Genomic DNA, 56121 nt, shown 5'->3' with positions numbered 1-56121 from the left:
GCCGCCAAAGCAGAGATATTTCACGTCCATGTATTCATCGATACCTTGTTTTGCACCTTCACGTCCGATACCGGACTGCTTAACACCACCGAAAGGAGCCACTTCAGTAGAGATCATACCTTCGTTAATGCCGACCATGCCGTATTCGAGCGCTTCTGCGATTTTCCAAACACGGTGAATGTTTTGGCTGTAGAAGTACGACGCGAGACCGTAGATGGTGTCGTTCGCCATTTCGACTAGCTGTTCGTCGCTGTCAAAACGAATCACTGGCGCGACAGGGCCAAAGATTTCCTCGGAAACAATCTTCATGTCGTGAGTAACGTCTTTGAGAACCACTGGCTGCATAAATAGACCATCGAGCTTTTTAAGCTCTGAAACCGGCTTCGCGCCTTGCTCGATAGCACCATCAATAAGCGTCTGAATGCCTTGCTTCGCTGACTCGCTGATCACTGGACCAATGTTGACCCCCTCTTCCAATCCGTTACCAACTTTGAGCTGCTGAACCGCAGCGTCAAACTTAGCAACGAATTCGTCATACACTTTGCTGTGTACATAGAAACGGTTCGCACAAACACACGTTTGACCTGCGTTACGGAATTTCGACGCCATCGCGCCTGCCACAGCTGCATCAATATCCGCATCATCGAATACGATAAATGGCGCGTTGCCACCGAGCTCCATTGAGGTACGTTTGATGTCAGCCGCGCTTTGCTGCATCAGCACGCTACCGACTTGAGTAGAGCCAGTGAAAGACAACTTACGAATCAACGGGTGTGAAGTGAAGATAGCACCGACCTGACGGGAGTTTTCCCCCAATACCACTTGCAGCACATCGCGTGGGATACCCGCTTGATAGGCAAGCTCTGCAACCGCAAACGCAGACAGCGGCGTAGATTCAGATGGTTTTACCACAAAGCTACAGCCTGCTGCTAAAGCTGGCCCTGCTTTGCGCGTGATCATCGCAATTGGGAAGTTCCAAGGTGTAATCGCACAGGCGACACCAATTGGCTGTTTGATGGTCACCAAACGCTTGTCCGCACTTGGCGCAGGAATCGTCTCACCGTAGGTACGCTTCGCTTCTTCAGCAAACCATTCGATAAAGCTCGCGCCGTAAAGCACTTCACCTTGAGCTTCCGCTAGCGGCTTACCTTGCTCTAACGTCATCAAACGGCCAAGGTCGGCTTTGTTTTCTAACAGGAGTTGGAACCAACGATTGAGCATGCCAGCACGCATTTTTGCTGGCAGTGCCGCCCACTCTTTCTGCGCCACACTGGCACGTTCAATGCCATTTAAAATGTCGTTTTCGGTTGAAACTGGTGCGTACCCGAGGAGTTCTCCGGTCGCCGGATTAGTCACTGCAATGCCCTGTTGTGGATTCGCTACCATAAACGAAACAAGGCTTTGGTTTTGTATCTGTTGCATGGTCATTCCTTTTGACAACTCATCATCGCCGCTAAGCCAGCGGCGAGTTCATGTTTAAGCAGGGATCTGCTGCGTAATACAGTGAATGTTCCCTCCGCCGAGTAGAACCTCTCTCGACGGTATCGCGATGATTTGGTATTCCGGCATCGCGTTTTGCAAAATATCGATCGCCATAGCGTCGGTCTCTTCGTCCAGCATCGGCAAGAACACATGCTCGTTGACGATAAGAAAGTTCGCATAAGAGGCACTTAGGCGTTCGCCAGCTTGTCGACTCATTCCCGAACTGGCGTCAATGCCATTGGCTTCGCGCTCGCTGTAATGCAACGGACCCGGTAATGGCAAACGGACAATTTCAATATTGCGCCCTTTCGCATCGTGCTGAGATTTCAGTACTTGTTCCGCTTGACGAGATAACGCGTATTGCGGATCACTTGGGTCATCGGTCCAACTCAGTACCACCTTACCCGGAGCGATAACGTGCATCAGGTTGTCAACATGGCCGTCTGTTTCGTCATTGAATAAACCATTTGGCAACCAAATGACTTTTTCGATACCGAGATACGCCTTTAACTGCTCTTCAATTTGCGCTTTGCTCAACTGTGGATTTCGCCCCGGACTAAGTAAGCACTCTTCTGTGGTGTAAAGGGTGCCTTCACCATCGGTGTGAATCGCCCCACCTTCAAGTACAAACGGTGCGCGGTAATGATCAATACCGATGATGTCGCACACCGAACCAGCGACAAGATCGTCCTGCTGCCAGTTGTCGTAAAGGCCGTTGTATTCGCCGCCCCACGCGTTGAATTGCCAACTAATCCCACGGCGCTCGCCCGCTTGGTTAACAAGCACGGTCGGCCCGATGTCTCGCATCCACGCATCGTTAAATGGGATTTCCACCAAACGTACATCTGAGTGAAGCATTTGACGCGCTCGGTCAAAGTTGTGCGAGCACACCGCCACACACACTTTGGTCACTTCCGCGATTAAGTTCGCGATTCTGGCGAAGGTTTCTTGCGCGGGTAATGCGTCATCACGCCAATTGTCTTTCCTTTCTGGCCACGCTAGCCAAACTTCACTAACCGGCTGAAACTCAGCCGGAAAATAGAAGCCATCCTGCGCTGGTGTTGTCGATAACTTCATTTTAACGCCTCTTTAAACGGCTAGTTTGCCAACGCTGGTGTAAAGGTCTGGACGACGGTCGCGGAACAAGCCCCATGCGTGACGCGCTTTCGCTGTCGTAGCTAGGTCGATTTCTGCGTAAATGATGGTTTCACCTTGACGCGGTGCTTCGGCAATTTTTGCACCAGTGTGGTCAGTGATAAAAGAAGAGCCGTAGAACGTCGTCTCGATACCATCATCGACTTCAGTGCCCACTCGGTTTGACGCAATCACTGGAACGAGGTTTGCTGCCGAGTGACCTTGCATTGTACGTTGCCAGTGGTCACGTGAATCCAGTGTCGGATCTTGAGGCTCAGAACCGATTGCAGTTGGGTAAAAAATCGCTTCCGCGCCGTGCAGAGCCAAGCTGCGTGCAAGCTCTGGAAACCATTGGTCCCAGCAAATGCCAGCACCGAACTTACCGAACTTGGTTTGCCACACTTTGAAACCGGTATCGCCAGGGCTAAAGTAGTACTTCTCGCTGTAGCCCGGGCCGTCAGGAATGTGTGACTTGCGGTAGTTATCTAGTACCGTGCCATCGGCATCTATCATTACTAGCGAGTTAAAAAACGTATTGCCCGCTTTTTCAAAGTAGCTGACAGGAATCACCACGCCGAGCTCTTTAGCCAACGCACTCATCTCTTTAATAAGACGACAATTCTCCGTTTCTTCTGCAAGCTCGAAATACTTTGCTTCTTGTTTTTTGCAGAAGTAAGGCGCAGCGAACAGCTCTTGCGGAAGAATCACGTTCGCACCGTTTTGTGCTGCTTCACGAATCGCCTTTTTTGCTTTGGCTAAGTTATCTTCCAGATCCCAGCTTTTCGTCAGTTGAAGGGCTGCAAATTTCACTACTTTGCTCATTGGATATTCCTTATCTCTTAAATCGCCAGTTTGTCACGTAGGTTATAGTAAGCCGCGCCCATTGCCGTAAACGGAATTTGGAAGTGGCGGCCCCCCGGGAAGGAGTAATGTTTCAGTGCAGCAAACGCGTCAAAGCGTTCTGCGTGTCCGGTCAGAGCTTCGGCCAGCAACTTACCTGCTAGGTGAGTACACGTTACACCGTGACCGCTGTAGCCTTGTAGGTAGTAAATGTTGTCTGCAAACGAGCCAAATTGCGGCATGCGTGAGTAAGTCAGCAAGAAGTTACCTGTCCAGGTGTAATCAATCTTGATGCCTCTCAATTGTGGGAAGACTTTCTCCATCTTCGGACGGATCAGTGCTTCGATGTTTTCTGGGTCACGTGCTCCGTAAACCACACCACCTCCGAACAACAAACGCTTGTCGGCGGTTAAGCGGAAGTAGTCAAGCAAGTAGTTACAGTCTTCAACGCAGTAGTCGCTAGTCAGCACTTGTTTTAGCTGCTCATCACTCAAAGGCTGAGTCGCCACCACTTGTGTGCCGCACGGGATCGCTTTATTGCTGATGTTTGGTGCCAAACCACCAAGGTAGGCGTTACCTGCCAAAACCACGTACTTGCTCTTCACGCTGCCTTGCGCTGTTTTCACTACTGGGTTAATCCCTTTGTCAATCGATACGACCGCCGACTGTTCGAAGATTTGGCCACCCAGAGAAATAAACGCAGCGGCTTCACCTAACGCGAGTTTAAGCGGGTGAATGTGACCACCGCGCATATCCAACAAGCCACCAGTGTACACTTTGGTCCCTACCGCTTGTTCTACTTCTCCTGCGTCAAGCAGAGTCAGTTGGTCGTTGCCGTAACGCTCCCAGTTCTTCTTATGTTCTTCTAGCCCTTTGAGTTGTTTACTGTTCAGTGCCGTGAACAAGCCGCCTTGCTTGTAATCACAGTTGATGTCGTATTTGTCGATCAGACCACGGATGATATCGCCGCCTTCAAAAATCATATCGCACAGAGCTTTGGCTTGGTTTTGGTCGTAACGGCTTTCAATCACGTCAACATCTCGGCTGTAGCTGTTAACGATTTGGCCACCGTTACGACCAGTTGCTCCAAAGCCCACTTTTGCGCTTTCTAGCACAACAACTTTAAAACCTTTTTCTGCAAGGTGTAGTGCAGAAGAAAGACCAGAAAATCCCGCACCGACTACACACACATCGCACTCGATGTCGTTTTGCAACTGTGGGTATTCCGGCATGTTTGGCACAGAGTGCGCGTAGAACGAATCCGTATGCTTGTTCATAGAACTATTCCTTTATTTATCGTAATCGTCAGCAGGCTTAAGGATGGAGGCGAATCCAAGTGGTTTTGGTTTCGGTGAATTTTGCAATCGCGTGGAGAGACTTGTCTCGACCATTTCCGCTCATTTTGAATCCGCCAAATGGGACCGTCATGTCACCTTCGTTGTAGTTGTTGACCCAAACCGAGCCGGCTTGCAGTCGTTTTGCTACGCGATGAACGCGGTTGATATTGCTGCTCCAAAGTGCAGCACCTAAGCCGTACTTCGAATCGTTAGCGATCTCAATTGCTTGCGCTTCGTCTTTGAATGGAATGACACACAGCACCGGACCAAAAATTTCCTCCTGAGCGACACGCATCTTGTTGTCGACGTTGTCTAAAATGGTTGGGGAAACAAATGCACCTTGCCCATCGACATCGCCGCCACAACGTACGTTTGCACCTTCTGATTCACCTAACGAGATGTATTCCAACACTTTTGATTTATGATCTTGATCGATAAGCGCTCCCATGGATGAACTTGGGTCCATTGGGTCTTTTGGCGTGAACGCTTTCGACGCTTGAATAACTTTTTCTAAGAACTGATCTTTGATGCTTTCGTGAACAAGCAGGCGGGTTGCCGCGACGCACACCTCACCTTGGTTGTAGAAACACCCTGCGGCGGTTTCTGCTGCTGCGCGATCTAAATCATCACAATCTTCAAACACGATGTTCGCGTTCTTGCCGCCCGCTTCTGCAAACACGCGCTTTAGGTTGCTCTCACCCGATCTGACCATCAGTTGGCCTGCAATACGCGTCGAGCCTGTGAAGGCGATGCAGTCTACGTCTTGGTGTTTCGCCAGCGCGTCGCCAGCTTCATGACCAAAACCCGTAACGACTTGGAAAACGCCTGTTGGTAAGCCCGCTTGAGAAGCAAGTTGACCTAGAAATATCGCGGTGAGAGAAGATTTTTCTGACGGTTTTAGAATCACGCTGTTACCAGCGGCTAAAGCAGGACCAAGCTTCCAGCACGCAAGCCAAAGGGGGAAGTTCCACGGTACAACCGCAGCAACCACACCAATTGGTTGATGAGAAATAAAAGCGTGTACATCTTTTTCGGTTGGGGCAACTTCGCCGTATACTTTGTCGATTGCTTCTGCGTACCAGCGTAATGCACTCGCCGCGCCAGGAATATCGGTAGAGAAGCTGTGAGAGATAGGCTTACCGGTATCAAGCGTTTCTAGCAGAGCCAATTCTTCTTGGTTTTGATCAATCAAGTCAGCAAACTGTTTAAGCACTGCTTTGCGATGAGCTGGGCTGCTCTCGCTCCACTGACCGGATTGAAATGCTTGGCGAGCGTATGAAACCGCGAGATCAACATCTTCATTTTGGCAACGGGCGATTTCGGTGAATATCTCATCTGTTGCTGGGTTAACTACCGGGATGGTTTGCCCTGTTAAAGCGGCACTGTATTCACCGTTAATGTACGCCCTGTTTTCGATGTTTAGATTGTTTTTTAGTTCAATCCATTGCTCTTGGGTTTTCATACGCTCTCCTTGTGATCACACAAGGCAAGCCCCCACTAAAATGTGGTTGGCGTATGCGCACTTATCATTCGACAAGCCTTGTCTGTGTGATTTGTAAATCGATGGGGCTTCGTCGTATCAATAATGTACGACTCGCCCGCTGTTATGACATGAGATTGCCCTTTATATTCCAGAGTGATTTCACCCTCTAATACGGTGCCAATCTCTTCGCCTTCGTGTTTGATTTCTGCTGCACCAGTGGTTCCATAAGGTGCATATTCCTCGATCAAGAATCCGATGACTTGATCTTTGTCGCCATTCGTTACCAGTTTCATGGACACCGTCTCGCTCCCGATTTCCACAAGATCTGACGGTTTGATGACTACTTTCACTTCATCGTTCGAAGGTTGTTCAAAAGTGAAAAACTCTGATAACGATAAAGAAAATACATTAACGATTTTTTGTAGTGAGCTGACCGACGGGCTCACTTTGCCATTTTCAATGGATGAGATTGCACTGTGGGTAATACCAGCGCGCTCGGCTAGTTCCCTTTGTGACAATCCATGTTTTTTTCGTAACTGAACAATATTTTTACCAATCTCTTGATTGTCCATTCATACAGCTCCAAACGTTTAACGAGAGGTAGCCATCATAAATTCATTGAACAAAATTTGAGAGAAATGATTGGTTTTTGCTTCCCATTCTGGGTGCCACTGCACGCCAACGAAAAATTTTTGATTAGGAAGACTAAATGCTTCTACCAAGCCATCCGGGGCTTTAGCTTCTACTTGTAATAGAGGAGCAAGCTGATCGACGCCTTGGTTGTGTAGTGTGTTCACTTCAAAGAAGGTGGTATTTTCCCAATGATTTTGCACCAGCCATTGTTCAAATAAGCTCTGCTTTTGAACTAGCACAGCGTGTACTGGCGCGTATTTTTGTTCGAAATCTTCAACAGGCGCTTCACGATGGTCATTGAAGCCGGAGTCATGAACGGCTGGGTTTAACGAGCCACCGAGTGCGACATTCATCTCTTGAAAGCCGCGGCAAATACCAAGGCACGGAATGTTTTGGTCAACCGCATGACGAATTAACGTGAATGAGAGCTCATCACGAGCTTCATCTTTGTAGCTCTCTTCGTGCGTTGCATTGTATCGATGTGGCGCAACGTTAGAGTGGCTGCCAGGAAAAAGAAAACCATCACATATGTCTAGGATGGTGGTTACGTCATCGCCCGACATGTCGGGAGCCAACATAATCGGTAGTCCTCCAAAATCCTTTATGGCGCGAAGGTAAAAGTCGTTGACCGCTTGTATCTGATAGCCACCCAACTCTTTAGCGCAGCTAACCACACCAATGATGGGTTTGTGTGTATCTGCCATGATATGTCCGTGTTCAATTTATTTAACACAAACACTACAAACCATGTACAAAATTATCAACACAGATGACCATTATTATCGTCACAACGTGATCTGAAGCACTTTTTAGGCTTCAAAACTGAATATTTATGCTCATTATATTGAACAAAACAAAATCAACTGTTACAAAATAGTTAACAGAAAGACATAAAAACCAGCCGTTAAACATCAAAAACACAGTGTAAGTACATGTTTAAATTAAAAATAACCTAAAAAACAAACAACTCGCTCAGAGTGCTGTAATTTATTTGTTAATTTGGTTATTTCTAATTTCTACTCGTCAGGCTATTTGGAGAAGAAAATGGAATCGTATCTACAGGAAGTACAAAATTTTAAACAAAAATGGCCCGATATTGAATTTATCGATCTCATCTTTACCGATATAAATGCCACCCCAAGAGGAAAACGCATCCCGATAGATGCTCTAGAAAAACTGAATAAAGGTGTTGCCCTCCCCCTTTCGACCATCACCCTAGATACCAAAGGTAACGTCGTTGAAACGGCCGGGTTGGGAGAAGATCTCGGAGAGCCAGATAATCTCTGCTATCCAATCAGCGGCACCTTAATGCCGACGGCAAAAGAACAAGTTGGTCAGCTACTGCTTAGTATGATGGATGAAACCGGGCAGCACCCTAACCCACTGTTCATCCGAAACATTCTCGCTTCTATATTGCAAACACTGCATGCTAAAGACCAATATCCTTGTGTCGCGCTCGAGCTGGAGTTCTATTTAATAGACAAAACCCGCGGCGAAAATGGCGAACCATTAACGGCAATTAACCCCACGAAAAAAACTCGAGAAAAAGATACCGAGGTTTACGACCTTGATGGACTAGATGACTACGCTGATTTCTTGGCCGACCTTAATCGAATTGCATTAGAACAAGGTTTAAACACTTCCGGAGCCCTATCTGAATCGGCACCAGGGCAGTTCGAAATCAACTTCAACCATTCTAAAGATGTACTTCGAGCATGTGATGAAATCATCATCGCAAAACGCTTGATTCGCCAGGTCGCTCATCAGCACGGATTTGACGCCACATTTATGGCGAAACCTTTTAGTGAGCAAGCGGGTAATGGCATGCACATTCATCTCAGCTTGGTTGATACAGATGGTAACAACCACTTTAGCCAATCAGACGGTCAAGCGAGCGCCTTCTTCTATCAAACCATGGCAGCGATGCTGTCACAAACATCCGATGCCATGGCCCTAATCTGTCCTAACGTTAACTCTTACCGTCGCTTTGTTCCTGGCGCTTACGTCCCGACCAAAGCCGATTGGGGAGAAAACCACCGCGGTGTTGCGTTGCGTGTGCCTATCAGCGATAGCAAAAATCGCCGTATAGAGCATCGTATAGCAGGCGCTGACGTTAACCCATACATTCTCGCTGCAGTAGTACTTTCCGCAGTATTAGCGAGTGAAAGCTACACCAAAGATCAATGTCCACCGACTCTCAGTGATGATGCAATTGAGTTACCTCTGCGTATGTCAGAAGCTCTAGAGCGACTGGAGCACAGTGAGCTAGCTCAATACATCTCAAGAGATTTTATCGATTTGTATCTAGCTTGCAAACAGAGTGAACTCGCAGAATTTGAGCGAGCGATTACTCCATTGGAAATCGACTGGATGTTGCACTCGGCATAAACAAAGGAAATGAACTTTATGACTACGCAGACCAAGGCGCTGGATGCGCCTCTTAAAATCAACTCTCAACACATTATTGTTTCTTTAATCTCGGTTGCGACGTTTGTCTTTTTTACCACAATCGGTTTGAACCATGAGGAAGGCGAAGCCTACGGATGGATGAGTCTTTTACCAACGGCGTTGGTATTGGTCTTTGCGCTGACAACACACCGAACAGTGGAAGCCCTCTTTAGCGGCGCTATTGCCGGTGTTCTTCTGCTTAACCCAACTGAAGCGGTAGAACAGATTGTTGATATTTCCATGAGTGTAATGATGGATGAAACTATTGCTTGGATCATCCTCGTTTGTGGTTTGATGGGCGGCCTAATTGCTATTTTGGAGAAAGGCGGCAGTATCTTAAGCTTCTCCGACATGCTAGTCACGAAAGTAAAAAGCCGTAAGCAATCGATGCTGATGACCTTTGCTTTAGGTATTCTGATCTTTATCGACGATTATTTGAATGCGATTGCAATTTCTTCCTCAATGAAAAAAGTTACGGACGGCTACCAAATCTCGCGTGAAAAGCTCTCATATCTTGTGGATTCAACCGCCGCACCTATCTGTATCCTCGTACCGATTTCCACTTGGGCAATTTTCTTCAGTTCGTTGCTAGAAGCAAACGGAGTAGCAGAAGCGGGAGATGGTATCAAAGCATACATTGAAGCTATTCCATACATGGCTTACGGCTGGGTAACGCTGGTGATTGTTTTGCTGGTTGCAATGGAAAAGATCCCAGATCTAGGTGCGATGAAAAAGGCAGAAAAGCGTGCGAAGAATGGTCAAGTTCGTCCAGACGGTGCAACAGATGTCGACTTTGGTCCCGATGTATCTGCACATACCAACCCAACCATGGGCCTTGTCAACTTCTTGTTACCAATGATCGTACTTGTTGCCGCAAGTTGGTATTTTGGTATCGATCTACTTGCTGGTGTTTTCGTCGCGTTAATCTTTACTATTAGCTTTTACGGCGCACAAAAACTGATCTCGATGAACGACATGTTCGAAGCTGTTTATGATGGCATTAAAGTTATGCTACTGCCGCTTGCGACCGTTATTGGTGGTTTCATGTTGAAATCGGTCAACGACTCATTGGGCGTCACGCAGTATGTCATTGAGACCGTCAGCCCTTACCTGTCAGCGTCTTACTTCCCTGCGATTATCTTTATGATTACGGGCGCGTTGGTATTTGCAACGGCATCGTCTTGGGGAACGTTTGCAGTAGCGATGCCAATTGTTCTACCTTTGGGCGAACAGCTTGGTGTGCCTCTACACTTAACCGTTGCAGCGCTGCTTTCAGCATCAGCGGCAGGGAGCCACTCTTGTTTCTTTAGTGACTCAACCGTGTTATCTGCACAAGGTTCAGGCTGTACAGCAATGCAACACGCAACCACACAGTTTCCTTATGCGTTGATTGGTATTGTTGCAACCGCGATTTTCTTCTTCATCATCGGTTAGCCCCTTTATCTAATTGCAAAACCCTGCTCAAAAATAGCGGGGTTTTGTTCTATCAAGTCAAATGATCCTCTTAAAACTACTTTACGCCCGTTCAGTATAAAAATACTCAAAGATATACAACTGCACTCAATAAGGGTTTGGTAAACCTAATATTTTTGGTTTACGCTTAGCGAAGCGTTTATTGTGCAGCAAGGCAGCTTTTGAGTAACTAAAATGCCGCCTTAATACAGTGTTAACGGTTGGAGAGACATGAAAAAGTTAGCCCATGAGATATGGATATTTGATGGAGATCCCGTCCAATTTTTAGGACTCCCATACACCACTCGTATGACTATTGTTAGGCTTTCTGATGGTGGCCTTTGGATTCATAGTCCAATTAAGTTATCAAATTCGATTAGAGAGCAAATCAACAATCTAGGCCAAGTGAAATACTTAATCGCTCCTAATCATTTACACCACTTGTTCTTATCTGAATGGGTATTTGCCTATCCTAGCGCAGAAGTTTATGGCACAGATGAAGTCATTAAGAAGTGCCGTGATATACACTTTCACGCTTCACTTAACCAAGGCGGTAATGCTTGGAACTCTGAGGTTGAACAAGAACTATTTTCTGGCTCTCCATTAATGGAAGAGTGTGTGTTTTATCATCGACTTTCAAAGACCTTAATTGTTACTGACCTCGTCGAGAATTTTTCTGGCCAGGACTTTAACTACTGGCAGCGGTTTGTGGCTAAAGGGGCCGGTATTCTTGCTCCGAATGGAAAAATGCCTTTGGATTGGCGCCTAAGTTTTATGTTTAGCAAACAAGAGGCTCGAAAACACTTAAATAAATTGCTGTCTTGGAAACCTAATATATTGGTTATGGCTCACGGTGAAATCGTCCTTGATAATGCAGACGAGTTCTTACAGCGCTCTTTTAAGTGGCTAGTATGAGACAACATTGAAAACTCACACAACAGAATAGACAAGAAGCTATTTTAAAACATTAGGCCCTTTTAGCTTAGTCTTAGGGACGAATTTACAGCACTACACGTTATGTTTAACGATAAGCTCCCCTATTCCTCTTAATTGAGCATTATGCAGCAATTTAAAATTCCGTTAGAATTGCACTTCAAAAACTTCAATGCGAAGAATTCTGGACATTGATACGGACATAAGTTCAAGAGTTAACATAACGCAATAGCAATCTCTTACTAATTATTTTGCATCGAGACATTGGCATACTCCCGAAACAAACCCTTCTACTCTAAAGGTTTTGTTAATAACAGTTGCCATGCTTGTTAGTTATTCTCGTTGAACTCAGTATCTTGAAGTTGTTTGAATATATAAATTTAAAAAAAAGAGACATAAGATGCACAAAAAACTCATCATTCTAAGCTTGCCTATTCTATTAGCTGCATGTGCGGCACCAAAGTATACGGTAGAAACAATCTCGAAAGAAAATCAGAGCAAGGAAATCACCATCGTAAAAGACAACGCCACGCGAGATGTTTTCTTAGATTCGATGCAAGACTGGTGTTTGGATACCGCCCATAAATGCACAGTCGTAAGCGACGGCACGCCTCCTGTTAGCTCTGAGCTAACACTTACTTACGTATCACGCTGGAGCTGGGATTTTAGAACATTTATCGCTGATGCTCAGATCAAAGCCTACAAAAATAACGAAAAAGTAGGACAAGTTGAATTTAAAGCACCAAACAGCGCGAATCCAGATAAATGGGGTAAAGACAACAAACGAATCATTTCGATGATGGATCTGTTATTCGGTAAACAAACCGTGAGTGAGGCTCAATCCAAGATTAAGCTGGGCGAAATGTAATGAGCCGAACAATTGCCCATTTAACAAGCATCATATATTTGTAGAGAAAGATAGGAATGTTTAAGTGACTGAAGTCAAAACCATTGGGCTTTTCTTTATAACCGCCATTGCAGAAATATTAGGCTGCTACTTACCTTATCTCTGGTTAAAGGAAGATAAGTCAGTTTGGCTTTTGGTACCAGCAGCGCTATGCCTTGCTATGTTTGCTTGGCTTCTATCTTTACATCCTACCGCAACTGGCAGAGTTTATGCCGCTTACGGTGGTGTCTATATTTTTGTCGCAATTCTATGGTTGTGGTGTATCGACGGCGTTCGACCAACGCTCTGGGACATAGTGGGGGTTTCTGTCGCTATGCTTGGCATGTCAATCATCATGTTTTCACCCAGAGCATCCTAAACGTAACCGAGGGAAACCCTTACGCTTAGTATTTTGGCTATGTGCTAGATTTATTGATTAATAACATTATGACGTAATTGCTACATAGCCAAAGTACGCTTGGGCTTCACCCCAAAACAGCGCTATTTATAGGAGATACTAATGAACCATGCAGTGAAGGCAAGATTTGATGAGTATCCAAAACATGTGCGTATTCGGATAGAAGAGCTACGAAATATCGTCTTAACTATCGCTTCTGAATTAAAACTGGGGGAAGTTGAAGAATCTCTAAAATGGGGAGAGCCAAGCTACAGTGTGAAAACAGGTAGCCCGGTAAGGATGGATTGGAAACAGAAAACGCCTAGTCGTTATTATCTGTTCTTTAATTGCCAAACTAAGCTCGTCGACACATTCCGCGAACTGTATAGTGACTCACTTGAGTTTCAGGGTAATCGAGCAATAATTCTATCTTTATCAGCACCTTTGCCAGAAGCTTCAATCAAGACCTGTTTAGAATTAGCATTAACCTATCAAAAGCGAAAGAACTTACCTCTTTTAGGTATGTAAGATCGCTTAATAAAACTATTTACGGCCGATTAACCATATTCAACTACTCTACCTTTGTATCCTTTTTAATGCTTCCGCAGTAAAGTTTTAGATTAAGTGGTCACGTTAATAGCGCCGTAACCAAACTAGTAATATCGAAATAAAGAAGAGTTTATGAAATCAAAAATCTTGTTCTTACTTATGCTTGGAGCTCATTTCAATGCTTTTTCAGCGACGAACTATCAAGTCAATGTGGTAGTAACAGAGCCTCAATCAACATTCATTTTTCCGACTTTTGAAATATCCTCTAAAGGAAAAAGCAAAACCAGTTTTGTCGACGGCTGCACGTACTTAGGAACCCTTTCAGAACCGAGCAAAAATAGCATACAGCTTGAAGCTACCATGTCATGCAACCGAGATGGCGCTACGTCAAGGATGGAAATGCCGGTATTTGTTCTCAACTCCGAGGGTCAGAGCGCGAGTTATGATCTTGTAGAAAACGGGATCGTGATGTGGAAATATTCTGTAGAAGTTAAGCCGTCACTTAAAAAGTGATATATCAGAAATACTAAAGTAACAATCAGCACTATTAACCGCCGCTTAAGTGTAATAGGTATATTCTTTACGACTTAATGACGTTACTTGTTGCCGCAAGTCTCCAACTCATGTACAAAACAGCCCTAATTTTAATAGGAGCTAAGTGGCATGAATTTAATTGTACGTCAGGTAACTTTAGGTGATGCTGAAGGCATTACAAACGTCCTCAATCCCATCATTATTGAAGGTTTATACACTGTATTAGATACGCCTTTCACACCTGAAGAAGAAAAAGAGTTCATTACTCATTTCCCAGAACGGGGCGTGTTTACAGTCGCTTTATCCGAAAATAGCTCACAAGTCATTGGTTTCCAAAATATCGAGCCCTTTGCACAATATACAAAAGCTTTTGACCATGTTGGCATAATTGGTACGTTTGTTAGTGACGGTGCTCGTGGCCAAGGTGTGTCTAAACAGCTTTTCAAATCGACATTCGAAGTAGCCAAACAAAAGGGTTACGAAAAACTATTTGCGTACGTTCGCAGCGATAATGAGCGAGCGTTATCAGCCTATCTCAAACAAGGCTTCGAAATCGTAGGGACCGCGAAGAAGCATGCAAAAGTTCGTGGGAGATACGTAGACGAAGTCCTCATTGAGAAGTTTTTGTAGGTGTTAAGTCGCTAAACACTAAGCACGCATATAAGAACATTTGAACCAAGACTCAATTTCCGTCGTAGAATTCTCTTTTCTAAAATAGGTTATTTGAAATGAAACTGACCTCGGAAACTGAGTCAAGAATAATAGAAATGGCATGGGAAGACCGCACCCCATATGAGGCTATCGAATTTCAATTTGGTTTGAATGAATCCGACGTGATTCAGTTTATGCGTAGCCGGCTCAAATCAAGTAGCTTTAAATTGTGGCGTAAAAGGGTTTCGGGGCGCAATACAAAACACAACAAGCTACGAAACTCAGACATCATTAGAGGTTATTGCCCAACTCAATATAAGCCGCGATAGCGAACTGCACTTGGCATAAATTTTTATTACGAATCGCAACATTTATCGCCCTACCTTTGAATCAACTCCATGATTGGAGGGGAATAGTCACCACTTAATTCAACCTAGGTGTTTCAGGGCGATAATAAATTCAATGGGAGTCATCTTAACATCCTCAGACGCCATCAAACTAATGATTCCACAGAAAAAATTGATACAAAACGCCCACTAAAAATAACTCAGATTAAGGCGTCATTTAACCCGTGTATCAATCTTCTTTTACCTTCTGTTTAGGCACTAGAATCACTAACCTTCTATTTTATCTTTGAAGGCACAGGCAAAAAGCTGCATGATTAAAAAGGAAAAATAGCTGATAACGGTTTAACAAGCACTCGGAGCTTGGAGGCAATTTTGAACAAATTACTTATGATATTTGCGTTGGTTTCTTTACCTTGCTTGGCCTCTGATGATGTTGAAGATCCCTGCAAAGTAAAAGGCGGTGGCGTTATGGCTGGTTATCAGTGTGTAGAAAAGAAAATGGAATCTGCAGATAAAGAGCTTAACGAAAGTTACAAGGAAGCAATCGCTAGAATAGGTGAGGAAGAAAAAGCACTAAGGGAAACATGGTCTCAGACCGAACTGGTAGAGCCATTTCGAAAGGCCCAAAGAGCTTGGCTAAAATACAGAGACGCCGAATGTGAGTTTACGGGCCTGTCTTCCACGCCCTCACCCTGGCAAGGTGTCCAGATTGAAGAATGTAAGTTAAGAATGACGTTAGAACGCGTCGAATACTTCAATGGTGTATACGTAGGCTAAACGGATTACATCTAACAAAGCACTTCAATAAGATTCGCAACTCTTGGCAATTTCAGTTTAAATGTACTCGGTGTTTAAGATGCAAACGTTCAGGTTGAGTGGTCGCTCCGCTTACTATTTAACTCTGCGTTGTGCGTAAAGCTAATATGGGTGTGAAATAATTATGGAAAAAGACGATTTAGTTGGGCTAGTAGTTAAGTATTTCGAGAAAATAGATGCCGGTGATCCTAGCTATCTGGATCTATTCTCAGAGGATGTTGATTTTTTCTTTCCTAAATTTGGGCAAGCGAAAGGAAAGAGTGCCTTAGTGGAGTTTGGCAATAGGATTGGTAGCTCGTTGATTAGTATCTGGCACGACATAGACGGCTTTCAAATAACGACTGCTGGAAACAAGGTCATTGTTGAAGGACAGGAAGGCGGCGTAATGAGTGATGGTACCTCTTGGCCGGACAACAAAGTTTCCACAGGGCGTTTTTGTAGTGTATTTGAGTTTGAAGGAAAAATGATAAGTCGTATGTTTGTGTACGTAGACCCTGACTTCCCGAGTCGAGATTTTGAGAGAATTTCCGTGCTGTCAGGCGAGAGCAACGTGCGACAAACTGTTCAAGCCTGAATACTACCGCTACCGCATAGCATCTTTGTTATGCGGTAGTATTCGTAGTTAAGGTGTGTTAAGGGCTTTGATATCGCTTTACTCACACCTTATCAGTGCGTTAGCTATATTCCCTTACTGATAGAAATGCTACTTTCTTCAATCGTCCTGTATTATGATAATGAAAAAGATTGCACTAATTTTAAAATTAAAATGAACCAAAAATTTTTTCTAAAACTACTCCCTGTCCCTTTTCTTCTAACCGGTTGCCAGTCTACGCAAAGCCAGCTTCAGCCTATACCTGAAAACGTATTATCAAACCTATCGACTCAATGGGCAGTGGTAGAGGCCTGTTTTCACTCCGATGCTTATAGCTTAGAGCAATCCGTAAACTATCGAGAGGCCATTAACTATTCTTTTTCTACTTGGCTAGTCGATCAGTCCGATATCGATCAGTCTGTAAATGAAGCTCGTGTAGCGTTATCAGAATATCAGTCTCAGAATGATGGTTTAGGAACAACATGTAAGGATTGGCACCTACCCTTAGAATCTGGATTGCGAGAAGTTAACAATCACAAGAATCAAGTGGCGATAAACCAGCAGCGAGCACATGAAATACATAAAGCAAACGCTTCTAAACCTGTGACGTATTCAACACCAGCATCTACTTCGACTAGTAATGTTGTTCACTGTTACAAATTGGAAGACGTTAGCTTGAATAAGAACATTCAAACCTTTAATGGAATGATATGCCCTATAGGCTGGCTTAAATATTATGGCTATTAATGTATTTGATTAATACAGCACTTAAGAATGAACTCTAAGTTTAATTTTTAGTTCAAGATTGGGTTTCTTGTTTACAATGTTATGTTTCCAGTTGGATTACCGTATTCGAATAGATTGACGAAGTTAATCAATATATGTGTATTGATGCTTACTTTTTATCGAGTTATCTTTGTTTGATAGCCATTAAAACGAGTAAGGAAACAAAGTGACTGTGTTAACAAAAGGCATACACCACGTAGGTTTAACCGTATCTAACCTAGAAGCAAGCGCGAAGTTTTTCACTGAACAATTAGGTTGGAGTGAAGTGAAAAGAAATCCAGACTACCCGGCAATATTTGTGAGTGATGGGCATATCATGCTTACACTATGGGCGGCTAAGGCTGATGCCGCCACTCCATTTGACAGAAAAACGAATATTGGTTTGCATCACTTAGCTTTACTCGTAGAGACTGAGAAGCAACTCGATGAGTTGCGTGATCAATTTATGGCGTCGGGAATCGAAATTGAGTTTGGTCCCGAGCTTGTTAAAACAGGACCCGCAAAACATTTAATGTGTTACGACCCAAGTGGTATTAGGGTTGAGTTTTTCTGGGCGGGCTCATAAAACAAACATAACAAAGTTTTATAATAGGGATTTGGTACACATGGCATTGTTAGTTTGCACCGCCTTTGGTATTTAAGGTGCTTAGCAGAAGCTTGTGTATCGAATGCCCCTCCCCTCCTACTACACATTTTGCGACTTACGAGTAAGTCCAAAAGGATAAATGTTATGTATAAAATCGGCGTTGTTTTATTTGATGATTTCACGGATGTCGATTTCTTTCTTATGTATGACTTGCTGGGGCGCACAACCGACAGTTGGACAGTAAGTATACTTGGAACTAAATCTGAACATCATTCCCACCTCGGTATGAAAGTTAAAACAGACGGACACCTTTCTGAGGTGACGAATCAAGATGTCGTTCTTATTACAAGCGGCAAACGGGGTATTCCAGCCGCTTTAAAAGATGCTGAATTTATGTCGGCGTTGAATCTTGATCCAAATAGGCAGCTAATAGGTTCGATTTGTGCGGGATCATTCATCCTCCATGAACTCGGTTTACTAAAAGGCAAGCGATTAACAACAAACCCAGATGCAAAGGCTGTTCTACAAAGTATGGGAGGAGATGTTCAGGATCTGCCTCTCGTGATAGACGGTAATGTAGCGACGGCCGGTGGCTGTCTTTCACTGATGTATCTAATTGGTTGGTTAACAGAGCGGCTATTTGACTCAAACAAACGAAAAGCTATACAAAATCAATTGATACCTGCTGGGCAATTAGAGCTATTTGAAGAGCTTATTGCCACAACAATTCAATCAGCAGAGTTAGCAAGCTCGGATAACAAGGCGTTAAATAATCATTCATAACATGTGGTGTTTTACATTACGTTAGTTTTAGTGTTTAGGGTAAGTCACACATCAGTCTTGTGTGACTTACCCTTGAACATAACGCCACTTGGGGAAATTAACTTACAGGGAGTAAATCAATTGGTAAAAATGTACGGTTCTGAAGAGACAAGAGCGTTTTGCTGTAATTGTAAAGAAGTAACGCTACATCGGTACGAAAGCTTCTCTAAAGCGCAGGAAAAGACCGAGAAAAAAGCTAAAGGTTTCTTCTCAGGTCTATTTGCAGCAATAATTAGCTCATTAATGGAAGGCGAAGCGACTGGTGACTACAAATGTACAATATGCGGCACCAATCTTCACACGCCAGATAATTTAGATTAATAGTCAGTGTCTCTAATGCCACGGCTAGTGGCACGCAACATAATTTATAGACGGCTCTAGTGGGTTTGAAGCGTATACACCTTATGCATTGCATTTAGGGTTTTGAGGTAGTGTTGCGGATCAAGTAGTGCGCTTTTATCTCTAACAAGGGGCTAAAGCAGAGCAAAAACAAGGGACAAGAAAAGAAGTAGTTTTACTTGAGTATCAATGAATTACAGACACAAAAAAGCCCACCAAAAGGTGGGCTTTTTCTAAAATTTGGTGGGTCCGGGCGAACTCGAATCGCCGACCCCTACCATGTCAAGATAGGATAGAAATTATATTTTTTCATTTTATTTTCATAAGGTTGCGCATAATTCTCTACGTATTTTATCACTCAAAAAAGCGCGAATTTGCAAAATGTGCACACTTCAAAATCAACCACTTACAGAAATGAAACTACTGTATTTTACCACCTCTGCAAGCCCGGGTTTTAAAACTCAATTGATATCAAAAGTACTACTCATTGGGAGACAGAAAATCTACGGTCAAAGTTGACTGTATGATTAATTCTTCCCCCCACCTTTGTGACGAAATGGCTCAAACTCAACACCGATGTATCAAGCTGCTTTTTACAATCTAATTCACCACCGCAATCACTAACTTTCTAATTAATCTTTGAAGCCACGGGGAAAAAACTGCAAGATTAAGAAATGAAAAACGGCTTGCAGCTGTTTAACAAGCGTTAGCATAATTTATAAAGTTGGTAGAAAGTATGCAGTATCAAAGAAAAATCAAAAAAGTTAAAAGTTTGCTTCGAGGCTATGATGCCGCCGATTTGGCAGATGCTTTATACGGATATATGAATGCCAACGTAAAAGACGATGTAGAAAGATTACGACGTCATCCTTGGCTAATTATGCTCATTTTGAAATGGAATTTTTTAGAAAATCGTGTCCACCCACAATCTTCGAAAGCTTTATCAGATAAAAAATTTATGAGGATTCTGGATACTGCCTATGATTTGGGTAATTTAGTAAAAATGCCAACAGAGGTTACTCATTTTAGGAACATGATGCGTAATATTGCTTTTCAGCAATTTATTTATCAAAAGCAATTATCTGCAACAAGCGTAGCAACCAATCATAGACTTTTTTCCGAGTTGCCAGAGAATCATAGGTTGAAAACAAAGTTTAAGTCTATGACAAGTATTGATGTTAAGGACTTCAATAAATGTTGCCTAGTTATATACGCGGCATTTCAAAAATATAATAAAACGATATCGATAAATGACTTTGAAATAGTCTTTGATAAGTTAGGAAGAGACAACATTCAAAAAACATTAGATCTGCTTTCAATCGATATTTTTCAAGCTAAGCAACTAATCAAGAAAAATGATTTCTCAAATGGTACTTATTCTGAATGGTATGAACAAACGCCATTTTTAAATTTTCCATTGATAAAGTATAAAGAAAAATATACCTGCGTTAATATCTATGTCCTTTTACGTACAATTGAACAGTATATTTATAACTTGCTAAAGCTAGATGATCCAGAGTACTTTATGGATAGTTTTGGCAAAATTTTCGAGTCCTATCTTAAAAATGGTCTGGTTTATTCTGAATGTACTTACTTGGAAGAAAATGCCCTGAAAAAAGGTTTGCCTAAAGGAGTGGGAGTTGTTGATTTCGTTATTACGGAACAAGAAAGTAGCATTTTTATAGATGCTAAAGGAGTAGAGCTTCCATACTTAGGTAAAGTATCTGATGATCCAAAAGTGATTTTAGGAAAAGTTAAGTCAAGTGCATTAAAAGCAATTAAGCAAGCCAATAGTCTTAATAATCATATTTATCAGCATGGTATATCTTCCCTTGATCATAAAGAAAATAATTATCTCTTAGTTGTTACCTATAAAGAGCTTTATTTAGGTAGTGGGCAAACATTTTACGATTCTATTGCAAAGGAAGCTATAGATGAGATTTATAAAGGTATTTTTAATGACGCTCGTATTCCACTGAAAAATATTTATTTTATATCAGTCGAATCATTCGATTATTTATGTTCTGTTATCAAAAGGTCAGACTTGAGCTTTGCCAAGGTCTTAGAACATGCTAAGGAAGCAGATCAAGATACTCCAACAATGAAATTTGATTTCCAACAACACTTGGAAAGTCTAGACATCGATATTTTACGTCCGGACTATTTAAGCAATGCGATCAAAGAGCTGACGGATGTCGTGCCTTAATTATGCTAACAATCTGTTTAAGAGTGATTCGCAACGCTTGGCATTTTTACTATGCGTTGCGTTTAGTGTTTAAGGTGGTATGCAGCGGCTTTTGTATTGCGTTGCTCACACCTTAACAGGGCGTTAGGTTTTTAATCAATTCCTCACTCTATACTATATGGTATGATGTTCCAGTTTGTTGATGTCGAGGTTTCTTATGCGCAAGTTATTAAGTGTTTCTCTAGTCGCACTGTTAGTTGGTTGTTCAACTAAGCCAAGTCATGTCGGAGAACCAGTTCACACGAAAGATGGTGATGAATTTAGTATTCAACAAGTTGAAAACGGTTTTACTGTCGCTGGACATTACAGTGAATACCAGTTCGTAAGAAGTAGTAGTGATGGTTTCGCTGGGTGCACGAATCTTATCAATAATGCGGCAAAAGAATATGCGGCTAACAATAGGGAATCAGTGTCTTTACCAAAATGGGAAGATGTGACAATTATTGATCATGGTCGCGACATAATCACAGCTGTTATGAACGTGAATTGTGAATACACATATGAATATACAAATGCATCTAAATCTACGAGTAAAGTGTCAGACTTAAATTCACTTGTTGACCTGTATGAACGTGGGCTGTTGACTGAATCAGAGTTTTCAAAAGCAAAATCGAAGCTACTTGAAAACTAAAACCTAACAAAGCATTTAAGAGTGATTCGCAACGCTTGGCGGTTTCGCTTCGCTCAAGTATAGCCAAGCGCCGCTTACACCTTAATGCGGCGTTAAGCTGCTGAGGGGATTCTACTGTAGCTTAATCTGAGTGATTTTTCATAGATGGAATGCTAAGATCTTATGTGAGCGAGTTAATTAGTTATAGGTTTATTCTAATGATGGTACAGATGTCAAAATGAACAATTCAGAAAGGCATACGATCACAAATCTCTTTTCTAAAAAGTCTATGATGGCACTTATGGACGAAGAGAGTAATGATAAACTTAAACTCTTGATGGCTAGACACTTACACGAAGATGGTTTGACTTTGTGGGAAGCTTTTGAGCATCTGTACAAAAGGTTGGTGAAAGAGTATCGAAATGAGTATGTGTACAAAAATGCCATCGCTGAAAAAATAGTTAAAGGTCGCCACAAAATGGCAAATGTAGCGTACTTCACAGAGTTTCGAGTTCGGAAGACTATAGCTGATTGTGTCGTTGTTAATGGTTGTTCTACGGCGTATGAAATCAAAACTGAGTTTGATACTTTCTATCGATTGAAGCATCAGTTGGAAAGTTATAGGCAAGTTTTTGAAAAGGTTAATATTGTTGTTCCCGAATCCAAGCTTTCAAAGCTGAAGAAAGAGGTAGATGATAGCATCGGTATTCTCGTGCTCACTGACCGTTACACATTCGAGGAAGTTCAACCATCGAGTATTCATACTGACTTATTGAAACATGATCTAGTTTTTGATTGTTTAAATAAAAATGAAATATTCGACATTGTATTAGCTCACTTTGGTGAATTGCCGCAGGTAAAACCTGCGTTTGTCAGAAGTGAGTGTAAGAAAATGTTCGAAGCTTTACCTAAAGAAGTTGTTAATTCTGAATTCAAAAAAGCTCTAAAACAACGAGAGCATTATGGAAAGCATAAGGAAACCTTATCAAAGTTTCCTAACTCTCTGTTATCTTTGATATGTACATCTAATTTTTCTGAGGAGAACTATGGCATCATGTTGCATAGTCTAAAGCAACAATTTTCATAATAAATGAAGAGGTGTCGGTATGTACTTTCCGTTTTTACGAGGGAAGCAAAATGAGCTCCTTGCTCTCAGGGAGTGTGTAGGTAAACTTTCAGAAAGTGGAAAGGTTGTACCGATAATTGAACCTGTAACTAAAGGTTTTTCTCCTGTATTGAAATGTATCAATACATTGTGTGATAAGAATGTTGAGCACATTATTGTTTTCAACTCTCAAAATGGTGATTTAGGGAAATCTCCCAAGCAAATGACAGCGTTGGTAGATGAGATAAAATCTAAAACACAGGCTCAACATTTTGCGTTTATATTAAATAGTTCAACAAAAGCTAGCGAAATCAATGATTTCTTAGCTAGTATCGGTGAACGAAAGTTTTCTTTCATTCATAATGCTTCATTTTCAGATCCTAAGTTTTTGTTTAGTATTTCTTCGAACGTAAACTTTTGTCATCATATTTTCATCGACTCCAACGTAAGTCGTTCTTATAAGCAGCAATTTAACGACTTTTCAAGAGTTAACATTTCAGATTGCTTCCGCTCGGTTAGCAAAAACTCTGAATATGCCGACCCTAATCACGAGTTTTATACAGATGCGCATCTAACCTATATAACGGATGGTTTTTCTGGCTTTGGAGACTATACGACGTTATCTGAGCGTTTCAAATCAGGTGGTTTTCAGCCATATACGGCGGCTTTACATCTTACACATGAAGTTACTGACACTGGTGATATCTGGGTTCGTCACTTCTTATCTAAAGTGTACGAGTACCCAACATCAGATCAAGCAGCTTTGATCCATGAGGCTTTACCTGAAATGGTGGCATTTATTAATGAGTTCAAAGATTACTTTAGCTTCTCTGAAGCAATCAAAGAAATTATTGATATTGATAACGAGGGGCGTTCAACTAATCTCGGTTACATGAAAAAGCTAGCGATAAAACATCATATTGAATTGTTGCTGAAGATCTTGTAGAAAACTGAAAAACGCAGCTTAACAATCTGTTTAAGAGTGATTCGCAACGCTTGGCATTTTTGCTATGCGTTGCGTTTTGTGTTTAAGGTGGTATGCGGCGGCGTCGGTATTGCGTTGCTCACACCTTAACAGGGCGTTAGCCCTCAGGAGTAAATAGTGATATTTCGAATAGTAAATGTATTAGTATTATTTGGATGTGTGTATTGGTTTGCTACTGACGCTAGCCCTGAGCCTGTAATCGTATTTCTTGCTAGCATCGGCACATATTTCCGAGATGCTGTTCATGGAGTAATTGGCTCTCGCTTTATTTCTTTATCATCTCGTAATCCTTTGATTCGAACTTTTACAAATCAGAAATACTCTTTCATCTCTGATACTTACATCTCACCAGCAATCGTTGAAGATTTAAACGGCTGGTTATCAGATACAGGAGATCAGGTTGTAGCAGTTAACATCGCGGATTCAAATGGGAGTAATCGCTATTTTGGTGATATCACCGTTGAGAGTGTTGCTGATGGTTATCCTATTGTGCGATTTCAAGATAATGAAAAAACGATTGTGTACCAGTATGTTGGTTGCTCATTTAGTGGGGTTCATATTTTAAGGTTAACCTCAAATTATGGTGGCTCTGGGTCATTTAACTACCTTATGCTTCTTACTTTAACCACGGACTCTAGTGTTGATTTTGAAAGGGAAACGAAAGCCACCTCAAAAGATCGATTGGTAGTTAAAAAAGTTGGCTCAATCTCTTTAGGCGACCGATATAATGGTCATATTTCATATAAATGGGGTTTTCTTCATATATCTCCATCTGACAGTATGCAGTGCTTAAAAGATAAAAAAGAAAAGGTGTTTGTCTTGTAGTTGAGGGCTAACAAACTGTTCAAGAGGGATTCGCAACGCGTGGCATTTTCACTATGCGTTGGTTTTAGTGTTTAAGGTGGTATGCGGCGGCATCGGTATTGCGTTGCTCACCCCTTAACAGGGCGTTAACTGTACTTCGATATAAAAATTACGAGCAAGTTACACAAAAACAGGTCGTTTCTAAAATGAAAAAGTGGTTTATATTTTTGGTTCTTTTGCTAACAGGGTGTGTTGCTAAGCAAGTACCTTACTCTCCTTCTGATATGGTAAACACAGAAGTTGCGGCGAATGTGATTGAACAGGTCATAATGGAACAGCCCCAAAAATTTAGACCTGAAGGTCTTGTTGTGACCAGTTCTTATATCGGGTTATCAGCAGGTAAAAATTCAAAAGCAGTGGCAGTTAGCAATTATAATGACGCTTCAAATTTGCTCCTGTCATCTTCAAACGTAAGGCTATCAGAAATCAATTCAAGGTATTATTTCAACTCGATATTGGCGCTTGAACTGTATAGCAAAAGAGATTGGTTTATCATTCAGCTAAAGAACGATGAACAACAGGTTGTTAAGCGTTTTTATACGAGAAGCTTAGAAAAGGCACAGCGGTTTATCGATTCAATAAATTACATGAAAATTTCGACTAAGCCATTTGCTGCTGAGTAGTACAGTTAACAAACTGTTTAAGAGTGATTCGCAACGCGTGGCATTTTTACAATGCATCAGGTTTCGTTGTTAAGGTGGTATGCAGGAGCTTCTGTATAGCGTTGCTCGCACCTTAATTGGGCGCTAGCATTAATGGGGAAAAAGAATGTCTCACAAAACAGAAGTTCGTTACTGTTCAGATTGCGGTACGGATATTCATCACGTAGTTGTCTTGGTCAGAAAACAGTGTGCTTTTAAAGGTGCCAAAAATCAGAAGTTTAAGGAATTTATAGCAGGCGCTATTAAAGGTTGGGCTCTTGGTGCATTTGTTGCCTCTATGGATGAGTTTGAGCGTCACCTAGTTTGTGTAAAGTGCGGCAAAAAGACAGTAGAAAGTTAGCTACCTAATAACGTAGAAAATTTATAGTGTGACTTGAGGTTAATGATTCTCAACGCTTACCGTTTTTCATTCGATCGTTGGGTTGAATGTTCACGGTAGTATGGTTGAAGTTCGTTGTGCGATAGTTCACGTATTAACTCAGCGCTATACGCCAATCCCAAAAGTGAATAAAAAATGGATAAACCAAAACAAGTTCAGTGGTTAAAAATCCGAAAGAAAGGCTTCTTGATACATTGTCTCACTCATGGCCTAGCATTTAGCTTTCCAGTTATTTTTGTGAGCTCATTTGTCCGAAACGGTTTTTATCTCAACTTATCGCCTATTGTATCATATCGAGTTTACTTAATGACTGTCTTCGGGGCGGTGTTTATGGCAGGTATGGACTGGTGTTTTAAACGTAGACAGTATCAAGAGCGCAAAGAAAAGGCTTCGCCTCATAAATGAGCGATTTCGAAAATAAACATAGTTCATGTTAAATTTACGGTATCATGCACAATTCACCAAATTGTAGTTATTCATGATTATACCAACTAGCACTTCCTCTTCCCTTCTCTCAAATGTATCTTGCTCCAACTGTAAGGCTTGTTGTTGCCGCCTCGAGGTTATGATTATCTCAGATACTGGCGTACCTGAAAAATTCATTGTGCGTGACCAATATGGCGGTGAAACAATGATGCGATTAGGTGATGGCTGGTGCGCAGCTTTAGATAGAGAAACCCTGATGTGCACAATTTATGCGCATCGACCATGGATATGCCGCGAGTTTGAAATGGGCTCTAACGAGTGCCTAGATGAACGTCTTAAGTCGACTTAAAGTAGACCGCCGCATGCATTGTTAACTATAACAATACGCTTAAGAATAACACGAGACATTTTACTATGAGTAATGTTAAGTTTTAGGGTAGCGTAACCTTCGGTACTGTGATACTCACACCTGAACAAATCACTGGGGGAAACTGACATTTCGATATGATTAAGGAACACTTATGAAATATAGATTAGGTTTACGAAAAATCACTGAGGGTGATATGAACAGAGATTGTCTGTTGCTGCCAGAACCAGAAGATTACGAAATGTATGTCACTGCTATGACTGAGGACATCAATCAACTTGAAATTGTAGAGTATGCTTTGATGGATAATAGCAGTATTGTCATAAAACTCGTTGTCGGCTTTAATATCGAGCATCTAAAACAAGCAACTACCTCAATACAACAGAAATATTGGGATGTGCTACGAACGACAAGGTTTGAAAATATCGCCTAACAAAGAATTCGAAGTACTTTTAAAATATGAACATACAAAAAATCACCGCACCTGAAGTTTTACCGATAAGGCATCAAGTGTTATGGCCCGACAAGCCTCTTTCATTCTGTGAAGTTGGGAGTGACGATTCCGCTATTCATTATGGTGCGTTTGTGGACGAAAAGCTGGTTTGTGTGGCCTCTGTTTACATTGATAAACACGAAGCAAGGCTCAGAAAGTTTGCAACTTTACCTAAATACCAAAAACAAGGAATTGGGTCAAAAGTCATTGCACGCATAATTAATGATCTAAAGCTTAAAAACGTCAGTTACCTTTGGTGCGACGCACGAACCTCAGCAGCTTCTTTCTATAAAAAACTGGGCCTAAACATTGAAGGTAAGGAGTTTCAGAAGTCTGGTACTTCATACTTCAAAATGTCTATCTCTCTAAATAATTAACCATGTAGCAGACTCATGTTAATCAATACAGCTACTACATGGTTCTGCTTAAATGTTACTGAGCTCGTATTGCTCCCTCAAGAGCCGAAAAGTATCTTCACGCCTGCATCCTGAGTTGAACAGTAAGAAACTTTTACGGCCACACCTCTCCTTCTTCTAGCAAATTTATTTCCCTCCCCAACTTTGCTTATGCGCTTAAAAATGTGACTGAGAAGCTCAAAAAGATAACTACTGACAGTGCTATAACTCTACATCTCGGTAATGACTTATTACGTTACTCGAACACAAAGTAAACCTTTAATCTATTGATAGCGGAAAAGTTATGAAAAGACTCTTATTCACTTTACTTATACCATTCTTTGCAAGTGCTGGCGTCAGTCAGAATGAGAAATCTGTCGACGAATCAAATTTGGTTGTGTCATTGAGATATGCAGATACTACGATGATGGGAAAGAATAACGACCTGTTTGGTTTTAGTTTCGCTACTGGATTAAAAGAGGACGGTTTTGGATACGCGCTTTCTTTTGATAGTCAATCATTTGATATCAACGGAAGAAATACTGACATTGGAGTGGAGAATACTAAATACGACTATAAGAATGTAATGTTTGGTACCACGTATGGAGTGACTGATAACTTTTACTTGATCCCAAAGCTTGGCCTTACGTTCAACCGATATAAAAGCAAATACAAAGGCGTGACTCACATTCCTAATACTGGCATGGCTTACCCTGCAATGAAATACAAATCAGAACACGACTACAGTATGTCTTACGGTCTTGATATGATGTTTTTCAGTAAAAGAGTAGCCTATGGATTTGGAATTACAGATTCTGATTATTTTGGCAATAGAGAAACGAAAGCAAATATAAGTATTGGGTACGCATTTTAAAAAAGGCCGCATTTAGCGGCCTTTTTTATCAACTCATTATTACCTTAACTGCCATTTCAGCATCAACCCCACCCCAAAGCTTGTCAAAGAGCTTTGTTGCTTCTGGATCGTCAGTTGTATGTCTCGAGAATTTGTATTGATAATTAGCAAATACGAATGTCGGTTCGCCAACGAAATCAAGATCCGCTGTAACTCCATCTAAAGTTATTGATACATGGGTATAAACATCCAAATCAGCAAGTAAAACGAAATTAATATAATCTTCTTTGAATGTTTGCGTTGAACTTGCATCAGCAGCATCAAGCTGAGCTAATGAACATGTGTCTCCATCTTGACCATCAACTGCATTCATTTTAAATGTTAAAGAACCGAAGTCGGAATTGTCATATCCTCTATGGGTTATGTCCCCTGCTAAAGTTCCCACTTCAATGTATTCTTCTGGGGTTAGGATAGATACACCTTCATTAACTGTTAATGTTGCATTTGATGAAACATCAGTGCCTTTTGAGTTCGTTGCCTCAGCTCTAATTGTATGAGTCCCGACACTAGGTAAAACAAAGGTAAAGCTAGCTGAGTTACTGCTTGCTTGAGCAGTATCATCCAAAAACCAAACTATCGTGCCAATTTCCCCACCCCAATCGACAACAATTGATGCTGTGTAGTTTTCAAATTGAGTAATGGTTCCACCAACAGGATCGGTAGTAATAGTCGGAGCTACAATAGACGATTCAACAACAATCGTAACCGTGCTTGTATCCGTATATCCACCAAAGCCAAATACACGACAAAAGAACGTATGGTTGCCAGTTGATGACGGAGTAAACACGTAGCTAGATCCAGTGGCGCCGGAGATTGGAGTGCTTCCGTTGTACCACTGATAAGACAACGTGGATCCTAGACCATCAGCGACAACGGACAGCGTTAAGTTTTGAGAGTCCGTAATTGTGCCACCCACTGGTTGAGTGGTTATCATCGGTTTGCGCGCGACCTTTTCACCATCAAGGTAAACTTCATCAATATTAACGTCATTTAACTTTAACGTTCCAATTTCTACACCATTAAAATAGATAGCCATAAATTAACTCGTATACAGGTTTAACATGCTTCCAGAAACGGTATAACGAAAACCACCGAAGCCAGATCCCGCCGCTGAAGAGTTGTTTGCTGCTGGTACTTTCGCTATTGGAATAACTGGCAATCGACCAGTGTTTAACGTACCAGAGGTAATAGATCCAGCATCTATATCTTTTTGTGCTTGAGCCACAATCTGACTCAAATAAACATTCAATCCGCCATCAGCATGCTCAACATAAAACAGTGGGTTATCTGCAAGCTGAGTGTCTGAAATATTAGTTAGCGAACCTACCGTCGTTGTTCCTGCCGGCTCACTTCTTGTTGCTGAATTTATAAATTGCTCAAGCATTACAACTCGCTTTGCCATAGCTTCTAATTCTGATTGTAACTTCTCAACGTCGCTCATTATTTAGTCTCCAGTGGTACGGCAATGCCCTCATTAGCTGGGGTGATTAACCATAGGTTTGATGGTGTTACCAGTTTTGTTTTTGCGTAGTCAAAATCGGTAATTTTGAAAGTTGCGCCATTGCTTAAAGTGGCGTTCTCGGATGATGTAGCAGTGAATGTCACTTCATCAGATTTCGCCAAGGCCGAGTAATATCCGTTGGCATCTATGGACGCTTTCGTACTATCACTTGAGCTCCAATTCACAACCGATGGGTTATCTGTAGAACTGACTGCAATCCCGTTGTTGTACGTCACACTAGCTGCAATTCTGCCAGTGTCGCCAACTGCAAGCTCGGGAACTGGCGTTGTAATAGAAACAGCGGTAGGAACAACCGCAGTGATAGTTTTTGTGATGGTTTGAAAAACGCTGTCGTCGTAAGTTTCATCTTCCGATACAGCTAAGGCAGTAACTGTAACGTCACCACCAGCTATAGCTGTATAGGCGCCATTAGAATCAATCGTTAACATTGACTCATTACTTGACGTCCACTGCACAACGCTAGGGTTATCTGACGTACTTATGACGTGCTCGTCCACATACGTTACTGTCGCGGTAAGTGTCCCAGTATCGCCGGCAAAAACCGTATCTGGAAATGAAGACACGACGATTGATGAAGGTACGACTGGTGAAATGTCAAACGTTGCATCACCACTTATATTATTGCCATAAGCAGGATCGGTGGATGTAGCTAAAGCCGTTACCGTTACGGAGCCAGCGTCTAAGGCAGTAAAATTTCCTGAGCTATCGATTGTGAGTATTGACTCATCGCTGGATGACCATGCAACTATTCCAGAATCTTCCGCTGTAGTTGATGAGTTACCGTCGCTATAAGTAACTGTCGCTGACAACGTACCAGTATCACCTCGAAATACCGAAGCTGGAACGCCAGATATTGTCACTGTGCTTGGTAATATAGGTTCAATAAACGTGATTTCTAAGTAGGTACCAGATGGGTTAGCGAGAACTTCTAATATTTTGGTAAGTTGGGCCAACTTAAACTCTGATACCGGTTGCGGTACCAGCAATCCAAAATTAGAAGGCGTAACCAGCCATAGATTCGATGGAGTGATCAGTCTCGATTGGTACGACTCGACATTGTAGATATTGATAACTAAGTGTCTTGGCCTTGGTGATGAATACTGTATCCCTACTCCATTACCGACAACTTGCTCAATGACCAATGTATATGAGTCGTAAGTGCCAGCCGTTTGCATTGCCTGCAAAATGGCCATGTAGTTTTCGGCAAAGAAATCGCGGTTAAGCCCGGTAAGCACCGGAAATGTGTTGTTATCGTAAAGCAAGTAACCAAATGGTTTTGAACCAACCATTTCTGAGTTCATCTGAACTAACTCATCAATGGTCACTCGCTGCTTAGCTGTGAGGGTTATATTGTAGAAAAACTCGCACGCTTTATCGTTTCGAAATAACTGCGTCATTTACCCTCCAGTTAAGCATCGGTAATAATCACATTCTCTACTGACAAGTCCGGAATGAATTTTACGTTATAGGGTGTTTTATAAATGCTTTCCGACCAACTGGTTCCATCATCTAACGAATACTCGGCTTTGATGTTTGACGCATACAAAGCATCACGGTTAATTTCAAAATACTTTTCTGGTTCGATATCCATTCCGATCCAAAAAAACGCATCGAAGTTTGCAAGAAACTTACTCACAATGTCATCTTGGTTATCGACCACTGCATTTGTGTTTCTGGATTTAGTAAGAGTGAGTTTCCATAAAATCGGTTGCTCTTCTTTTGCGGTCCACCGGTAAGTCTCAACGCCCCCTTTAGTTAGAACAATGTCTTGCTCAATATCACCGACCATGTAGGTACTCGCAACCACAGCCGTTTTTTCCATATAGGATGCGATTTGGTAGTTGATGTCAGCCGATGGAATGTAATCAATTGCAACGTGCATTTTCCCTGAGTTCTCTTCCGTCATTTTCATAATGGAAGACTTATACCCAAAGTTGTCTTCGAGCCCGGCAATGAGTGCATTTGGGGTTGTTGTTGGATTGTTTATTTTTAAGTTTGAGTTTTGGATAAACTCGGACATTTTCACGAAAAGAGAGGCGATTATATTCTCGATGGTCATATCGATTTGCGCACTAGCGTAAAACACTTTGTATTCGTCACTAGCGACAAAGGTGTTAAACGCCAAGCCAGAGAATTTATCATCTGACTCTTTAAACGCCTCAAAGTACGCTTCAATTATCGTGTCAAAGTCATCAGGAGTTAGACCCGTAGATGAATCCCATATCATGTGTATGAACCTGTAACATATTGAGTTTCTGCGGTGCCAGCTAACGTGTAACTCATTTTCAACGTAAAGCCTTCTACCTCGACTTTACTGTTAAGAACCATAATCGAACGTTTCACTGATTCGTTAATAATCCATGTGTTAAAAGCTGCTGCGTTAAAGTTAACCTCTGGCATGTACCAGTAATCAAAATCAAAACCAATACTAGCCGCGTAGTACAAACTGCCTTGATTGGTTTGAAAGTTATTCTCGAAGCGAGCAACGTTTCTCCCTTTCCCTAAATACCCACTTAGCGATGCCATAATTACCTCAGTTTTAAATCTTCGAGATCTGATTTAAGTTGTTCAAGTTGGCTCTTGGCACCTTCATCAAGCACTCTTACCTCTCCAACTGCTGGTGAACCAGAGCCGCCTGTAACGGACACCACAACGTTCTGACCTGCAATTGATATAGCCTGTTCAGCAATGCCAATCGCCTTGTCTATGATTGTCTGAGCGTCTACCTGAGTATTTGTGATATAGATTGAGAACTCTTCGCCCATGATGAGAAAGCCTTCACTGTCAGCTTTCCCTGCGGATACGTTGATTACATCGTTTGGCTGGTAGGTTTCACCATTAACTTCTACTTCTAATCGTTCATTTGATATCTTTGCTTTGAGCAAATTCATGTCATGACTCCAAAAGCGACCTATGTAATGTTCTGGTATCAGAATGGATAATCCTGGCTCTCTTGAGATGGCACTTCTGGTATCAGATGTATTCACCTGCAGCGACCAGTACCCACGATTGTGGTATCACTTCCGGTTTTAAGCTCATTTGAGGCTATTGAAACGAAAGCGACCCCTTGAAAGTTTGGGTAGCTAAATCGTAGTCGCCGTCAATGGCAACGATGCGTGTGCCGTTGTATGGATAGTTGAGTTGGGGAATGTGGTTGCAGACAAAACGATAAGAGTCAGTGACAATTGTTCGATTTGCTCTTTCTAAGATGTTTTCCGTTTTCACGAAATCACCAGCGTTAACATCTAGTGTAAAACCAAGCTCTTCGAGGAAATCTGTTGCGCAGCTAATTGCCCTCGACCTTGGTTGGAGCTCTTCTAGAAACTCTGCGCCTTGAATCATCTGTTTGGGCACTTCGTCATATTTGGCGAAAGTGTAGCCTAGCGTTGTGGATACGAGTTCAGGCAAAGAGGAAGCGTAAAAGTGGTTTCTCTCCCAATATTCCATCGAGAGAAGATAATCACTGTTTAGCGTAGCTCTAACTCTCATTTCTAATCCCTAGCAGCGCGTACCCGTCACCGCGTTTTCTGGTGGCATATTTACCATTAGGTTTGATGTAGAAATCGCCATTTTCATAAACAGGCAAAAACAGGTTTTCGAATATCAAGGCAACTTGCATTTCTTCGTATCCTATCACCTCTGTTTGGTTTACCGTGACGACCGTTAGTGGCTCACCGTCGACCGCCAGCTCGTTAACGATTTGAGGAAGACTTCGAGCAATAAATGACTCTACCTTTCCCACTTCGTACCAAGTGAAATCATCAACTGCAATCCCCATTAGGACGAGATTTTTGCTCATGTTAAAACCTCAACTGTTTTGGGAATATTGGTTACTTGGTTTTGCGATGACGAACTACCAATAATTGATGTGTCACCTTTTTGCATTTCGAAAGTTAAGACTTTTTCTGTCGTATCCGATTTGGTCGCCAACGTCATGTTTAATAGCGTGCCACCAATAATCACCATTTCTGGACTGAAAAAGGAAACTCGCGGTAACGAATCTTGCTTTTGGAAAAGCCAACTAGCTAAACCAATCATGGCGTTTATAAAGTCACTACTACTGCTTCGGAGCGTTATAGTCGAAGTGTTGATGTTCCCCTTTAACACTGGCGTACCACCAGCAACGTCGATACTTTTAACGACGGACTGTTTGTATCCGTCCGGTATCATGCCGATTAAATCTCCAATTATTGGAATGGGAATTGGCGTAGTTTTTCGCAAGTCTTGATATTCTTCGGTCAGAACCTTAATGCGCGCCTGATCGTCTTTCGTTAAATCAGCCTTGGCGTCTAGTTCAAGTAGTTCCTTTTGCTCTTCGCTCGACAACGTATCATCGAGATAAATGAGGAACAGCGGAGGTGCTTTCTCTGAAATCATTTCAACGGTCCTACGTCTGTTCTGGTTTTGTTGTTACGTGACTCTTTCTCAGCAATATCAACCATCATTTGGTTAATCTCGCCCCCACGTTTTTCAACGTAATCACCAAACATTTGCATTGGGGTTTTACCTGTTGCAGCCTCAATTGGCGTATAGGTACCAAACTGAATGAGTTTGTCGAAAAACGCCTCCCAAGTTTCCATGCTATTGATTGGCTGCTGTCCAGCTTTGATTAGATCGCTGCCTCGCTTGGCTAACTCGCTAGCGTAAGATATGGTGCTTTTGACAAAAGAGTTTTCTACTTTAACAGCGGCTATTTCTGCTTCGTCGGCAATGATCTTGCCTTTTACTTTGAGATCCAAAACATCCAAGTTTGCTTGAATGCGTTTAGCCTCGGAAGCCTCGGAAGAAACCACCGCTTGGGCTTGGCCTTGCGTCACACCGTCTATGATTTTCTTTTCAAAAGCCTTGGCGTCACCGATTGCCAAAATGCTTGATGATTTGTCAGAGCGATTTAGCGCTTTGTCTAGTTCCTCTGTCCTTACTTTTGAGCCAAGCATTGTGTCCATGATGTTCTGAAAAGTGAGGTCTTTATTTTCAGCGAGTAATGCTTTGAAAGGTTTCATGAATCTTGAGGCCAGCAATGCATCTTCATCACCGAAAACATCATTCATGTATTGGGCTGCAACTTCCGGTTTAAGCTTTGCCATTGTTCCGACAAAATCCAGAAACGCATTCTCAATACCGTTTTGGTTTGCTGCCTCTTTGTACGATGCCATTTCTGGGCGTTCTAGGGCACCGACAAAACCAGACAAAATACCTCGAATGTCAGATTGATCTAGACGAGCAGATATACCAACCGCACTAAGAGCAGCGTAACGCCCTCTGTTGATGCCTAAAGCATCAGCCGTATCGCTAATGTCCGACATTTCATTTAAGCGCTCTCTGGCTATTTGGGCGTATTCCTCTGCACCTTGAAAAGCTTTAGTGGCAATATCCTTTGCCACACCAGCCGCCGTTGCAATCGCTTCACTGGCAAGATTGGCCCCAGTAAGGATCATGAAGCCTTGTAACTTACCAAGTTTAGATTTTACTTTTTGACTGCCCTTTTCAGCTCCCTTCTCGAAGCCTTTACCGAACCAAAACTCAAAGTCATCTGCTGCCTGTTTTGAAGCGCGTCGAAGCTGCACTTCCATTTTCTTCGACTCTTCTTTCATTTTGCGTTCATCGAGCCTAGGAGCGAGGATAAATTCTGAACTAGCCGACATTAGCCATCTCCTCCTGTTGTTTTAACTGTCGATAAGCTTTTCGCAAAATCAGGCCAATAAGATCGCCGCCGTCGATATCGGGACTATTCTCGATAGTGTCAGCGGCAAACCCATCACCAGCGACTCGGAACTTAGCAAGTTCCTCAAGTTCGGTAGGGCTTAGAAAAAAAGCCCTGCGTCTTTTAGCGTCGAGCACTTAACCAAAGTTTCCAACACCATTTCTGCAAGTTCTGGCAACTCGTAGTTGTCAATGCTAGAAGCGTCGATTGACATACCATGTTTATTTTCATGGACAGCCACCAGCGCCATCATGTCGTAATAGTCAATTCGCTGAAATTCCATTAAATCCATGATGACCGTTTTCTTGTTTTCCGCATCCAGCGAAGTGAAATACTGTTTTGCTTGGTCGTGATCGACAAGCCCTTGAATGCGCATGGTTCTAGCGCGTGGAAGGTGAAGAATGAACCCTAAATAAGCCATATAAGCATTCCATGCTTTTGACCCTTTAAATTTAGCTATCATTACGCCACCGCTTTAAATTCATCTTTGAAGTTTTTAGGCGCGACTTGAATAGTCAATTCAACGTCTAACGTAGATTCAGATTCATTAGCCGTGCCATTGCGAGGATCGTTTTTCAAAATACATTGCTTGGAAACAAGAGTTCGTCCGTTTTTCTTGTTGTACGATGTGAACTGAAAACGCTCTTCGCCTAAGAACAATTTTACGTAAAGCTCCAAATGCTGTTGAGATACGTTTCGAAGCTTTACTGATAGCTCGATAGGCTGAGTTAATCCGGTACCGACAATTTCACCGTCACCATAACCATTAGGATCGCAAAACATCTGCACTACCTTTTGGTTGTTTCGTCCAAGCTCAATCACCGAGATATAGCTGTATTCCTCACCGTCATAAACAACGGTAGTTTCCATTTCCCCAATTCGAAAATTGCTGCCAGCCATTATTGAGCCTCCGTTACTTCAATTCTTGCACGCCAAATAGGTTCAGCGTCTTTCACTTCTGCTTTACCACCAACCACATATTGCTCATCAGATTTGACGATGGAAATGTAGTTATTTGCATCAGGATCTAAGTAGAAATATGGGAAGCCTTCGTAAGTCTCGATAACTTCGGACGCGGCCTCTTCAATGTTTACTCGCTGAACGGCTGTATTGTTAGGTTCGTTGGTTTGAATGTAAGAGGTGATCGCCTCTTGCGTTTTTAGCTGCGCTTGACGGTCGATATAGCCTTTAGTAATTGCGGAACCACCATTACCAAAGAAGCCTAAAGTCGGCCCATCAGAGCCATTCAAGAAGAAAGAAATACGCTTGTTAAACAAATCGTCGGCTTTGCCTACAGTAAACACTACTGACGCAGAATTGGATGAATCAAGCACGTAGTATTGGCAATTTCGCCAGTAAGCTTGTGACAGTAATCGACCAAACGCTTCATAGCATCCAGTGTATGAACCCGCATCATCAAGAAAGACGGTATCTTTCATCGCGATTTGTTCAGCCAATGCTTCGTCGCTGGTGGCGTATGCTCTCACGCCGTCAAAATCCGTAAAGTCGATAGTTTGCGCCGTGGCAATATCAATCTCTTTAGAAAAGCAAAGCGTAAAGTAATCGGTCGGATCAAAGTCGATTGCATCTGTGCTTTCTGGATCAACTTCATCTGCAAGAATTAGCAAATAGAATTTCTCTAAGCCACCAGTCATCAAGTATTGAACTTCTGTATTTGCCGTGTAATTGGCAATAAGCGTCGGATCATAAATTGGCACTACTTTGTACAACGCAGGGTCAATAATATCGCGTGTTGCCTTGGCCGGTTTTGTACTGGTTTTTACTGGGGCTTCCTCGCCATCTTCCGCTGGTGGCGTGTAACTACCAGTAACCATAACTAGGCATTTATACAAAAAACTGTAGTCGGCCCCTGTAGCGGATTGAGCTTCGCTGATGCTCACCGCATAATCGAAAACAAGTGTATTACTCATAGTCTATCCACTTAAAATGTTTGATTTTTTCGCGTGTTTTGTCGAACTCGATTTCGCACGCAAAGTGAAATTCTTTAACCACTGAAAGGACGCCAACAGAGAGCCAATCGGATGAGGCTTCCATGTTTACTGAAGCCAGTGAGGTTTTACTGCCACTTCGCTTTTTATAGCGATCAAACTTGCTACCTAGGACGCCAAAAACAGGCTTATCTCGCCCCATATCAGCGAGCGACAATCGAATGATCCCAAAAAAGCGAATGTGTGATTCAGAGAAGTACTGCTCACGCACACTTAGGTATTCGACATAAACAATGTCAGCACCGTCATGTAACGCCCCAGCCCAATCAACCGCCTTCAGACCGAAAATATTGCGGATCTCATCATGTAGAGCTTTTCTAAACATACTGAGCCTTTATCGAGTTAAAGAATGAGCCTGTATCGACCATAGGCCAGTCAAAACCTTTACCTTGAAGGTTGTATCCGTTGTAACCGGTCCCGCCCTTAATCGTTGTTCGAGCGTTGCTGCCATAGTCTTTTCGCATTATCGGGTTGCGCACTAAAGCGCGGGCCGCGCTCTCAATACGACGAATCATTTCAGGGCTTACTGAGCCAGCATTGAATAGCCTTATCAGTTCGTTGGTGACTCGGATAACATCTTGGTTTTGAAAATGACTTTCCGCTTTTGAGAAAACCCCGTAACGGGTGTCCATGTATTCGGCAAGTTTGGTCATTTTTAGGTTGGTCTTACCTTGGGTACCAGTCTTAACCCGAGACGCTTGCTTTCCTTGAAACGATTTAAGTGGTTTTTCGTGGTCAGCCATTCTTGCCGTTTTGCTTTTGTCTAAAACGCCAATTCGAATATGGTGGGAATTAAAGTCTTTCACCTCTTTTTCTAAATTGGTGAAATCCAGTTCAATGTCCAACGTGAACATTAAAACCCTCCGCCAATGATTGGAATTCGGGCAGGTTTCACAACAGGCTGTTTATCAGAAAGAGAGCACCCGTTAGCCTCTGCCAGCGCCTTTAAGCGAACCAGAGTGAAACGTTTATTACTATCTTGAGAAACTCGTTCAATTAGCACCTTTTGTGAAAACTGATAGCACTCACATTCACCTTCTGGATTTGCATTGATAGCGTTGGCAAAATCAATCTCATCCTGAAGCATTGCTTCTGATCCGCAGTTTCGAAGTATTGTGTCGATGAGAATTTGTGAATCTTCGGAAATCATCATTCTCTCCAAAAGAAAAGGGACTCAACAATGAGCCCCTACTTTGACCGATTATTTATTTGCTTCTTTCGCACGCTCTTTCAAAGCACGAGACGCTGCAGTTTCAGTGAGCTGGTAAACGTAAGAACCTTTAGCCTCAAGCTCGTTAGCTGCACTTTCATAAGTAAATAAACTTTTTTGAACCAAACCGTGATCGCCAGATTCTTTTGAGTAAATACCGGGTACTGAACCATGGTGGTTATTTACTGCAGGTCGGTAAGTCAATGAAATATGAGAGCTAGTCCCTAGAATGGATGGAACCTCTAACATTTTCACGTTCTCATAAGCTCGTTGTACCGCAGACTTGCCCGTTACCACGTCACCACCAGACGACGTGATCGGCTTGCGCATAATTGCTGCAATATCTGATGTGTAACTTAAAGTCATGTTTACGTGATCGGCTTCGCCTAGGCCAAGAGCTTTGGCTTGCTCTTCGTAAATGGCGTTAATCACCGTTAGTACGCCAGAAATATCCGATACGGTTACTACTGTTTCATCATACTCAATGGCATTTTTATTTTGCATCATGCCACTGTTACCGTGTTTGCCATGGAAGTGCTCATAGTCGTATTGCATCAATAGGCGGTTTAAAAGACCCGCATTGATGTTTACGTCATTGACGTTCTGCATGCTAGACAAGCGAAATTCAATGTGAGTAGGTTGACGATGGTAAGAGAACTCAACCTCTTTTGCATGCGCTTGAGCCAGCTCAGTTGTTGACGGCGTTAACGCCTCAGCAAACTTATCGTCTGGGAACTTACCAGTCACATCATAGTTAATATGAATTACTGTTGCCTGTTGTAATTTACCATCTGAGTAATCTTCATCAGTGCCTGCGAGATTGGCGGTGTAAGGTACGTATGTGCGCTTGTTGCTACCCATGATTTTTGCATTGTAGCGACGCTCGACCTTTGATTTACATACAACGTTAGTTGCCATATCTTGATTTCCTTCTGGTATCAAAAAAGGGCTTGCCGGTCATCCTGGCTAAGCCCTTTTGGTATCAAATTAATGTTGCTCTCACTCTGCATAGTGTGAGTTTGGCGTCAGTTATTTTTTCGCTGTAGAGCGAGAGACGGTTTTAGAATCCGCACTTTCTGACGTTGGCGCACCGGCTGGAGCAGAAGCTGCAACCCAGCCCGCGTCTTGACGTTCGTAAGGCGAGCCATCCTCAGGCGCTTCTTCCACACCACCAATATCAGCAGGTACTAATGTTACGTCACCCGTTTTGCCATTTACACTCGTTACGCCAGCTGCGCCATCAGATCCCACAGGAGCAGATCCACCATAAAGTGTCACTAAAACGCAGCCCTCAACGATTTCGCAATTTTCATCCAAACCGTTAATGTCTAGTTCGTCAATTTTACCCATGATGACAGTCGAGTCAGCGGTGCCAATCGACACCACTTCACCAGTGGTATTATCAACGGCAAAGCCATTACCAGCCGCTAGCGTCATACCATCTTTTACACGAACAGGAATGCCCTTACCTTGCTCAACAACACCCGTTACCTTACGGATGTTACAAAGGTCGTGGACTGCGAACCCAGCAAATGCAGAGCCATTAAACAAAGCTACTTTAGGTTGTTCACCACTAACAGCTACAGAGGAAACCGCAACGCCAGCGACCAAATCACCTTCAAACGCACAAGGGGAAACGACGTCACTATTACCAGAGTAACGAGTGGCACCTAAAGGAATTTCACGAGCCATGATGCTCTCCTTATTTCTAGAATTGATTATTTTGATTTAAATGTACGAATTGAGCTTTCGGTTACGCAGGTTCGGCGTTGTTTGCCTGTTGGCCCATTTCGAAAATAGAGCCGTAGTCCTTCATGGCCTCACTATCTTTTGTGACAGAGACTTCACGACCACCTTCTTCCAGCTTGCCTTTGTTAAACATTGATCGTTCAATCAAAGGCCATGCAAGCTTGCGATCAATTTCGTGAGACTTAATGCCGTCTTTGATGATTTTTTCTTTAACCGTATTGCGGTCACGCTCTTCTAACAAATCGAGCATTTTTTCATTTTTGAAAAAGGCGCGAACCGTGGCAGCCGCAAGACCCTGAGCGCGTTCAGCCGGTGTCTTAGCCCATTTTTCAACATCTTCTTTGACTTCCTTAATATCAAACCAATCAGGAAACATTTCAGAGTTGTCTTCCATGAACTTGTCGAATTCAAGGTTGAACTTAATAGCGTCAGTTAAGTCCGCCTCTGTGTTCTCTTCTTCATTCTGCTTTTCTAGGCGTTGCTGAAGTTTTGCAAGAATGTCATCATCTTCATTTCCAGCCGTTGGCTTGCCACCCAACAGTTCAAGCAGTTTATCGACATCAGGCGTAGCATTAGGCTGCTGCTGTTGACCTCCGGTCAATAATTGCAAAAGCAACTCTGATGCATCATCTTTAGGTTGTTGTGGCTTACCACCAGCCAATAACTGCAATAATTGCGCATTCGAGTCATTTGGTTGCTGACCACCACTCAAGAGCTGTAACAGTTTCGGATTAATCGCATTTTGCTGCTGACCAGTAGCACCACTTAAAAACGCAATTAATTGCTGCGTTGGATCCTGTTGTTGATTACCACTCAAAAGCGCGATTAGTGGGTTTTGTGTTTCGTTGCTAAATTGGTTTTGATTACCGCCGGCCAATAGTAGTGCAAGTAATTGATGTAAATTCATGCTGCTTTACCTCGATTGATTTTATTAACAATTTGCTGAGCGTGAGATTGCCCAGATGTAATCTTCATTCCGCACTGACAGTTGTACTCAACCCCAAGCCCTAATTGTTCAGCCTGTTTAATGGTCATACGTTTACCGTAGTGCAGAGCGTGCGTGGCGCGTTCCTCTTCTGCTGAAGATGGTTGCCACTCAATGGTGATTTCGTCGGCGTGTTCTGAGCTTGAGAGGGTTTGAACAATCTCGCTGCTGAGCGTGCCAGTCATTGTGTTTTTGATGTTTGCTGCAAAATCCAAGTTTGATTTGTTTTTGGATTTTTCCAGCCTTTTGATCGTCATGTAGGCATTGGACTTGGCGTCCATGAGAATTGAATATTTATTGATGAGTTTTAGCTGTTCACGCTGCATTCCTCCATGCTCATTGTAAATACGCTCAAAATTGATCCCAAACCAATCGAGTAGGTTTTCAGCCATTGTGTAGGGATACAGATACATGCTGTCCCCTTACTAATTTTTGCTAATTCCTAGCTCGGCAATGGGTAGAACGGTTTCAACCATTTTTCGCTTTTCGTCGTCAGTGAAAAGCGAGCTCATTTCAATTGAATTTAAGAAATTGGATATTTCTGGCAATTGTTCAATGTCGGGCTTAATCATAAAATCGGCACCAAAGACCGATTCAAATACGCCCCTTAGTACCTCGTTAAAATCACGTACTGAAGCCAAGCGGTTTTGCTTGCGGTCACCATCACCCGTTGAATTAAGGGAGCCGACCAACTGACCGTTAATAAATGACATTGGACGGCCTGTTGCGTTACAGATTAGAGAGTAAGCGTACTCAAGCTGCTCCTTGACGGGCTTAACATCGACCTTTGGCATTTCTAAAGCCGATTGAGCATCAATGTACGCCACACTGCTTTTCTTGAGCGCATCGTTGATTTTATTGATTTGCGTTTCGACAGCCGTTAGCACCTCTTTGTCTGAAATGAGCTCACTCAAATCACTAACCTTCAGAAGTACAGCCCCACCAACACGTATTAGCTTTGCTGCACCAACGATGGCATCAAACACCATTCCGAAATAGGCCTCTAACAATTCTGTCCGATGGAATTCTTCAAAATCCAACTCCACAAAATCGAGCTTATTTACTTTTTTAGAGAAAACGGTATACGTGCGCTCTTCGAAATAGAAAGCGTGCTCACGACCGTGGATTGGCCGCTTACGAAGCACAACCTTGCTCTCCTCCGACATAGCCTCAATGACGTAATACATCAAACCACGCTGTAGTTTTGGTGAGTGAGAATCGTAAATCGTTTTTGAAAAATCCGAGCTTCCTATCTCATCTGGTATTGCGACAATTTCTAACGTCACATACATAATGCGCGAATAGAGCTCTCGAATAGCTATTTCAATATATCGCTCTCTTGCCAATGAGAACGGGTCAAATTCAGTAATAACCGGGAGCAATCGTGGGTCTTTGGCGCGAAGGAACTGGTAATATTTTTCAAAATCCTGTTTTTTGTCAGGAGGCGACTCAGAACCACCAGCTTTATCTTCTGGCTCGTCAAATATGCCCATTAGTGTCTACCTCTTATTTTGATCTTGTCTGAAACAATACCGCTTCTTACGGCGCAGTTTGTTGTAGCGTCCGGTGCATCATCATGCTCAGCGTCTTTATTAAATTTCTTGTGTTGGGTGAGCCATTCTTGATTTGACCAGTTTTCAACAAGGCGCAAACGCATTAAGTTCAAAAACGCTCCGACACGAAATATCCTGTCGTGCTTATTACCTAGCGTTGTACGTGGTATGGCATCAATGCCACGAACGGAGAAATAATCCTGAGGTGCTGTCCCGACTCCGTTGTCCTCGTAATAAAACTCGACAACCGGAAACGAATTGATTTTTTCGGCAATTTGGTCAATCGCTGAGTTCCAAGAATGAGGAAAGCAATATCCCCACGCGAATACGTATCCGCGAGTCTGGGAAACGAAGGATAGAGCCGTAAAGTCGCCGCCTTTGTAGGAAGGGTCCAAAAAGGCAACACACGGCAACAGCTCTTCATCTTCCTCAGCTGTAACCACCGGCGTTTCTGCGAATGGGTAGCCGGAAATTTTCGGTGAAGGCTCACCAAGCCAAACGTGTGGCCAAGTAACCTCGCCTCTCTCCCTTTCTGCTTGTTCAAGTAATTGGGTGTCTTGGTAGCGTTTAGGTAAATCGAAAATGTTGATGTGCTTAATGACCGCGCGATCACCAAATGATCGCACTTTCGAGATTACCGGGTCTTCTGCAAAGTTAGGGTTCATTGCGAAGAAGAAACGAGCTTCTGTTAAGTCAACCTCTTCCGCACCAAATGCCAATCTCAACAGGCGCTCATATTTCGACGTAAACGAAACATTGCCTGAACGGTTTACTGTAGGGAAAAGCACATCAAGAGAGTCTTGCGAGGCATCCTGCGCTTCGTCCATGAAGACCATGCGCACTTTATGCTTACCTTTGATTTTGTTTACTTGGCTAAATGATGTTTTGCCGCCAGTGGAGCGCAAGCCAGTAAATGCAAATTCAACATTCGTTAGTTTGTTGATGATTTTGCTATGGGTAATTTTGAAATATTGTTCAAGACCAGCCTGTTTGATTAAGTCACTAACGACGGAGTGAACGGAATCTTCAATAGAAGTTTGGATTTCACGTAAAACCAAAAAAAGCGAATCGCGGTATTTTTCCTCAAACGATAGTTCAAGCATGTAACAGATAATTGCGAAGGTTTTACCAGAACCGCGTCCACCTTTTAAAACGATGTACTTAGCAGCTTCATCTCCGAATATCTTTCGGTAAATAGGAGGAATGCTAAATTTCTCTTTAGTCTTTAAAAGCATTTTCTTAGAAAACGCCTTTATCATTCTCCGCAGGTGTAATGCCTCTTTTTTGTTATTTCGTCTTTCTAGCTTTCCTATCAGACCGTCCACATCGACCTTGGCCAACATCTCTACAACTTCTTCAGGAGTTATCTGTTGACTCATCGTTAGTCTCTACTTCTAAAAAGGCTTTTAGCGCACTCCCCAAGTCCTGAGTAATATCCTCAAGTTCTAAATCGTCGAAATCATCTGGCAAATCATCTTCCTTGTAATTCTCTCGATAATTTTTCGGGTCCAGTCTTCGAAGGCGAAATTGAAGCAGCGAATCTGAATAACGGCGAATAGGGACTATCTTGCTAATGGTCTTTCCGTCCTGAGTAACCTTTAGTGATTTGTAGTCAACGACACCATCAATGGCTCTTCGGTCGGCTTCCTTTTCAAGCTTCTCAATTAAGTCTGCTTTTGCGTCTTCTAACTGCTGAGCGAACGTAGGGTCGTTTTCAGAATAGTGATAAATAGAGCGACGATTGTAACCAGCGTTTTTAGCAGCCTCGCCTATAGTCGCTCCCTGTTCTAATGCTTCAAAAAATCGCTTGTCTCGTGCCCTCGTTCGTTTCGTCTGTCTGGACACTGAAAATCTCCAAATTTAGAAAATCTTTATTTTCGTTAAATGCGCTTTTGCTCTTTCTTGTGAAAAATGAGAAAAATAAAAATTAAAAAAAGCCGCAGCCGCTCCCATGATGTGGGAGTAGCAAAACGGCTTTTTCTCAAATCGTGATTTCCGAAAAGTGCACTTTTGATGCTTTTCGTTTGGGCTTGATATTCGTTTTGAACTAAAAGCGCATAGAAATAAACAACTAGATACTACTTTCTATAAGCTTTTGGGGAGTTATTGAATACGCACAAGTACTCTTCAAAAATCGCTATTTCCCTGCTTTTGGATCAACTTCGATTTTACACTCTTTCTTTAGAATGATGTTTCCAGATGACCCTTTCTCTCCACATGAAGCCATTCCATTACGACTGTTTTGTTCTACGTGGTAACTAGTACACCCACCAGCTAACAAAACACTTAACATTAATAACGCTCTCATTTCTCTTCACTGTCTCCCGAGCACATACTGACAGCTCGCAAACCACTATCGTCAATTTTTACCGTGTTCTTGCACTGCGAGCCACTTACTGCCCCGTTCTCGACATAGGCTACCGATGTGCAACCATTAATGAGTAGTACAAGCACCGTCACTGCTAAAGTTCTCATGCTTCACCCCAATAAAATACAGATTCAATTTTCTTCCATGTGTCTTTACCGACAATTCCGTCACTGGAAAGGCCGTATTTTTGCTGAAACTTTTTGACACTCGCTTCGGTCCCATTACCGAATACTCCATCAGAATTTAAGCCGAGGTTTAGCTGTAGCTCTCGCACATCAGTACCACGGGAACCATTTCTTAGAGTACTTCTATCCAGTGACGCTCCAAACCCAAGTTTTAATGCGCGCTCAAAGTCGTGCGCGTATCCAGCGATAGTTTCCGATCTGTCTACTCCATTTATGATGCGGCGAGCATTTGTATAATCGGGAGTTTCTTGGTCTAAATAATCAGAGTATTTTTTGCCAGTAAACAAGCCAGTAGCCATACCAAGTAATGTAGCTTGCGCAGAGTAGATTGGAGTTAGGAGTAAATCGGGGTTGTTTACTAGATCAACACCCTGCTCTAACGTGTCAGTGTTAAATAACAATTTGCTGAGACGTTCATAGTTATATTTCCATGTCACCTGAACATCGCCACGACCGTAATAGGCTTGCCCAGTTACAGGATCCAAGACCCCATATTCATGACCCACACCTTTACCGTCTTCCTCGACAGGCTGCATGTTATATGCTGTTTCGTGATAGACCGTTGCTAATGAGTAAGCTAAGTAGCTCAGAGGGATGTGCATACGTTTAGAACGCAGCAAAATATAGGTAAGCATGTATCGCTCACATCCTAATGATTGTGCTTTTGTCATTTCCCCTCGAAACAAAACGGCGTTTATACGTGTCGATATCCCTTGTTGAGACAAGAAATTGAGCATGGTATTTCCTTTTTCCCGAATCCAAAGAAAAAGGCCACCCATTTCTGAGTAGCCTTTACAGTACGTTCCAAAACCGTGATACGTTTGCATCCTTATAGAACACAATTTTTAACTTCTTCTTGCGTCTTTACTCTGCTCAGTCCCTTACCATAAACTTTGTTTGGAGGGTCTCCGGTATAAAGTAAAATAATAAATACCGCAATAAACAGGAGAACTAGAGAGAGTAGAAGATGAGTAAACCCAACCCACCCCTTTGACTCAGCGATACTGCAACAAATACACGCCACTACGACGAGCAGCATTAAAGCCCAAATATTCACCTTCGCCTCCAAAAATTAACCACAATAAATTAAAGGTTAACTGTGTGGATGTGTACGCTTGTCAGTTATAAGAAAAAACCTAAACTGTGGTGAAAAAGGAGGTTAGATAGCTTAGAACAGTGAGTTGCGAAGTCTCATGCTGTCACAATAGACCAAAAAATTCGTAACGAATACCTCTTTATGCAACTTAAACAGCTTACCTATCAGAACTGAAAATCAGCTCTATCTCATCGTCAAGCCTTCTTCCCGTTGGTATAAAACCCAGACGTTGATACAAAGAGAGAGCATTACCTTCCTCTTTATCCATAGTGGTTAGAGATACACCTTGTAACCCTATGAGTGACGCGTATTGTTTACTGAAATTTACTGCTTTCTTTCCTAGTCCATAACCTTGAAAGCGATGGTCAATCATTAAACGCCACACATATAAATGATCTTTTTGAAAGTGCTCATTGAATTCTTCAAGGACTCTAGGGTCGATTAGTGAAATTAAGCCAGCGGCTTTATCATTGATATATATTCCGTAACTAACGCTATCTTCATTAAAGCTTGCTTGTGCAATCCACTCTGCATTACTAGCGATAAGATGACTTTGAGACTCTCCGACTTTGAGATCGATTACTTGGTCGACAATATTACTATTCACTTTCAAGAAACTAATTTTATCCATACTTTCACCTAAAGAATTTATACCTAGAATTTAACTATTTGAAATCCAAACTCTTGTTAAAGGTATTCCTCCTGCATTATCAGGATAGGTACCTTTGACATTATCACTAATTTGATAACTATTATGTTCGCGCCAAAGTGGCATAGAAATGCAGTTCTGAATAAGCCAATCTTCACAACGGTATAGTTGCGCTAAAAGGTCGTTTCTGTCACAACATTTCAATAGTAATGTATCAATGAATGAAACTAATCTTGTTTTTATATTTTCGGGAACCGAATACTCTATGGTTTCACTACATAACAACCACTTGTAGTAAGAGAAAAAGAGGTCATCCTGAGGAACATAACCAGTAATATCGACATCAAACTCCCCTACATTCCTATCAGCCAAAGACACTTCTTTAATATTTAAACCCTGCTTTTTAAGATATTGAATAAGAGCAATTCTTTTTACTTCTTTTTCTTTTGGTGAGACAAACCGAACAGAGCGCTGTGGTAGCTTACATTCTACAGGTGGAAGATTGAAAACTTTATCTTGATGATAACTAGTTACAGAGTTGGCCACGGGAAAAAGATCTGAAGCAGTTTGTTCGCAAAATACTCTCACATTCTGCATAATCCACGCTCGCTCTTCCAAAGTTAATCCATTTTCAAAACAGTTGAACTCTAATGACTCGCAGCCACTATTTAGAGGGAAAACAACTCCTTTATCGATATCTTTGTTAAACGTACCGTTATGTACGATAAATTTATCTTCAGGTACTTTATGGGCATCTATGCTCCAAAACTCTGCTCGGCTGATAATCGGCCTTTCAGAAAAATAATGTGTATTGCTTGCTAGTGTCCAGTTTGTCGAGCTAAAACTCTCTAACTTGAATGGACCAGTTCCATACGGAGGGGAACTATCATCTCTTCTTTCCAAATAAATAGATGAACTAAGTTCGGCCAAAAGGTGCAGTATTGTTGGGTCTAAATGAGACATATGTAAGATCACCCAATTACTATTCGACGTTACATCTTTAATATGGCGATATAGCAAGCTTAAGATGTCGTTCGCTTCAATCCTGTTTTTGATGCAAACCTCTATGTGCGTGGGTGTAAGTCGCTCACCATTATGAAAATAGATGTCAGGTCTAATACGCAGCCATAACTCGTTACCACGATATTCGTAATGGTGTGCTAAATGAGGACGAATTTGCCCTGAAGACTGATCATACTTCAATAGCGTATCGAACATAGATTCTATGTACAGCTTTGACCTCGCATACTGTACCTTTAGAGGGTGCAACTCGGGCAAAGTGTATGGAACAAGTGAAAGCAAAGTGTTCTTAGAGCTTTCACTATTATCAATAAGATAATGAGCTAAATTTCCATAGAAAGTATCAAGGTAGTCAAACCTACTGGCTAGATCTGCAGCATCAGATAGCCGACCTTTAGTGCAGAGATGCTTTAAGGTTTCATCTAGTGCCCCCTCAAAACCCGTTAGAATTTTTAGTACAGACTTGTTTCCTCTTCCTTTGCCCGAGACCCAGTGCAACCATCCTTTTTCGGACATTTTTTTCATTATTTTTGGAACATTTCTAATCGAACACTCTAACTGAACAGATAAACTAGAAGTGTCGACTTTATGTTCATAGCAGATCGTGTATATCGAACATAATTTCTCAAATGTTTTCAAGCTAACCGTTGACACAAAAGGTGAACTTTTTTCTTTTTTCATGACAGTTTTTTTTCCCAGAAAACAGAGGATAATGAATATTAAAAATAGTAATAGAGGTTATAACATGTGTCCATTAAGCTATACATATCACACACTAAATGCAAAGGATTTAATAAAAGACAACAACTTATCTCAATCTCCACATCCTACAGTGAAGAATAATAAAAAAGCAAATCGATGGATTGTATTTTTTATTACGTCTATTATTTTAATAATATTATCATGAGCAAATTACTTGTAGTTTTACTTGTCTTGTTCCTAGCTTCACAATTCAATTTAAATCAAGAAAGAAAACATATAATATCATATAAATCCGAAGTGAATAAAAGGATAATTTTAACAAAAAAGTAATAGACCTAATACTATGATAAGATTATATTTTGAACTTAGAGTTTCCTTTGCTGTCTTACACTCACTTTAAAGAAACTTAAAGCCGTTTTATGATTAAAAAAAGCCTATTCTTGTACCTAGTAATCATACCATTCTCTTCGTTCTGTTTGGCTTCTCCATCCAAGAGTTTTGAAGGAGTTGTTTTAAATAACAAGGCCACTCAATTAAAAGATGTTTGGATTAGAATAAATAACAATAAAGTAAATGGTTATCTTGGTTGTAACTATCTAAAAGGTGAGGTTTCATTCACTGACGATAAAGTCTACTTAAAATGGTTTGTAAAAAGTAATGTTTTATGTCCAGTTACTATTCGGTATAAAGAGCAAAATATCATAAAATCAATGAAAATAATGAACCTTAAAGATGAGGATGGAAAAAGCTCTATTAAAGGAAGTTATGGAAACTATGTAATTCTATTCAATTAACCTTTAACTTTGGAATGTAACATGTACAAAATAAGAAGTTCAAACATTTTTATAATAACTTCATTCTCCCTAATGTCTGGATGTGCAGGTCTTGCCTGCGAATTACGTAGTGATTCCTCACTAACAGGAGAAAACAGCCATGAAAACTGTGTAAATAGAGTATCGAAACATATTCAAGAAAACGAAAAAGAAAAAGAGAGGAAAGAAAGAAACTTATTAGACAAGCAGTTATCTGAATCTCTTAAAAAATACAATGTAAGATGACGAACCTTAGATAACATACGTCACTCTTTTCATTAGCATTCATTCTAACCTTATGGTGGTTGCTATTAACCACCGATAAGGTTGTCTAGCGCTATTATGTTAGATCTTCGATTGGAGCATTAGGCGCGTTGGTTTTTACCGACTCAATGCCTTTATCTCTAGATGCAGAGCTTTCATAAGATTGGCTTGTCCCTATCACTTGGTGATTCATTGCCTTTAGGTTAAACATGTATTTACCAGCAGAGGTCTCTTTCCTTTCATATTGAGAGTCGTAAGGAGAGTTGGTTTTTACTGAATCAATCCCGTTTTCACAGTTTGCTTTTGCTGTATAACCTTCACTAGCCAAAATGTTCTGTCCATTAGCTGCTTTTAAACGAAAACGAAACTCACCCGCGCTATCTTTATAAATTTCAAATTTTCCTGACATAGAACCCTCACAAACTATTGATAGAATTACGATTAAAAAATTAATACTCATATACAGTCATATAAAATGTAATCCCTTTTTCAAACTTTTCAATTAAGTTTGTCAATAAGCAGGCATCTGTCTCATTCATCCTTTATTTGGCTCACTTAACACAGAACTAACTAGCTCTCATCAATAGAGTTATAAACAAACAAAGGTAATTTTGAGAGGTAATTTAAATATCGGTAAATTCGCATTGATGCATAATTTAGTTGTGCATATGGTAAGCGCACTATCGTAAATGGAGATTATGTTGTGCAACCTAGAGGCAAACCACTTTCTGTACCACTACGTCCCAAAAATCCGACGGCACTTGAACTAGCTGTACACCGATATGAGGTTTCAGCTATTAAACTTTATAATCAAAGTTTGGATGAGAGCGACCCTAAATCTTTAAAAGCATCTCAAGAAGATTTGAAACACCTCAAAACTTTGAGACGTAGCTTAAGCGCACAGGTATCATTACAAAAACAACTTACAGAATATCAAGAGCGAAGCGCAGCTACTTCGCCAGACGATTTAATGGATGAACCTCACCACCCAACCCGTGTTTTGGCTAGAAACCTAACCAGTATCGGTGAAATCAAGCCAACCAAACGACATGATCCTCATCATATTATTATGGGGGCTGGGCAGTTTAGAAAAATGGAAATGATGCTGGCAAGACTCAACCTTCATACGTTTGGTCTTGGAATCAACGACCCATCCAATGGTGTTTGGTTGCCTCGAAATGTAAAAGACAAAGGACATTGGAGCTCTCCAGATGCTGAAGCACATAAGAAAATTCATCGTTATAACTATGAGACATGGATAGTGACACATTTGAGTAATGACTCTCTTAAAAAAGATGTATTCCTTAATCGTCTTCGTAATATCAAAATTAAATTGAAAACTTCTACTTACCCCGAAGGTATGATTTCTAACAAAAACCCGAATTGGAATGGTGAATAATGAACGTCTACCAATTGAAAGAGATGCCGCATGATTACAAGGCTTTGCAATTAGGCCCAACGGAACTCTTCGGAGCCATAGGTAAACAACATCTAATGACGATACACCGTCAACGCTCCCAAAACACGTCATTGGTAGATATCTGGAAAAATGTATCCGCTTCATTCGATGACGTTTTAGGAACTAACACTGACATCCCTGATGTGTCGTTATGGTCAATGACTTACCTTGTACTATCCCACCATTCTTACGAAATATTAAAGCCAAGCTTGGAAAATGAAGGTGAGTTTCTATTGGTAACTGTCGGTGAAGAACAAGTTTATATCTTTAACTGCCTCTCTTTTGGCCAAGAAGACGAATCTGTTTGCGTGAAGAAGTATCTTGATGGAATCGAAGATGGTTACGAAACACTTTATTTTGAAGAATCTGACATCGAGACGCGATACCTGTTTAAATCACGACTTGAAGGTTGCCAAAGACTGTATGCTACTGAATCTTTTAAACGCTTATGTGACCACCACGAGTTGCGTGGACTTCGATTTGAAGAAGAACTGCTGAGCGTGTTTTAGATGTAGAACTATCGTTCGTTTTGGAACACAATGGTTCTTCTCCGTTCAACTGTAGTTTTTGTAGCACTTTTATGTCGTGGCTTGCTTCATCAGTTTTAGCGCATAAGGCTAAGCCAGATAGAACGCTAGAGCATGAAAGTGCTATATTGAACACATCACGTCTTCAAGCCTCCCAAAAAAAAGGAATAATACTATGCCGACCTATCAGATCACTTACTTCAATGAAAAATGCGGCGTAATAGATAGTGAGGCTATCTTCATGAAAAGTCTAACGAATGCCAAGCGTTCTGCTGAGCATCATGCGCCAAAAGACATCAAGCAAATTGAAATCAAAGATTTAATGGGCAAAGTGCTGAGTCGATTAACGCTTGATGAGGGCTGGATTGATAACAACGAAGAGTGATATTACTTAGCAATCATGGTTCGTTTGGAGTGTCATCAATAAATACACAGGCTTGATTAGTTTTTCGTATTAACCTTTGACACAGTTTAATTTGTTTGTCTGTCAAAGCCTGTTCACGGTTGAGTTGATCGAGTAAACCTGCAAGCATGTCTCTGTCCAAGTTACTCAGTTTTTCAGAATGTATGAGGAGTGTCGTATTGATAAGTTCAGAGAGGTTTCTTGAGCTCACAATCCCCATTCCTTATCCCACTTCTTTTGTTCCTCAATCTCTTCTATTCGTTTGCGGACATCCTTTCTCTTTAACTCTTCTGGTATCCGCTTAATCCCTTTTCCTTTCGGATTAAGATCAAGTTGTTTCTGCTTTTGTGTCGGTTTAAGTAACTTGCTCACATATAATCCTATTTTTTAATGGTCAACTTAATTTCACACCACATCCATGTTGGCTATGAAATAGACAATGATACTACACAAGTCAGCACAAAATGGACACAAGCGTGTTATACGTTTATCTAAATTAGCTAAACTTAAAATTAATTAAGATAAGATTACCTCAATTAATTGTGGAATTTCACTTTTCATAAAAGTCTGAAAACATCAAACTTTGCTATTTATAAGAAAGCCATGCATACCAAAGTTAGAGTACATCATGTCTTCACTATGTTGACTTAGATACCAATGTTGTAACGTGCCATGTGCCAGTTTTCCTGTGGCAAACTTGGGCTTAACACATAGAGCCCAAACCCGTTAACAGTAGGTACCAAATCATCAAATTCTCAATTACTTTTAAGCAAAGTTGAATATAATTTTTCTTTGCTTAGAGTCGATTTCTTTAACGGTAATGTTTACTTGAGTGCCAAGTGTAAAAGTTGTCGTTTGGCTTGAGATTTTTTGTTTGATCGCATCAAATTCAAAATCGCCATTTTGAAAACTGGATAAAGGTATGAGACCTTCGATTCTGTTTTCCTCCAGCTCTACAAAAACACCAAAGTGCGTAACTCCAGAAACACTTCCCATGAAGTTTCGTCCAATAAATGGTTTCATGTAGTGACATTTCAGTGCTGATTCAACCTCACGACTAACTTCATCAGCTTGGCGAGATTGATGCGAACAGTGCACACTGAGTTGCTCAATCTCTTTTGTATCGTAAGGGTAACTATTCGAAACCCCTGCTAGCTGGCGTATCGGCTTGAGCTTCATTAACAGGCTACGTAATTTACCAGTAGTTTTCTCTCGAAGCTTGGCACGGATGGCACGATGAATGAGTAAATCAGGGTAACGACGAATTGGAGATGTAAAGTGCGCGTAAGCATCGTATGCTAAGCCAAAGTGGCCCAAGTTTTTAGGCGAATATTCAGCTTGGCTTTGAGAGCGCAGCAGCAAGGTACGTATTATGTCATACTCATCCAAATCTCGAACTTGATCTAAAAGTGCGTTGTAGTCGTGAGACGTTGGCTTGTCATCCCCCGCCAATGTTAGTCCTTTTTCCGCAAGTAACATTCTCAGTGAGGTTAGCTTTTTCATCTGAGGGCCAGAGTGGACACGATATAGGCTCGGTATTTTATTTAGCTCTAGAAATTGCGCAGTAGCAACGTTAGCGCACAGCATAAACTCTTCGATCATTCGGTGAGCGTCATTTCGAACAACAGGGACGATAGAGGCAATCTTCTTTTTGTTGTTTAGCTTAAAAGCGAGTTCTTGTGTATCAAAATCAATCGCTCCACGAACTTTGCGTTGGCCAGATAAATTCAAATATAAACGATGAAGATTCACCAAATACTGCGCAATATTATTTTTAGTGTTGTTGCTTTGGTATGTTGTTTTAGCCGAAGATTGCATGATAATGCGGTTAGCGTCGTCGTACGTTAATCTGGCATGAGAGTGAATGATGCCTTCAGAAAACTCTGAATCTAGCATGTTACCCTCATCATCAAAGGTCATCTCGCATACCATTACTAATCTGTCTTCATTGGGGTTTAGTGAACACAAACCATTAGATAGAGACTCTGGTAGCATTGGCACAACGCATCCAGGGAAATAAACGGATGTAGCACGACTCTGCGCTTCAAGATCTAAATGGTCATTTGGTTTAACGTAGTGAGATACGTCAGCAATTGCGACGAATAGCTTCCACTGACCGTTGTCCATTTGATACCCATAAACAGCATCATCAAAGTCTTTTGCGTCATCACCATCAATAGTGACAAAAGGTAAATCTCGATAGTCTACTCGTGATGTCTTGTCCTTTTCTTCTACCTGAGAGCCGAAGGCAGATGCAGCATCAAGTACGTCTTTATCCCATTTGTCATTGATTCCATGACGACGCAAAGATAATTTCACTTCTATACCAGCTTCTCCCGGACGCCCTAAGACTTCACCCACCTCAACGGTAGTTGGTTGTCTATAGTCTGGGTAAGTATTGATTTTACAGTGGACAAGTTTGCCGACATTTTTAGCAACCAGTTCATTTGGAGTGACGTAAATGGTTTGAGTTAACTTCGAGTTTTCTGGCAATAAGTAGAGTTTAGAGCCTTTTCTTTTTAACAAACCCACTATGTGAGTTGTTTTTCGCTCCACTATCTTGATAAACCGATGGTTTGAACGACCTTGATGCTGCGTATGCCCTTTCAACACCAGTATAATATCACCATCAAACACATGACTAAGTTGATGCTTTGGTAAGAATAGGTCTTTCTCATTAGCGTCGTAGGTGAGAAAACCAAAACCGTCTGCATGGATGCTTATCTTGCCAGTCACTAACGATGATAGGTCAACTCTCTTGTAGCCTTTTCTTTTCGTAAAAATAAGCTGACCATCACGCTCCATAGCTCTTAAGCGTTTTTTTAAAGCATCTTTCTCTGGCTCGTCATTCAGGCCAGATGAATGAGAAATCTGTTCATAGCTTAAGTAGCTTTTTACTTTATCGAATAGGCCTAGAATAGCATCTCGGCTAGGAATAACATTGTCATATTTAGTGTAGTTTAGTGATTGAGCGGATATATTTAATTTCATTTAATTCTCTTTTTATTCGCCAATCGCTTTTAATATAAACCTATTTATACGAGAAAAGCACTAGGCGAACTGATTCATTCTTGAATCAAGTTATTTATTATGTAGGTATTTATTGGCATTTTGCCAAAGATATATACTGAAATGACTTATTAGACGAGTCTATTTTCGTAGCAAAGTGAGGTAAATATTAACGTTTAAACTCAAGTGACTTGGGTATATAAATTTGAATGAAAGTTTGTGATGATAAAAAGAAGAGATAATGGGCACCAACGAATGTTGATGCCATAGAGTCTGTTACATTACAGTAACTTCGCCTGCTTGCAGACCTTTTTTACCTTGCTCAACAACGTAAGATACTTTTTGGCCTTCAGAAAGTGTTTTGAAGCCAGTTGAGACAATTGATTGGAAATGGACAAACAAGT

General features: G+C 41.7%; 69 protein-coding genes and 1 pseudogene (2 of these 70 running past the window's edge). 32 read left to right on the top strand and 38 right to left on the bottom strand.

Annotated elements, in window-relative coordinates:
* The 7 genes in view from MTF70_RS12115 to MTF70_RS12085 are tightly spaced (at most 54 nt apart) and all read right to left on the bottom strand, a layout consistent with a single transcriptional unit that may run on beyond the window.
* Window positions 1-1422 carry the 5' portion of an NAD-dependent succinate-semialdehyde dehydrogenase gene (locus tag MTF70_RS12115; protein WP_017633980.1) on the bottom strand. The gene continues 6 nt to the left of window position 1, outside the view, so the window shows 1422 of its 1428 coding nt (coding positions 1-1422); the start codon lies at window positions 1420-1422; the stop codon falls past the left edge of the window.
* 54 nt (window positions 1423-1476) lie between these two features.
* On the bottom strand, window positions 1477-2559 hold the full coding sequence (aguA, locus tag MTF70_RS12110; RefSeq protein WP_017633979.1) for an agmatine deiminase: 1083 nt from the start codon (window positions 2557-2559) through the stop codon (window positions 1477-1479).
* Between the two features lie 12 nt (window positions 2560-2571).
* A complete protein-coding gene (aguB, locus tag MTF70_RS12105; protein WP_047100674.1) occupies window positions 2572-3438 on the bottom strand; it encodes an N-carbamoylputrescine amidase in 867 nt (288 codons plus the stop codon).
* 17 nt (window positions 3439-3455) lie between these two features.
* Window positions 3456-4733 (bottom strand): FAD-binding oxidoreductase, encoded by a 1278-nt coding sequence (locus MTF70_RS12100; protein ID WP_193837422.1) that lies wholly within the window; start codon window positions 4731-4733, stop codon window positions 3456-3458.
* Window positions 4734-4770: 37 nt separating this feature from the next.
* Entirely contained in the window at window positions 4771-6255 is a 1485-nt protein-coding gene (locus tag MTF70_RS12095; RefSeq protein WP_205460930.1) for an aldehyde dehydrogenase, read from the bottom strand.
* 35 nt (window positions 6256-6290) lie between these two features.
* The gene (gene puuR, locus MTF70_RS12090; protein ID WP_005377813.1) at window positions 6291-6848 is read right to left on the bottom strand and encodes an HTH-type transcriptional regulator PuuR; all 558 of its coding nucleotides are present in this window, start codon (window positions 6846-6848) and stop codon (window positions 6291-6293) included.
* An 18-nt stretch (window positions 6849-6866) separates the two neighbouring features.
* Window positions 6867-7613 (bottom strand): gamma-glutamyl-gamma-aminobutyrate hydrolase family protein, encoded by a 747-nt coding sequence (locus tag MTF70_RS12085; RefSeq protein ID WP_205460929.1) that lies wholly within the window; start codon window positions 7611-7613, stop codon window positions 6867-6869.
* A 340-nt stretch (window positions 7614-7953) separates the two neighbouring features.
* Between MTF70_RS12085 and MTF70_RS12080 the strand changes: the two genes are divergently transcribed.
* The 27 genes and pseudogenes from MTF70_RS12080 to MTF70_RS11935 all read left to right on the top strand — a co-directional run bounded on the left by MTF70_RS12080 (window position 7954) and on the right by MTF70_RS11935 (window position 28452).
* Complete coding sequence (locus MTF70_RS12080; RefSeq protein WP_005377815.1) at window positions 7954-9297, top strand: glutamine synthetase family protein; 1344 nt, start codon at window positions 7954-7956, stop codon at window positions 9295-9297.
* Window positions 9298-9315: 18 nt separating this feature from the next.
* Entirely contained in the window at window positions 9316-10791 is a 1476-nt protein-coding gene (locus tag MTF70_RS12075) for a Na+/H+ antiporter NhaC family protein (RefSeq protein WP_005377816.1), read from the top strand.
* Window positions 10792-11040: 249 nt separating this feature from the next.
* The gene (locus MTF70_RS12070) at window positions 11041-11724 is read left to right on the top strand and encodes a DUF4336 domain-containing protein (RefSeq protein WP_205460928.1); all 684 of its coding nucleotides are present in this window, start codon (window positions 11041-11043) and stop codon (window positions 11722-11724) included.
* 418 nt (window positions 11725-12142) lie between these two features.
* A complete protein-coding gene (locus MTF70_RS12065) occupies window positions 12143-12610 on the top strand; it encodes an Sbal_3080 family lipoprotein (protein ID WP_005385757.1) in 468 nt (155 codons plus the stop codon).
* A 64-nt stretch (window positions 12611-12674) separates the two neighbouring features.
* On the top strand, window positions 12675-13007 hold the full coding sequence (locus MTF70_RS12060; protein WP_005377819.1) for a YnfA family protein: 333 nt from the start codon (window positions 12675-12677) through the stop codon (window positions 13005-13007).
* Between the two features lie 141 nt (window positions 13008-13148).
* On the top strand, window positions 13149-13553 hold the full coding sequence (locus MTF70_RS12055) for a DUF1801 domain-containing protein (RefSeq protein ID WP_017633973.1): 405 nt from the start codon (window positions 13149-13151) through the stop codon (window positions 13551-13553).
* Between the two features lie 153 nt (window positions 13554-13706).
* Window positions 13707-14087: a hypothetical protein gene (locus MTF70_RS12050; protein WP_033905190.1), complete on the top strand. Its 381-nt coding sequence runs from the start codon at window positions 13707-13709 to the stop codon at window positions 14085-14087.
* Between the two features lie 150 nt (window positions 14088-14237).
* Complete coding sequence (locus tag MTF70_RS12045) at window positions 14238-14738, top strand: GNAT family N-acetyltransferase (protein ID WP_047100680.1); 501 nt, start codon at window positions 14238-14240, stop codon at window positions 14736-14738.
* Between the two features lie 98 nt (window positions 14739-14836).
* Entirely contained in the window at window positions 14837-15088 is a 252-nt protein-coding gene (locus tag MTF70_RS12040; RefSeq protein ID WP_080960059.1) for a TIGR03643 family protein, read from the top strand.
* 390 nt (window positions 15089-15478) lie between these two features.
* Window positions 15479-15883: a lysozyme inhibitor LprI family protein gene (locus MTF70_RS12035; protein WP_021033854.1), complete on the top strand. Its 405-nt coding sequence runs from the start codon at window positions 15479-15481 to the stop codon at window positions 15881-15883.
* Window positions 15884-16046: 163 nt separating this feature from the next.
* Window positions 16047-16496, top strand: a complete 450-nt coding sequence (locus MTF70_RS12030; protein ID WP_005377826.1) for a nuclear transport factor 2 family protein — start codon at window positions 16047-16049, stop codon at window positions 16494-16496.
* A gap of 192 nt (window positions 16497-16688) precedes the next feature.
* Window positions 16689-17261: a hypothetical protein gene (locus MTF70_RS12025; protein WP_248394029.1), complete on the top strand. Its 573-nt coding sequence runs from the start codon at window positions 16689-16691 to the stop codon at window positions 17259-17261.
* Window positions 17262-17466: 205 nt separating this feature from the next.
* Window positions 17467-17865: a VOC family protein gene (locus tag MTF70_RS12020; RefSeq protein WP_017820909.1), complete on the top strand. Its 399-nt coding sequence runs from the start codon at window positions 17467-17469 to the stop codon at window positions 17863-17865.
* A 165-nt stretch (window positions 17866-18030) separates the two neighbouring features.
* A complete protein-coding gene (locus MTF70_RS12015) occupies window positions 18031-18669 on the top strand; it encodes a DJ-1/PfpI family protein (protein ID WP_054574092.1) in 639 nt (212 codons plus the stop codon).
* Between the two features lie 129 nt (window positions 18670-18798).
* The gene (locus tag MTF70_RS12010) at window positions 18799-19029 is read left to right on the top strand and encodes a hypothetical protein (RefSeq protein WP_017820907.1); all 231 of its coding nucleotides are present in this window, start codon (window positions 18799-18801) and stop codon (window positions 19027-19029) included.
* A 754-nt stretch (window positions 19030-19783) separates the two neighbouring features.
* Window positions 19784-21253, top strand: a complete 1470-nt coding sequence (locus MTF70_RS12005) for a hypothetical protein (RefSeq protein ID WP_205460927.1) — start codon at window positions 19784-19786, stop codon at window positions 21251-21253.
* A 196-nt stretch (window positions 21254-21449) separates the two neighbouring features.
* On the top strand, window positions 21450-21923 hold the full coding sequence (locus MTF70_RS11995) for an SHOCT domain-containing protein (protein ID WP_054702887.1): 474 nt from the start codon (window positions 21450-21452) through the stop codon (window positions 21921-21923).
* Between the two features lie 217 nt (window positions 21924-22140).
* The gene (locus tag MTF70_RS11990) at window positions 22141-22989 is read left to right on the top strand and encodes a sce7726 family protein (RefSeq protein ID WP_105068920.1); all 849 of its coding nucleotides are present in this window, start codon (window positions 22141-22143) and stop codon (window positions 22987-22989) included.
* 19 nt (window positions 22990-23008) lie between these two features.
* Complete coding sequence (locus MTF70_RS11985) at window positions 23009-23953, top strand: sce7725 family protein (RefSeq protein ID WP_054702884.1); 945 nt, start codon at window positions 23009-23011, stop codon at window positions 23951-23953.
* A 156-nt stretch (window positions 23954-24109) separates the two neighbouring features.
* Window positions 24110-24817 carry a hypothetical protein gene (locus tag MTF70_RS11975; protein ID WP_053397287.1) on the top strand — a complete coding sequence of 236 codons (708 nt, stop codon included), beginning with the start codon at window positions 24110-24112 and terminating at the stop codon, window positions 24815-24817.
* A pseudogene (locus MTF70_RS11970) lies at window positions 24818-24935 on the top strand (DUF3265 domain-containing protein).
* Between the two features lie 67 nt (window positions 24936-25002).
* Window positions 25003-25479 (top strand): hypothetical protein, encoded by a 477-nt coding sequence (locus tag MTF70_RS11965; RefSeq protein WP_054702491.1) that lies wholly within the window; start codon window positions 25003-25005, stop codon window positions 25477-25479.
* A 145-nt stretch (window positions 25480-25624) separates the two neighbouring features.
* Complete coding sequence (locus tag MTF70_RS11955) at window positions 25625-25858, top strand: hypothetical protein (protein ID WP_054702353.1); 234 nt, start codon at window positions 25625-25627, stop codon at window positions 25856-25858.
* Window positions 25859-26375: 517 nt separating this feature from the next.
* Window positions 26376-26672: a YkgJ family cysteine cluster protein gene (locus MTF70_RS11950; RefSeq protein WP_080524864.1), complete on the top strand. Its 297-nt coding sequence runs from the start codon at window positions 26376-26378 to the stop codon at window positions 26670-26672.
* A 172-nt stretch (window positions 26673-26844) separates the two neighbouring features.
* Window positions 26845-27123 (top strand): hypothetical protein, encoded by a 279-nt coding sequence (locus tag MTF70_RS11945; protein WP_054702359.1) that lies wholly within the window; start codon window positions 26845-26847, stop codon window positions 27121-27123.
* A 26-nt stretch (window positions 27124-27149) separates the two neighbouring features.
* Window positions 27150-27560: a GNAT family N-acetyltransferase gene (locus tag MTF70_RS11940; protein WP_054729525.1), complete on the top strand. Its 411-nt coding sequence runs from the start codon at window positions 27150-27152 to the stop codon at window positions 27558-27560.
* Between the two features lie 322 nt (window positions 27561-27882).
* Window positions 27883-28452: a hypothetical protein gene (locus MTF70_RS11935; RefSeq protein WP_054702362.1), complete on the top strand. Its 570-nt coding sequence runs from the start codon at window positions 27883-27885 to the stop codon at window positions 28450-28452.
* Between the two features lie 28 nt (window positions 28453-28480).
* Here the strand turns inward: MTF70_RS11935 and MTF70_RS11930 are convergent, their stop codons facing one another.
* The 27 genes from MTF70_RS11930 to MTF70_RS11800 all read right to left on the bottom strand — a co-directional run bounded on the left by MTF70_RS11930 (window position 28481) and on the right by MTF70_RS11800 (window position 49222).
* A complete protein-coding gene (locus MTF70_RS11930; RefSeq protein ID WP_054702365.1) occupies window positions 28481-29527 on the bottom strand; it encodes a hypothetical protein in 1047 nt (348 codons plus the stop codon).
* Between the two features lie 3 nt (window positions 29528-29530).
* Window positions 29531-29932, bottom strand: coding sequence for a hypothetical protein (locus MTF70_RS11925; protein ID WP_005495325.1), 402 nt, complete (start codon window positions 29930-29932; stop codon window positions 29531-29533).
* Window positions 29932-31410 carry an Ig-like domain-containing protein gene (locus tag MTF70_RS11920; RefSeq protein WP_149191839.1) on the bottom strand — a complete coding sequence of 493 codons (1479 nt, stop codon included), beginning with the start codon at window positions 31408-31410 and terminating at the stop codon, window positions 29932-29934. The genes MTF70_RS11925 and MTF70_RS11920 overlap by 1 nt, the downstream gene beginning before the upstream one ends.
* 11 nt (window positions 31411-31421) lie before the next feature.
* On the bottom strand, window positions 31422-32240 hold the full coding sequence (locus MTF70_RS11915) for a hypothetical protein (protein ID WP_149191840.1): 819 nt from the start codon (window positions 32238-32240) through the stop codon (window positions 31422-31424).
* Window positions 32237-32539, bottom strand: a complete 303-nt coding sequence (locus tag MTF70_RS11910) for a hypothetical protein (RefSeq protein ID WP_054702381.1) — start codon at window positions 32537-32539, stop codon at window positions 32237-32239. Before MTF70_RS11910 ends, MTF70_RS11915 begins: the two co-directional genes overlap by 4 nt.
* A gap of 2 nt (window positions 32540-32541) precedes the next feature.
* A complete protein-coding gene (locus MTF70_RS11905) occupies window positions 32542-32904 on the bottom strand; it encodes a hypothetical protein (RefSeq protein ID WP_054702385.1) in 363 nt (120 codons plus the stop codon).
* 154 nt (window positions 32905-33058) lie between these two features.
* Window positions 33059-33502 carry a hypothetical protein gene (locus MTF70_RS11900; protein ID WP_149191841.1) on the bottom strand — a complete coding sequence of 148 codons (444 nt, stop codon included), beginning with the start codon at window positions 33500-33502 and terminating at the stop codon, window positions 33059-33061.
* Complete coding sequence (locus MTF70_RS11895; RefSeq protein WP_054702390.1) at window positions 33492-33812, bottom strand: hypothetical protein; 321 nt, start codon at window positions 33810-33812, stop codon at window positions 33492-33494. Before MTF70_RS11895 ends, MTF70_RS11900 begins: the two co-directional genes overlap by 11 nt.
* Complete coding sequence (locus tag MTF70_RS11890; RefSeq protein ID WP_005495342.1) at window positions 33809-34390, bottom strand: hypothetical protein; 582 nt, start codon at window positions 34388-34390, stop codon at window positions 33809-33811. Before MTF70_RS11890 ends, MTF70_RS11895 begins: the two co-directional genes overlap by 4 nt.
* On the bottom strand, window positions 34387-35658 hold the full coding sequence (locus MTF70_RS11885; RefSeq protein WP_029856740.1) for a hypothetical protein: 1272 nt from the start codon (window positions 35656-35658) through the stop codon (window positions 34387-34389). Before MTF70_RS11885 ends, MTF70_RS11890 begins: the two co-directional genes overlap by 4 nt.
* Before the next feature lie 159 nt (window positions 35659-35817).
* Window positions 35818-36180, bottom strand: coding sequence for a hypothetical protein (locus MTF70_RS11880; protein WP_031819766.1), 363 nt, complete (start codon window positions 36178-36180; stop codon window positions 35818-35820).
* Window positions 36180-36617: a hypothetical protein gene (locus tag MTF70_RS11875; protein ID WP_005495347.1), complete on the bottom strand. Its 438-nt coding sequence runs from the start codon at window positions 36615-36617 to the stop codon at window positions 36180-36182. The genes MTF70_RS11880 and MTF70_RS11875 overlap by 1 nt, the downstream gene beginning before the upstream one ends.
* Entirely contained in the window at window positions 36617-37648 is a 1032-nt protein-coding gene (locus tag MTF70_RS11870) for a hypothetical protein (RefSeq protein ID WP_170893834.1), read from the bottom strand. Before MTF70_RS11870 ends, MTF70_RS11875 begins: the two co-directional genes overlap by 1 nt.
* On the bottom strand, window positions 37641-38051 hold the full coding sequence (locus MTF70_RS11865) for a hypothetical protein (RefSeq protein ID WP_085569531.1): 411 nt from the start codon (window positions 38049-38051) through the stop codon (window positions 37641-37643). Before MTF70_RS11865 ends, MTF70_RS11870 begins: the two co-directional genes overlap by 8 nt.
* A complete protein-coding gene (locus MTF70_RS11860; RefSeq protein WP_054702401.1) occupies window positions 38044-38580 on the bottom strand; it encodes a hypothetical protein in 537 nt (178 codons plus the stop codon). Before MTF70_RS11860 ends, MTF70_RS11865 begins: the two co-directional genes overlap by 8 nt.
* A complete protein-coding gene (locus MTF70_RS11855; RefSeq protein WP_139832014.1) occupies window positions 38580-38879 on the bottom strand; it encodes a hypothetical protein in 300 nt (99 codons plus the stop codon). The genes MTF70_RS11860 and MTF70_RS11855 overlap by 1 nt, the downstream gene beginning before the upstream one ends.
* A 48-nt stretch (window positions 38880-38927) precedes the next feature.
* Window positions 38928-39854: a hypothetical protein gene (locus MTF70_RS11850; RefSeq protein ID WP_021454014.1), complete on the bottom strand. Its 927-nt coding sequence runs from the start codon at window positions 39852-39854 to the stop codon at window positions 38928-38930.
* Window positions 39855-39965: 111 nt separating this feature from the next.
* The gene (locus MTF70_RS11845; protein ID WP_054702409.1) at window positions 39966-40628 is read right to left on the bottom strand and encodes a hypothetical protein; all 663 of its coding nucleotides are present in this window, start codon (window positions 40626-40628) and stop codon (window positions 39966-39968) included.
* Between the two features lie 61 nt (window positions 40629-40689).
* A complete protein-coding gene (locus MTF70_RS11840) occupies window positions 40690-41592 on the bottom strand; it encodes a hypothetical protein (protein WP_170893835.1) in 903 nt (300 codons plus the stop codon).
* Complete coding sequence (locus MTF70_RS11835) at window positions 41589-42083, bottom strand: hypothetical protein (RefSeq protein WP_139832015.1); 495 nt, start codon at window positions 42081-42083, stop codon at window positions 41589-41591. The genes MTF70_RS11840 and MTF70_RS11835 overlap by 4 nt, the downstream gene beginning before the upstream one ends.
* A gap of 12 nt (window positions 42084-42095) precedes the next feature.
* On the bottom strand, window positions 42096-43163 hold the full coding sequence (locus MTF70_RS11830) for a hypothetical protein (protein WP_170893836.1): 1068 nt from the start codon (window positions 43161-43163) through the stop codon (window positions 42096-42098).
* Window positions 43163-44602, bottom strand: coding sequence for a phage terminase large subunit (locus tag MTF70_RS11825; RefSeq protein ID WP_170893837.1), 1440 nt, complete (start codon window positions 44600-44602; stop codon window positions 43163-43165). The genes MTF70_RS11830 and MTF70_RS11825 overlap by 1 nt, the downstream gene beginning before the upstream one ends.
* A complete protein-coding gene (locus MTF70_RS11820; RefSeq protein ID WP_021453976.1) occupies window positions 44580-45068 on the bottom strand; it encodes a hypothetical protein in 489 nt (162 codons plus the stop codon). Before MTF70_RS11820 ends, MTF70_RS11825 begins: the two co-directional genes overlap by 23 nt.
* Before the next feature lie 459 nt (window positions 45069-45527).
* Window positions 45528-45698, bottom strand: a complete 171-nt coding sequence (locus MTF70_RS11815) for a hypothetical protein (RefSeq protein ID WP_205460925.1) — start codon at window positions 45696-45698, stop codon at window positions 45528-45530.
* A complete protein-coding gene (locus MTF70_RS11810) occupies window positions 45695-46447 on the bottom strand; it encodes a peptidoglycan-binding protein (protein WP_205460924.1) in 753 nt (250 codons plus the stop codon). The genes MTF70_RS11815 and MTF70_RS11810 overlap by 4 nt, the downstream gene beginning before the upstream one ends.
* A gap of 582 nt (window positions 46448-47029) precedes the next feature.
* Window positions 47030-47503 (bottom strand): GNAT family N-acetyltransferase, encoded by a 474-nt coding sequence (locus MTF70_RS11805; RefSeq protein WP_054702432.1) that lies wholly within the window; start codon window positions 47501-47503, stop codon window positions 47030-47032.
* Window positions 47504-47533: 30 nt separating this feature from the next.
* Complete coding sequence (locus MTF70_RS11800; protein WP_149191845.1) at window positions 47534-49222, bottom strand: SgrR family transcriptional regulator; 1689 nt, start codon at window positions 49220-49222, stop codon at window positions 47534-47536.
* A 440-nt stretch (window positions 49223-49662) separates the two neighbouring features.
* Here MTF70_RS11800 and MTF70_RS11795 point away from each other — a divergent pair, with 440 nt between their 5' ends.
* Window positions 49663-50037: a hypothetical protein gene (locus MTF70_RS11795; protein WP_054866079.1), complete on the top strand. Its 375-nt coding sequence runs from the start codon at window positions 49663-49665 to the stop codon at window positions 50035-50037.
* 21 nt (window positions 50038-50058) lie between these two features.
* Complete coding sequence (locus tag MTF70_RS11790) at window positions 50059-50301, top strand: hypothetical protein (RefSeq protein WP_139832016.1); 243 nt, start codon at window positions 50059-50061, stop codon at window positions 50299-50301.
* A gap of 94 nt (window positions 50302-50395) precedes the next feature.
* Here MTF70_RS11790 and MTF70_RS11785 read toward each other — a convergent pair whose 3' ends face one another.
* Complete coding sequence (locus tag MTF70_RS11785) at window positions 50396-50728, bottom strand: YegP family protein (RefSeq protein WP_054702441.1); 333 nt, start codon at window positions 50726-50728, stop codon at window positions 50396-50398.
* Window positions 50729-51022: 294 nt separating this feature from the next.
* On the opposite strand from MTF70_RS11785, the gene MTF70_RS24440 reads away from it, so the two are divergent.
* The 3 genes from MTF70_RS24440 (at window position 51023) to MTF70_RS11770 (ending at window position 52690) form a co-directional block, all read left to right on the top strand.
* Complete coding sequence (locus MTF70_RS24440) at window positions 51023-51718, top strand: AHH domain-containing protein (RefSeq protein ID WP_054729459.1); 696 nt, start codon at window positions 51023-51025, stop codon at window positions 51716-51718.
* Complete coding sequence (locus MTF70_RS11775) at window positions 51718-52287, top strand: hypothetical protein (RefSeq protein ID WP_054702449.1); 570 nt, start codon at window positions 51718-51720, stop codon at window positions 52285-52287. The genes MTF70_RS24440 and MTF70_RS11775 overlap by 1 nt, the downstream gene beginning before the upstream one ends.
* A 193-nt stretch (window positions 52288-52480) precedes the next feature.
* The gene (locus MTF70_RS11770) at window positions 52481-52690 is read left to right on the top strand and encodes a hypothetical protein (protein ID WP_054702452.1); all 210 of its coding nucleotides are present in this window, start codon (window positions 52481-52483) and stop codon (window positions 52688-52690) included.
* Window positions 52691-52915: 225 nt separating this feature from the next.
* Here MTF70_RS11770 and MTF70_RS11765 read toward each other — a convergent pair whose 3' ends face one another.
* The 3 genes from MTF70_RS11765 to MTF70_RS11755 all read right to left on the bottom strand — a co-directional run.
* Window positions 52916-53080 carry a hypothetical protein gene (locus MTF70_RS11765; protein ID WP_165439064.1) on the bottom strand — a complete coding sequence of 55 codons (165 nt, stop codon included), beginning with the start codon at window positions 53078-53080 and terminating at the stop codon, window positions 52916-52918.
* Window positions 53081-53473: 393 nt separating this feature from the next.
* The gene (rnr, locus tag MTF70_RS11760) at window positions 53474-55699 is read right to left on the bottom strand and encodes a ribonuclease R (protein ID WP_085569540.1); all 2226 of its coding nucleotides are present in this window, start codon (window positions 55697-55699) and stop codon (window positions 53474-53476) included.
* 294 nt (window positions 55700-55993) lie between these two features.
* A protein-coding gene (locus MTF70_RS11755; RefSeq protein WP_054866077.1) for a cold-shock protein crosses the window boundary here: on the bottom strand, window positions 55994-56121 show its 3' portion. 85 nt of this gene lie beyond the right edge of the window; the window shows 128 of its 213 coding nt (coding positions 86-213); its start codon lies beyond the right edge, outside the window — the gene reads right to left on this strand; the stop codon is at window positions 55994-55996.

The organism is Vibrio sp. 2CM40D, from assembly GCF_023161825.1.
In the GTDB taxonomy this organism is placed as follows: domain Bacteria; phylum Pseudomonadota; class Gammaproteobacteria; order Enterobacterales; family Vibrionaceae; genus Vibrio; species Vibrio alginolyticus.
The sequence above is the reverse complement of the archived record's forward strand: the minus strand, read 5'-3'. Positions and strand labels throughout refer to the sequence as shown.

Coding starts and splice junctions, on each gene's coding strand:
- MTF70_RS11885 (WP_029856740.1), bottom strand. CDS start 35,658: ATGTCGGCTAGTTCAGAATTTATCCTCGCTCCTAGGCTCGATGAACGC.
- rnr (WP_085569540.1), bottom strand. CDS start 55,699: ATGAAATTAAATATATCCGCTCAATCACTAAACTACACTAAATATGAC.
- MTF70_RS11795 (WP_054866079.1), top strand. CDS start 49,663: ATGATTAAAAAAAGCCTATTCTTGTACCTAGTAATCATACCATTCTCT.
- MTF70_RS11950 (WP_080524864.1), top strand. CDS start 26,376: ATGATTATACCAACTAGCACTTCCTCTTCCCTTCTCTCAAATGTATCT.
- MTF70_RS12080 (WP_005377815.1), top strand. CDS start 7,954: ATGGAATCGTATCTACAGGAAGTACAAAATTTTAAACAAAAATGGCCC.
- MTF70_RS11870 (WP_170893834.1), bottom strand. CDS start 37,648: ATGAGTAATACACTTGTTTTCGATTATGCGGTGAGCATCAGCGAAGCT.
- MTF70_RS11875 (WP_005495347.1), bottom strand. CDS start 36,617: ATGGCTGGCAGCAATTTTCGAATTGGGGAAATGGAAACTACCGTTGTT.
- MTF70_RS12030 (WP_005377826.1), top strand. CDS start 16,047: ATGGAAAAAGACGATTTAGTTGGGCTAGTAGTTAAGTATTTCGAGAAA.
- MTF70_RS12100 (WP_193837422.1), bottom strand. CDS start 4,733: ATGAACAAGCATACGGATTCGTTCTACGCGCACTCTGTGCCAAACATG.
- MTF70_RS12085 (WP_205460929.1), bottom strand. CDS start 7,613: ATGGCAGATACACACAAACCCATCATTGGTGTGGTTAGCTGCGCTAAA.
- MTF70_RS11880 (WP_031819766.1), bottom strand. CDS start 36,180: ATGATAGCTAAATTTAAAGGGTCAAAAGCATGGAATGCTTATATGGCT.
- MTF70_RS11770 (WP_054702452.1), top strand. CDS start 52,481: ATGCCGACCTATCAGATCACTTACTTCAATGAAAAATGCGGCGTAATA.
- MTF70_RS11810 (WP_205460924.1), bottom strand. CDS start 46,447: ATGACAAAAGCACAATCATTAGGATGTGAGCGATACATGCTTACCTAT.
- MTF70_RS11965 (WP_054702491.1), top strand. CDS start 25,003: ATGAAAAAGTGGTTTATATTTTTGGTTCTTTTGCTAACAGGGTGTGTT.
- MTF70_RS12045 (WP_047100680.1), top strand. CDS start 14,238: ATGAATTTAATTGTACGTCAGGTAACTTTAGGTGATGCTGAAGGCATT.
- MTF70_RS11785 (WP_054702441.1), bottom strand. CDS start 50,728: ATGTCAGGAAAATTTGAAATTTATAAAGATAGCGCGGGTGAGTTTCGT.
- puuR (WP_005377813.1), bottom strand. CDS start 6,848: ATGGACAATCAAGAGATTGGTAAAAATATTGTTCAGTTACGAAAAAAA.
- MTF70_RS11945 (WP_054702359.1), top strand. CDS start 26,845: ATGAAATATAGATTAGGTTTACGAAAAATCACTGAGGGTGATATGAAC.
- MTF70_RS11910 (WP_054702381.1), bottom strand. CDS start 32,539: ATGGCATCGCTAAGTGGGTATTTAGGGAAAGGGAGAAACGTTGCTCGC.
- MTF70_RS11900 (WP_149191841.1), bottom strand. CDS start 33,502: ATGAGAGTTAGAGCTACGCTAAACAGTGATTATCTTCTCTCGATGGAA.
- MTF70_RS11930 (WP_054702365.1), bottom strand. CDS start 29,527: ATGGCTATCTATTTTAATGGTGTAGAAATTGGAACGTTAAAGTTAAAT.
- MTF70_RS12005 (WP_205460927.1), top strand. CDS start 19,784: ATGCAGTATCAAAGAAAAATCAAAAAAGTTAAAAGTTTGCTTCGAGGC.
- MTF70_RS12040 (WP_080960059.1), top strand. CDS start 14,837: ATGAAACTGACCTCGGAAACTGAGTCAAGAATAATAGAAATGGCATGG.
- MTF70_RS11790 (WP_139832016.1), top strand. CDS start 50,059: ATGTACAAAATAAGAAGTTCAAACATTTTTATAATAACTTCATTCTCC.
- MTF70_RS11905 (WP_054702385.1), bottom strand. CDS start 32,904: ATGAATTTGCTCAAAGCAAAGATATCAAATGAACGATTAGAAGTAGAA.
- aguA (WP_017633979.1), bottom strand. CDS start 2,559: ATGAAGTTATCGACAACACCAGCGCAGGATGGCTTCTATTTTCCGGCT.
- MTF70_RS11925 (WP_005495325.1), bottom strand. CDS start 29,932: ATGAGCGACGTTGAGAAGTTACAATCAGAATTAGAAGCTATGGCAAAG.
- MTF70_RS11845 (WP_054702409.1), bottom strand. CDS start 40,628: ATGGCTCGTGAAATTCCTTTAGGTGCCACTCGTTACTCTGGTAATAGT.
- MTF70_RS11955 (WP_054702353.1), top strand. CDS start 25,625: ATGTCTCACAAAACAGAAGTTCGTTACTGTTCAGATTGCGGTACGGAT.
- MTF70_RS11895 (WP_054702390.1), bottom strand. CDS start 33,812: ATGAGCAAAAATCTCGTCCTAATGGGGATTGCAGTTGATGATTTCACT.
- MTF70_RS11800 (WP_149191845.1), bottom strand. CDS start 49,222: ATGAAAAAAGAAAAAAGTTCACCTTTTGTGTCAACGGTTAGCTTGAAA.
- aguB (WP_047100674.1), bottom strand. CDS start 3,438: ATGAGCAAAGTAGTGAAATTTGCAGCCCTTCAACTGACGAAAAGCTGG.
- MTF70_RS11995 (WP_054702887.1), top strand. CDS start 21,450: ATGCGCAAGTTATTAAGTGTTTCTCTAGTCGCACTGTTAGTTGGTTGT.
- MTF70_RS12010 (WP_017820907.1), top strand. CDS start 18,799: ATGTACGGTTCTGAAGAGACAAGAGCGTTTTGCTGTAATTGTAAAGAA.
- MTF70_RS11935 (WP_054702362.1), top strand. CDS start 27,883: ATGAAAAGACTCTTATTCACTTTACTTATACCATTCTTTGCAAGTGCT.
- MTF70_RS11830 (WP_170893836.1), bottom strand. CDS start 43,163: ATGGGCATATTTGACGAGCCAGAAGATAAAGCTGGTGGTTCTGAGTCG.
- MTF70_RS11985 (WP_054702884.1), top strand. CDS start 23,009: ATGTACTTTCCGTTTTTACGAGGGAAGCAAAATGAGCTCCTTGCTCTC.
- MTF70_RS11940 (WP_054729525.1), top strand. CDS start 27,150: ATGAACATACAAAAAATCACCGCACCTGAAGTTTTACCGATAAGGCAT.
- MTF70_RS12055 (WP_017633973.1), top strand. CDS start 13,149: ATGAACCATGCAGTGAAGGCAAGATTTGATGAGTATCCAAAACATGTG.
- MTF70_RS11915 (WP_149191840.1), bottom strand. CDS start 32,240: ATGATATGGGATTCATCTACGGGTCTAACTCCTGATGACTTTGACACG.
- MTF70_RS12015 (WP_054574092.1), top strand. CDS start 18,031: ATGTATAAAATCGGCGTTGTTTTATTTGATGATTTCACGGATGTCGAT.
- MTF70_RS11775 (WP_054702449.1), top strand. CDS start 51,718: ATGAACGTCTACCAATTGAAAGAGATGCCGCATGATTACAAGGCTTTG.
- MTF70_RS12070 (WP_205460928.1), top strand. CDS start 11,041: ATGAAAAAGTTAGCCCATGAGATATGGATATTTGATGGAGATCCCGTC.
- MTF70_RS11920 (WP_149191839.1), bottom strand. CDS start 31,410: ATGACGCAGTTATTTCGAAACGATAAAGCGTGCGAGTTTTTCTACAAT.
- MTF70_RS12065 (WP_005385757.1), top strand. CDS start 12,143: ATGCACAAAAAACTCATCATTCTAAGCTTGCCTATTCTATTAGCTGCA.
- MTF70_RS11840 (WP_170893835.1), bottom strand. CDS start 41,592: ATGAATTTACATCAATTACTTGCACTACTATTGGCCGGCGGTAATCAA.
- MTF70_RS11865 (WP_085569531.1), bottom strand. CDS start 38,051: ATGTTTAGAAAAGCTCTACATGATGAGATCCGCAATATTTTCGGTCTG.
- MTF70_RS11835 (WP_139832015.1), bottom strand. CDS start 42,083: ATGTATCTGTATCCCTACACAATGGCTGAAAACCTACTCGATTGGTTT.
- MTF70_RS12095 (WP_205460930.1), bottom strand. CDS start 6,255: ATGAAAACCCAAGAGCAATGGATTGAACTAAAAAACAATCTAAACATC.
- MTF70_RS11825 (WP_170893837.1), bottom strand. CDS start 44,602: ATGAGTCAACAGATAACTCCTGAAGAAGTTGTAGAGATGTTGGCCAAG.
- MTF70_RS11860 (WP_054702401.1), bottom strand. CDS start 38,580: ATGTTCACGTTGGACATTGAACTGGATTTCACCAATTTAGAAAAAGAG.
- MTF70_RS11805 (WP_054702432.1), bottom strand. CDS start 47,503: ATGGATAAAATTAGTTTCTTGAAAGTGAATAGTAATATTGTCGACCAA.
- MTF70_RS11855 (WP_139832014.1), bottom strand. CDS start 38,879: ATGATGATTTCCGAAGATTCACAAATTCTCATCGACACAATACTTCGA.
- MTF70_RS11990 (WP_105068920.1), top strand. CDS start 22,141: ATGAACAATTCAGAAAGGCATACGATCACAAATCTCTTTTCTAAAAAG.
- MTF70_RS11890 (WP_005495342.1), bottom strand. CDS start 34,390: ATGATTTCAGAGAAAGCACCTCCGCTGTTCCTCATTTATCTCGATGAT.
- MTF70_RS12050 (WP_033905190.1), top strand. CDS start 13,707: ATGAAATCAAAAATCTTGTTCTTACTTATGCTTGGAGCTCATTTCAAT.
- MTF70_RS12075 (WP_005377816.1), top strand. CDS start 9,316: ATGACTACGCAGACCAAGGCGCTGGATGCGCCTCTTAAAATCAACTCT.
- MTF70_RS12025 (WP_248394029.1), top strand. CDS start 16,689: ATGAACCAAAAATTTTTTCTAAAACTACTCCCTGTCCCTTTTCTTCTA.
- MTF70_RS11815 (WP_205460925.1), bottom strand. CDS start 45,698: ATGAGAACTTTAGCAGTGACGGTGCTTGTACTACTCATTAATGGTTGC.
- MTF70_RS11850 (WP_021454014.1), bottom strand. CDS start 39,854: ATGGCAACTAACGTTGTATGTAAATCAAAGGTCGAGCGTCGCTACAAT.